Source organism: Streptomyces sp. NPDC091649, from assembly GCF_044756785.1.
Classification (GTDB): domain Bacteria; phylum Actinomycetota; class Actinomycetes; order Streptomycetales; family Streptomycetaceae; genus Streptomyces.
Window position 1 is genome coordinate 110,244 of the sequence record NZ_JBIVTR010000016.1, and the last position, 57,671, is coordinate 167,914.

Annotated in this window: 46 protein-coding genes and 6 pseudogenes (2 of these 52 cut by a window edge); 31 read left to right on the forward strand and 21 right to left on the reverse strand. The window is 71.6% G+C overall.

The genetic code is table 11. The features are described 5' to 3' along the window. The 4 genes in view from ACIQMU_RS24540 to ACIQMU_RS24555 are tightly spaced (at most 56 nt apart) and all read right to left on the reverse strand, a layout consistent with a single transcriptional unit that may run on beyond the window. Positions 1 to 4,122 carry the 5' portion of a beta-ketoacyl synthase N-terminal-like domain-containing protein gene (locus ACIQMU_RS24540; protein WP_402689680.1) on the reverse strand. 2,517 nt of this gene lie to the left of the window's left edge, so 4,122 of the gene's 6,639 nt are visible here — the first part of the coding sequence; its start codon is at positions 4,120 to 4,122; its stop codon lies beyond the left edge, outside the window. Positions 4,123 to 4,163: 41 nt separating this feature from the next. Beyond that, positions 4,164 to 10,304: an SDR family oxidoreductase gene (locus ACIQMU_RS24545; protein WP_402689681.1), complete on the reverse strand. Its 6,141-nt coding sequence runs from the start codon at positions 10,302 to 10,304 to the stop codon at positions 4,164 to 4,166. 56 nt (positions 10,305 to 10,360) lie between these two features. Further along, positions 10,361 to 11,944, reverse strand: coding sequence for a PfaD family polyunsaturated fatty acid/polyketide biosynthesis protein (locus ACIQMU_RS24550; protein WP_352242065.1), 1,584 nt, complete (start codon positions 11,942 to 11,944; stop codon positions 10,361 to 10,363). A gap of 33 nt (positions 11,945 to 11,977) precedes the next feature. Beyond that, positions 11,978 to 13,123 (reverse strand): SDR family oxidoreductase, encoded by a 1,146-nt coding sequence (locus ACIQMU_RS24555; protein ID WP_402689682.1) that lies wholly within the window; start codon positions 13,121 to 13,123, stop codon positions 11,978 to 11,980. A 927-nt stretch (positions 13,124 to 14,050) separates the two neighbouring features. On the opposite strand from ACIQMU_RS24555, the gene ACIQMU_RS24560 reads away from it, so the two are divergent. Next, positions 14,051 to 15,523, forward strand: coding sequence for a wax ester/triacylglycerol synthase domain-containing protein (locus ACIQMU_RS24560; RefSeq protein WP_402689683.1), 1,473 nt, complete (start codon positions 14,051 to 14,053; stop codon positions 15,521 to 15,523). Between the two features lie 69 nt (positions 15,524 to 15,592). Here the strand turns inward: ACIQMU_RS24560 and ACIQMU_RS24565 are convergent, their stop codons facing one another. Beyond that, the gene (locus ACIQMU_RS24565) at positions 15,593 to 16,960 is read right to left on the reverse strand and encodes an NAD(P)-binding domain-containing protein (protein ID WP_352242062.1); all 1,368 of its coding nucleotides are present in this window, start codon (positions 16,958 to 16,960) and stop codon (positions 15,593 to 15,595) included. Positions 16,961 to 17,364: 404 nt separating this feature from the next. On the opposite strand from ACIQMU_RS24565, the gene ACIQMU_RS24570 reads away from it, so the two are divergent. The 6 genes from ACIQMU_RS24570 (at position 17,365) to ACIQMU_RS24595 (ending at position 22,576) form a co-directional block, all read left to right on the forward strand. Next, positions 17,365 to 17,979 (forward strand): ABC transporter ATP-binding protein, encoded by a 615-nt coding sequence (locus ACIQMU_RS24570; RefSeq protein WP_352242061.1) that lies wholly within the window; start codon positions 17,365 to 17,367, stop codon positions 17,977 to 17,979. Continuing rightward, positions 17,976 to 18,857 carry an ABC transporter permease gene (locus ACIQMU_RS24575; protein WP_352242060.1) on the forward strand — a complete coding sequence of 294 codons (882 nt, stop codon included), beginning with the start codon at positions 17,976 to 17,978 and terminating at the stop codon, positions 18,855 to 18,857. The genes ACIQMU_RS24570 and ACIQMU_RS24575 overlap by 4 nt, the downstream gene beginning before the upstream one ends. Before the next feature lie 117 nt (positions 18,858 to 18,974). Beyond that, a complete protein-coding gene (locus ACIQMU_RS24580) occupies positions 18,975 to 19,496 on the forward strand; it encodes a hypothetical protein (protein WP_352242059.1) in 522 nt (173 codons plus the stop codon). A gap of 434 nt (positions 19,497 to 19,930) precedes the next feature. Further along, positions 19,931 to 21,205 carry a pyroglutamyl peptidase gene (locus ACIQMU_RS24585; protein WP_402689684.1) on the forward strand — a complete coding sequence of 425 codons (1,275 nt, stop codon included), beginning with the start codon at positions 19,931 to 19,933 and terminating at the stop codon, positions 21,203 to 21,205. A gap of 112 nt (positions 21,206 to 21,317) precedes the next feature. Continuing rightward, positions 21,318 to 22,331 carry an EcsC family protein gene (locus ACIQMU_RS24590; protein WP_352242057.1) on the forward strand — a complete coding sequence of 338 codons (1,014 nt, stop codon included), beginning with the start codon at positions 21,318 to 21,320 and terminating at the stop codon, positions 22,329 to 22,331. 68 nt (positions 22,332 to 22,399) lie between these two features. Further along, a complete protein-coding gene (locus tag ACIQMU_RS24595) occupies positions 22,400 to 22,576 on the forward strand; it encodes a hypothetical protein (protein WP_402689685.1) in 177 nt (58 codons plus the stop codon). Between the two features lie 77 nt (positions 22,577 to 22,653). Here ACIQMU_RS24595 and ACIQMU_RS24600 read toward each other — a convergent pair whose 3' ends face one another. Both ACIQMU_RS24600 and ACIQMU_RS24605 read right to left on the reverse strand, forming a co-directional pair. Further along, on the reverse strand, positions 22,654 to 28,110 hold the full coding sequence (locus ACIQMU_RS24600) for a sacsin N-terminal ATP-binding-like domain-containing protein (protein ID WP_402689703.1): 5,457 nt from the start codon (positions 28,108 to 28,110) through the stop codon (positions 22,654 to 22,656). A 67-nt stretch (positions 28,111 to 28,177) separates the two neighbouring features. Then, a pseudogene (locus ACIQMU_RS24605) lies at positions 28,178 to 28,495 on the reverse strand (transposase); the annotation flags it as partial. A gap of 725 nt (positions 28,496 to 29,220) precedes the next feature. Here ACIQMU_RS24605 and ACIQMU_RS24610 point away from each other — a divergent pair. Next, positions 29,221 to 29,451, forward strand: a complete 231-nt coding sequence (locus ACIQMU_RS24610; RefSeq protein ID WP_402689686.1) for a hypothetical protein — start codon at positions 29,221 to 29,223, stop codon at positions 29,449 to 29,451. 206 nt (positions 29,452 to 29,657) lie between these two features. On the opposite strand, the gene ACIQMU_RS24615 is transcribed toward ACIQMU_RS24610, so the two are convergent. Then, complete coding sequence (locus ACIQMU_RS24615; protein WP_352242055.1) at positions 29,658 to 30,563, reverse strand: NADP-dependent oxidoreductase; 906 nt, start codon at positions 30,561 to 30,563, stop codon at positions 29,658 to 29,660. A 314-nt stretch (positions 30,564 to 30,877) separates the two neighbouring features. On the opposite strand from ACIQMU_RS24615, the gene ACIQMU_RS24620 reads away from it, so the two are divergent. Next, positions 30,878 to 31,234, forward strand: coding sequence for a MerR family transcriptional regulator (locus ACIQMU_RS24620; RefSeq protein ID WP_329264866.1), 357 nt, complete (start codon positions 30,878 to 30,880; stop codon positions 31,232 to 31,234). Positions 31,235 to 31,703: 469 nt separating this feature from the next. On the opposite strand, the gene ACIQMU_RS24625 is transcribed toward ACIQMU_RS24620, so the two are convergent. Continuing rightward, the gene (locus ACIQMU_RS24625; protein ID WP_352242054.1) at positions 31,704 to 31,853 is read right to left on the reverse strand and encodes a hypothetical protein; all 150 of its coding nucleotides are present in this window, start codon (positions 31,851 to 31,853) and stop codon (positions 31,704 to 31,706) included. Positions 31,854 to 32,475: 622 nt separating this feature from the next. On the opposite strand from ACIQMU_RS24625, the gene ACIQMU_RS24630 reads away from it, so the two are divergent. Next, on the forward strand, positions 32,476 to 33,432 hold the full coding sequence (locus tag ACIQMU_RS24630; RefSeq protein ID WP_402689687.1) for a Ku protein: 957 nt from the start codon (positions 32,476 to 32,478) through the stop codon (positions 33,430 to 33,432). Positions 33,433 to 33,445: 13 nt separating this feature from the next. Next, on the forward strand, positions 33,446 to 34,408 hold the full coding sequence (locus ACIQMU_RS24635) for an ATP-dependent DNA ligase (protein WP_352242052.1): 963 nt from the start codon (positions 33,446 to 33,448) through the stop codon (positions 34,406 to 34,408). Positions 34,409 to 34,674: 266 nt separating this feature from the next. On the opposite strand, the gene ACIQMU_RS24640 is transcribed toward ACIQMU_RS24635, so the two are convergent. From ACIQMU_RS24640 to ACIQMU_RS24655, 4 genes are all read right to left on the reverse strand, one after another. Beyond that, positions 34,675 to 36,237: a PQQ-dependent sugar dehydrogenase gene (locus ACIQMU_RS24640; RefSeq protein WP_402689688.1), complete on the reverse strand. Its 1,563-nt coding sequence runs from the start codon at positions 36,235 to 36,237 to the stop codon at positions 34,675 to 34,677. Between the two features lie 103 nt (positions 36,238 to 36,340). Further along, positions 36,341 to 37,012, reverse strand: coding sequence for a lytic polysaccharide monooxygenase (locus ACIQMU_RS24645; protein WP_402689689.1), 672 nt, complete (start codon positions 37,010 to 37,012; stop codon positions 36,341 to 36,343). A 416-nt stretch (positions 37,013 to 37,428) separates the two neighbouring features. After that, complete coding sequence (locus tag ACIQMU_RS24650) at positions 37,429 to 37,629, reverse strand: hypothetical protein (RefSeq protein ID WP_352242049.1); 201 nt, start codon at positions 37,627 to 37,629, stop codon at positions 37,429 to 37,431. 203 nt (positions 37,630 to 37,832) lie between these two features. After that, complete coding sequence (locus ACIQMU_RS24655; RefSeq protein ID WP_352242048.1) at positions 37,833 to 38,273, reverse strand: hypothetical protein; 441 nt, start codon at positions 38,271 to 38,273, stop codon at positions 37,833 to 37,835. Between the two features lie 279 nt (positions 38,274 to 38,552). Between ACIQMU_RS24655 and ACIQMU_RS24660 the strand changes: the two genes are divergently transcribed. Together ACIQMU_RS24660 and ACIQMU_RS24665 are read left to right on the forward strand one after the other, a co-directional pair. Further along, on the forward strand, positions 38,553 to 38,744 hold the full coding sequence (locus ACIQMU_RS24660) for a hypothetical protein (protein ID WP_352242047.1): 192 nt from the start codon (positions 38,553 to 38,555) through the stop codon (positions 38,742 to 38,744). Between the two features lie 232 nt (positions 38,745 to 38,976). Continuing rightward, positions 38,977 to 39,633 (forward strand): ScbR family autoregulator-binding transcription factor, encoded by a 657-nt coding sequence (locus tag ACIQMU_RS24665; RefSeq protein ID WP_352242156.1) that lies wholly within the window; start codon positions 38,977 to 38,979, stop codon positions 39,631 to 39,633. Positions 39,634 to 39,767: 134 nt separating this feature from the next. Here the strand turns inward: ACIQMU_RS24665 and ACIQMU_RS24670 are convergent, their stop codons facing one another. Continuing rightward, positions 39,768 to 40,340 (reverse strand): peptidoglycan-binding domain-containing protein, encoded by a 573-nt coding sequence (locus tag ACIQMU_RS24670; RefSeq protein ID WP_352242046.1) that lies wholly within the window; start codon positions 40,338 to 40,340, stop codon positions 39,768 to 39,770. A gap of 851 nt (positions 40,341 to 41,191) precedes the next feature. On the opposite strand from ACIQMU_RS24670, the gene ACIQMU_RS24675 reads away from it, so the two are divergent. From ACIQMU_RS24675 to ACIQMU_RS24690, 4 genes are all read left to right on the forward strand, one after another. Beyond that, positions 41,192 to 41,404 (forward strand): hypothetical protein, encoded by a 213-nt coding sequence (locus tag ACIQMU_RS24675; protein WP_402689690.1) that lies wholly within the window; start codon positions 41,192 to 41,194, stop codon positions 41,402 to 41,404. A gap of 9 nt (positions 41,405 to 41,413) precedes the next feature. Further along, the gene (locus ACIQMU_RS24680; RefSeq protein ID WP_402689691.1) at positions 41,414 to 42,046 is read left to right on the forward strand and encodes a hypothetical protein; all 633 of its coding nucleotides are present in this window, start codon (positions 41,414 to 41,416) and stop codon (positions 42,044 to 42,046) included. Positions 42,047 to 42,066: 20 nt separating this feature from the next. Further along, positions 42,067 to 42,453, forward strand: coding sequence for a hypothetical protein (locus tag ACIQMU_RS24685; protein ID WP_402689692.1), 387 nt, complete (start codon positions 42,067 to 42,069; stop codon positions 42,451 to 42,453). A 120-nt stretch (positions 42,454 to 42,573) separates the two neighbouring features. After that, positions 42,574 to 42,741 carry a hypothetical protein gene (locus ACIQMU_RS24690; RefSeq protein ID WP_352242042.1) on the forward strand — a complete coding sequence of 56 codons (168 nt, stop codon included), beginning with the start codon at positions 42,574 to 42,576 and terminating at the stop codon, positions 42,739 to 42,741. 180 nt (positions 42,742 to 42,921) lie between these two features. Here the strand turns inward: ACIQMU_RS24690 and ACIQMU_RS24695 are convergent, their stop codons facing one another. Further along, complete coding sequence (locus ACIQMU_RS24695) at positions 42,922 to 43,197, reverse strand: hypothetical protein (RefSeq protein ID WP_402689693.1); 276 nt, start codon at positions 43,195 to 43,197, stop codon at positions 42,922 to 42,924. Between the two features lie 65 nt (positions 43,198 to 43,262). Here ACIQMU_RS24695 and ACIQMU_RS24700 point away from each other — a divergent pair, with 65 nt between their 5' ends. Further along, positions 43,263 to 43,877, forward strand: a complete 615-nt coding sequence (locus ACIQMU_RS24700) for a YdeI family protein (RefSeq protein ID WP_402689694.1) — start codon at positions 43,263 to 43,265, stop codon at positions 43,875 to 43,877. 72 nt (positions 43,878 to 43,949) lie between these two features. On the opposite strand, the gene ACIQMU_RS24705 is transcribed toward ACIQMU_RS24700, so the two are convergent. Continuing rightward, the gene (locus ACIQMU_RS24705; protein ID WP_352242040.1) at positions 43,950 to 44,930 is read right to left on the reverse strand and encodes a WYL domain-containing protein; all 981 of its coding nucleotides are present in this window, start codon (positions 44,928 to 44,930) and stop codon (positions 43,950 to 43,952) included. A gap of 118 nt (positions 44,931 to 45,048) precedes the next feature. Between ACIQMU_RS24705 and ACIQMU_RS24710 the strand changes: the two genes are divergently transcribed. Then, positions 45,049 to 45,999 carry an alpha/beta fold hydrolase gene (locus ACIQMU_RS24710; RefSeq protein WP_402689704.1) on the forward strand — a complete coding sequence of 317 codons (951 nt, stop codon included), beginning with the start codon at positions 45,049 to 45,051 and terminating at the stop codon, positions 45,997 to 45,999. A 315-nt stretch (positions 46,000 to 46,314) separates the two neighbouring features. Here the strand turns inward: ACIQMU_RS24710 and ACIQMU_RS24715 are convergent, their stop codons facing one another. Further along, a complete protein-coding gene (locus tag ACIQMU_RS24715) occupies positions 46,315 to 46,995 on the reverse strand; it encodes a hypothetical protein (protein WP_402689695.1) in 681 nt (226 codons plus the stop codon). Positions 46,996 to 47,488: 493 nt separating this feature from the next. Between ACIQMU_RS24715 and ACIQMU_RS24720 the strand changes: the two genes are divergently transcribed. The 4 genes and pseudogenes from ACIQMU_RS24720 to ACIQMU_RS24735 form a co-directional block, all read left to right on the forward strand. Then, positions 47,489 to 48,463, forward strand: a complete 975-nt coding sequence (locus ACIQMU_RS24720) for a site-specific integrase (protein ID WP_352242038.1) — start codon at positions 47,489 to 47,491, stop codon at positions 48,461 to 48,463. 174 nt (positions 48,464 to 48,637) lie between these two features. Further along, positions 48,638 to 49,048: a heme-binding protein gene (locus ACIQMU_RS24725; RefSeq protein ID WP_352242037.1), complete on the forward strand. Its 411-nt coding sequence runs from the start codon at positions 48,638 to 48,640 to the stop codon at positions 49,046 to 49,048. A 108-nt stretch (positions 49,049 to 49,156) separates the two neighbouring features. Beyond that, a complete protein-coding gene (locus tag ACIQMU_RS24730) occupies positions 49,157 to 50,002 on the forward strand; it encodes an SDR family oxidoreductase (RefSeq protein WP_402689696.1) in 846 nt (281 codons plus the stop codon). A gap of 408 nt (positions 50,003 to 50,410) precedes the next feature. After that, positions 50,411 to 50,555 (forward strand): annotated as a pseudogene (locus tag ACIQMU_RS24735) (protease); the annotation flags it as partial. A gap of 131 nt (positions 50,556 to 50,686) precedes the next feature. Here ACIQMU_RS24735 and ACIQMU_RS24740 read toward each other — a convergent pair. Further along, entirely contained in the window at positions 50,687 to 51,220 is a 534-nt protein-coding gene (locus ACIQMU_RS24740; protein ID WP_402689697.1) for a hypothetical protein, read from the reverse strand. A gap of 72 nt (positions 51,221 to 51,292) precedes the next feature. Between ACIQMU_RS24740 and ACIQMU_RS24745 the strand changes: the two genes are divergently transcribed. After that, the gene (locus ACIQMU_RS24745) at positions 51,293 to 51,712 is read left to right on the forward strand and encodes a DUF5959 family protein (RefSeq protein ID WP_360381938.1); all 420 of its coding nucleotides are present in this window, start codon (positions 51,293 to 51,295) and stop codon (positions 51,710 to 51,712) included. Positions 51,713 to 51,743: 31 nt separating this feature from the next. Here ACIQMU_RS24745 and istB read toward each other — a convergent pair. The 3 genes and pseudogenes from istB to ACIQMU_RS24760 form a co-directional block, all read right to left on the reverse strand. Continuing rightward, positions 51,744 to 52,538, reverse strand: a pseudogene (gene istB / locus ACIQMU_RS24750) (IS21-like element helper ATPase IstB). Between the two features lie 11 nt (positions 52,539 to 52,549). Beyond that, a pseudogene (gene istA, locus ACIQMU_RS24755) lies at positions 52,550 to 54,117 on the reverse strand (IS21 family transposase). A gap of 336 nt (positions 54,118 to 54,453) precedes the next feature. Further along, positions 54,454 to 54,939 (reverse strand): hypothetical protein, encoded by a 486-nt coding sequence (locus tag ACIQMU_RS24760; protein ID WP_402689698.1) that lies wholly within the window; start codon positions 54,937 to 54,939, stop codon positions 54,454 to 54,456. Here ACIQMU_RS24760 and ACIQMU_RS24765 point away from each other — a divergent pair. The 7 genes and pseudogenes from ACIQMU_RS24765 to ACIQMU_RS24795 form a co-directional block, all read left to right on the forward strand. Next, positions 54,917 to 55,168: a hypothetical protein gene (locus tag ACIQMU_RS24765; RefSeq protein WP_352242033.1), complete on the forward strand. Its 252-nt coding sequence runs from the start codon at positions 54,917 to 54,919 to the stop codon at positions 55,166 to 55,168. The two genes, ACIQMU_RS24760 and ACIQMU_RS24765, sit on opposite strands and share 23 nt — an antisense overlap. 51 nt (positions 55,169 to 55,219) lie before the next feature. Next, positions 55,220 to 55,321 (forward strand): annotated as a pseudogene (locus tag ACIQMU_RS24770) (recombinase family protein); the annotation flags it as partial. Between the two features lie 128 nt (positions 55,322 to 55,449). Beyond that, positions 55,450 to 55,665: a hypothetical protein gene (locus ACIQMU_RS24775; RefSeq protein ID WP_352242032.1), complete on the forward strand. Its 216-nt coding sequence runs from the start codon at positions 55,450 to 55,452 to the stop codon at positions 55,663 to 55,665. A gap of 59 nt (positions 55,666 to 55,724) precedes the next feature. Continuing rightward, the gene (locus tag ACIQMU_RS24780; protein ID WP_352242031.1) at positions 55,725 to 56,156 is read left to right on the forward strand and encodes a resolvase; all 432 of its coding nucleotides are present in this window, start codon (positions 55,725 to 55,727) and stop codon (positions 56,154 to 56,156) included. 212 nt (positions 56,157 to 56,368) lie between these two features. After that, the gene (locus ACIQMU_RS24785) at positions 56,369 to 56,734 is read left to right on the forward strand and encodes a hypothetical protein (RefSeq protein WP_352242030.1); all 366 of its coding nucleotides are present in this window, start codon (positions 56,369 to 56,371) and stop codon (positions 56,732 to 56,734) included. A gap of 263 nt (positions 56,735 to 56,997) precedes the next feature. Further along, a pseudogene (locus ACIQMU_RS24790) lies at positions 56,998 to 57,476 on the forward strand (NAD-dependent epimerase/dehydratase family protein). Between the two features lie 121 nt (positions 57,477 to 57,597). Then, positions 57,598 to 57,671 carry the 5' portion of a peptide deformylase gene (locus ACIQMU_RS24795; protein ID WP_402689699.1) on the forward strand. Its footprint extends 475 nt past the window's final position, so the window shows 74 of its 549 coding nt (coding positions 1–74); the start codon lies at positions 57,598 to 57,600; the stop codon falls past the right edge of the window.

Below are 57,671 nucleotides of genomic sequence, written 5' to 3' on the forward strand. Positions count from 1 at the left end.
CCGCGGGGGAGCGGGGCGGGGCGCGGTTCCCCTCGTGCCGGCGGAGGTCATCGCGGTGAGGGCGAGGGCGGAAACCCGCAGGAACCGCTGATGGGCCTCGGTGTGCGCGGCCATGACCTCCTGGTGCAGTGCGGCGACCCGGAGGCTGTGCCGGGCGGCCACGGCCCTGGCCCCCGTCGCCCCCGGCTCCGTAGCCCCCGCCGCCCCCGGCTCCGCCGGGGCGTCGGCAGGTGGCCGGTGCCGCTGGTCCGAGGGGCCAGGGGAGGGGAGGGCGACGGCGGCCGGGGCGGCTGGGGCACCGGGCTCCCGGACGGCCGGGGCGGCGACGCGGACGGGGCCGCCATCCGGAACCGGGGTCAGCTCGGGGGCCCGGGGAAGAACGGTCACGGCAGGCTCCAGGGGCGGCGGCAGGCACGGAGTGGGGGGTACGCGAACGGTGACGGCGGGGCCGGGGCGAGGGGGCTCTGTCGAGGCGTCGGCGAGCCGGGCGAGCAGCGCGTCCGCCTTCACCGGCACTCCGGCGACGACGAGTTCGCCGAGCGCGAGGCACAGGTGCCGCAGCCCGGCGTCCCCCGGGGCGTCCAGCGCGACAGCCACATGCTCCCGGTCGCCGAGCACCCGTTTGATCCAGCCGGTGCACAGCCTCCGGGGCCCGTGCTCCACGAAGATCCGGACACCGTCCGCCCACGCCTGCTCGACCGTGGCCGCGAAATCGATCGTGCCGAGGGCCTGCGCGGTGATCGCCTCGGCGGCCCGCTCGGCCGTCGGCCGGTACGCCTGCCCGGTGGCCCCGCTGTAGAACCGCACCCCGGGCACCTCGACGGTGTGACGGCGGTGGGTCGCCCGCCAGACCTCCTCCACCTCGGCCAGCTCCGGCGCGTGGGCCGCCATGTCGTAGTCCAGCTCGATCGCCCGGTCGGCACCGATTCTGGCCACGACCGCGGCGCACGCCCGGGACTCGCCGCCGATGACACAGACCCCGGGCGCGTTCACCGCCATCAGATGGACCGCGGCCTCCGCGGCCAGCTCCGCGCGGACGGCTTCCAGGGGAGCCCCGACCAGGTAGCTCGACCACCGGGAGCCCTGGATGCCCCGCCGCCGCCAGAAGCGCCGGACCGCCCGCAGCTCACCCGTGAGTTCGGTCGTGAACAGACCGCTGTCCCGGGTGGCCTCGTACAGTCCCGGGGCGTCCGGCCAGGCCCCGAGCGCGACGAGCGCCGTGGACTCGCCCGAGGAGTATCCGAGCGCCGCATCGGGCCGCAGCCCGAGCACCTCGCGGCTGAACACCGTGTGCAGCACGGCGAGTTCGGCGACGGACCAGATCTGGCCGAGCACCCCCGGCTCCACCCGGGACCGCAGCCGTGTCCCCACCGCCCGGTGCTCCTCCCGGACGGTTTCGCCCAGCGACGGGCACGCCAGCATCAGCTCGTGGCCCATCCCCGGATACGCGGCCGAGCCGTTCGTGTACACGAAAGCCGTCTGACCCGTGACCGGCCCGTCCCGGTAGAACACGTCGGCCGGACGGACCCCGCCCCGTGTCAGCCAGCGGTGGGCGGCTTCCGCGCGGTCCTGCGGCGCGGTGTCGCCGTCGACCACGAACGCCAGCCGGGCGGGCCCGGCCGAGGACTCCGTACCGGATTCCAGTGCGGCCAGCACCTCTTGGCGGTCGGCCCCGGAGAAGACGCGCAGACGCGGAGCCCGGCCCCGCAGCCACGGCCGGGGATCCCCCGCGCGCAGCCGTACGCCCGCGGCCGGCCCCTCCAGCGGCTCGACGACGACCCGCGCGGTATGGGCGACGGCCGCGGTGTCCGCGGGTTCGCCCGCACGGGGGACCGCGCGGTGCTGGAGCGACAGCGCCGCGACCGCGACGGAGACCAGCCCCGACGCGGCATGGGCCCGCCCGAAGGCCGACGCCGGGTCGAACACCGCCTCGGGGCCGTCGCCGATGACCATGTCCGGCTCGTCGGCGGCCTCCTCGTCGAGCAGGGCGATGACGGTGTCGCCGTCCCTGCGCGCGATGTCCAGGGGCTTGAGGACCAGGACGACGGCGGCGTCCCCCGGCTCGTCCTCGTGACCGAGCTCCCGCAGGGCGGCCCGGTGGACCGCCTCGCAGGACAGGTCGGTGGCGCCGACGAGAGCGGCGTCGGCCTCCCCCGACCGGACGGCCCGGGCCGCGAGCTCCAGCGCGACCAGCCCGGACGCCTCCTCCGCGGACACCGTGAACCCGGGCCCGCCCAGATCCAGTTGCGTACTGATGCGGTTCGCCGCGAGGTTCGGCATGCTGCCCACCACGCCCTCCGCCGTCATGGGCGGAGTGAAGGCGTCCCGGGCGAGATCCGCCGACGGACCGGTGGAGGCCGCCCCCGACTGCTCCATCCAGTACGGAACCCGCCAGCGGGCACCCGCGCGCGCCACCTCCGGGTCCACCCCCGTACCGATGACCACCATGGTCCGCTCGCGCGGCAGGCTCACCGTCCGGGCGGCCTCCCGGGCGGCCTCCAGGACCAGGAGCTGATGACGCACGGTCCGCTCCAGGCCCAGCGGCGGGAAGCACAGGTCCGTCAGCTCCACGGGGATCTCCACGACGGGGCCGCGCCGTTCACCGCCCAGCACCGCCCGGCGGAAATCCTCGGTGGACGTCCCCTCGCCGACCCGGGCGCCGACGGCGACGATCGCCACCGGGGTACGGGAGCCCCGCGCGTCGGGTGCCGGATCCGAGGGCGCAGCGTCGGCGGCCGGTCCGGAACGCCGGACACCGGACGCCGGGCTCCGCGCCGGACCGCATGCGGGGGGCGGGGGCGCGTCCTGCGGATGGTCGACGACCACGTGGGCGTTGGTCCCGCCGAACCCGAAGGCGCTCACCGCGGCCCGGCGCGGACCCGCCCACTCCTCCGGTGCGGACAGCACCCGCAACGGCGTGCCCGCCAGCACCTCCAGCGGCCGCCCGGCGCCGAGTGTCGCCGGCCGGACCCCCGCACGCATCGCTCCGAGCACCTTCAGCAGCCCCGTCACGCCCGCCGAGGCCAGCAGGTGGCCGACGTTCGACTTGGCCGAACCGATGGGCAGGTCGTCGGCGGCCCCGAAGACCCGGGCCATGCCACGCGCCTCCACCGCGTCCCCCACCGGCGTCCCCGTCGCATGGCACTCCACGAGCGACACCGACTCGGGAGCGACGCCCGCCCTGTCGTACGCCAGGCGCATGGCCCGCACCTGGCCCTCCTCCGACGGGCTGATCAGCCCCGAGCCACGCCCGTCGTTGGACAGTCCCACACCGCGGATCACCCCGAGCACCGGCAGGCCGGCGGCGCGCGCCCCGGAGAGCCGCATCAGGGCGACGAACCCGGCCCCCTCGCCGTGCACCAGCCCGTCCGCGTCCCGGTGGAAGGGGCGGCTGCGCCCCGTGCGGCTCGTCGCGGACAGCCCGCAGAACCCCACGTGCAGGTAGAGGGGATCGGGGCGGCTGACCGCACCGGCCACCATCAGGTCGGCGGTGCCGTCGTGCAGCCGGTCGCACGCCAGCTTGATCGCGTACAGCGAGGACGCGCAGGCGGCGTCGAGGGACCACGCCCCCGCCCCGAGCCCCAGCGCGCGGGCCGCGAGCAGGGCGGGCAGCCCGGACGAGAAGCGGTTACGGGCGTCGGGGCGCGCACGACGCTCACCCGTCAGCAAGGCGTCGCGCAGCCGGGACCGCTGAGCGGACAGCCAGACGTGTTCGGCGAAGGCCGCCCCGGCGGGCGTCGGGTACGACAGGTTCCCCAGCACCAGCCCTCCGCGCGGGACCGGGCCCGTGCGGCCCGCCTCGGCGAGCGCCTGCCGTACCCCGTACAGGACCCAGTGGAAGAGCGGGTCCAGCGACGCGATCCGCTCGGGGGCGATGTGGAAGCCGCCCGGGTCGAAGACGGACTCGAACCCCTGGACGTAACCGCCGACATCGGTCCAGGTGCGGTCGAGGTGGTCGTCCACGGTGCCCATGGCCCAGCGGTGCGGCAGCCGCCACCGGCCGGCCGGGGCGGCCGACAGGCTCACCCGGCCCGCGGCGATGTTCTCCCAGAACGTGTCCGGGTCGAGCGCGCCGGGCAGCACACAGCCCCGTCCGACGACGGCGATCGGTTCGACAGGCATACGGATCTCGCTTCGCGGCAGGGCGGCGGCCGGGGACGGGGTCAGGAGGGGCGGCGGACGAGTTCGACACCGATCAGTTCCAGCCGGACGGAACCGTCGGCGTCGATCAGTGCCGCGTCGCAGCGCGCCCCCGCGTCGTGCGCCTTCCGTCCCCGGACGACACATCGCACGGTGCCGTCCACCGGTCCGTGCCGGTGCACCCTGCATTCGGCCACGGACATCGGCAGCGTCGCCGCACCGAGCACCTTCTCGCCCCAGAGCAGGGCGAGTTGGAGCGCGCCGTCCACGGCGGCCGCGTCGAGCGGCCAGTGCTCGCCCGACCAGTCCAGGGCGCGCAGGCCCGCGACGGTCGCCTCGGCTCCGTGCTCGGAGACACCGCGCACCGTGCGCAGGGCCTGGAACCGGGGGCCGTGGAAGAGGACCTCCCCGTCGTACCAGGCGGTCCGGTCGAGCGGCTTCAGGCCGTCCGGGGTGTCCCACACGCTCGCTCCGGCTTCCCCGTCGCCGGGACCGAGGACGGCCCGGAAGTACGCCGGGCCGTCCTCGCCCAGCAGCTCCGCCTCCAGGCCCGACGGGGACCCCGGCGCGCCCCGGCTGCCGAGCAGGGTGAGCCGGTGGCCCGTGCCGGACAGCTCCGGCAGGGGGTACTTCCTGTACACCCGCAGATCACGCAGGACGAGCCCTCCGGCGGTCGGCAGCCACGCGGCGGCCGCACCCGCGAACCAGTTCAGCACCAGGGCCACGGGCAGTACCGGCACGTCGGCGGGCGCGTGGTCGGCCAGCTGCGGCAGGGAGTCCGAGCGGACGAGCAGCTGCGCGCGACGAGGATCAACGGCCGGCGACAGGGCGGCCGGGCCGTCCCCGGCCGTCAGGATGACCCGGGCCTCACCGGCGGAGCCGTCCAGCTCGGCGGTGAAGGCCGCGGCGCCCTGGTCCAGGGGGATGAGCGGGACCCCCGACCGGCCGAAACGCGCGGCCAGGGCCGGGGTGACCATGCCGCCCTGCCAGGGACCCCACGCCACGCACCGCACCAGACAGCCGGGGCGGCGGGCCTGTTCGGCCGACGCGACGTGCTGGAGGATCTCGTTGGCCATGGCGTAGTCGCTCTGCCCCGGGTTGCCGAACACGGCGGCCACCGAGGAGAACAGGCAGATCGTGTCCAGGGGATCGTCCGCCGTCGCCGCCAGGAGCGCCCGAAGACCCTCCACCTTGGTGGACATCACCAGCTCGGCCTGTTCGTCGGTCTTGTCGACGATCCGCTTGTCCGCCAGCACCCCCGCACCGTGCACGATGCCGGTGACCGGCCCCCACGCCTCGCGCACATCGCGCAGAGCCTCGGCGAGGGCGTCACCGTCGCGGGCGTCCACCCGGACGTACCGGACGGACGACCCCGCGGCCTCCAGCTCCGCCAGCGTCGCCCGAACCTCGCGCGCGGCCAGGATCGCCCGGGCCCGCTCGGCGATCCGGGCGGGCGAGGAGTCCGCCGCCGCCCCGGTGGAGCGCTCCGCGAGCAGATGGGTGAGCGCCGCTTCGTCGGTGGCCGACACCAGACCGGCGGGCTCAGCGGCCAGGTCCGTCCGGCCCAGCAGCACGATCCGCGGCCGATGGGTCCTGGCCAGGTCGAGCAGCGCCGCGGCGGTCACCCCGCGGGCCCCTCCGGTGGCCACGATCACCGACGCGGAAGAGATCCGCCGAGTGTCACCGGGCGTCACCGGCCGGGGCGCCGTGCGCAGGACGGCGCGGGTGCCGTCCGCGCGGAGGCCGACCTCCGCGTCGGCTCCCCCTTCGCACAGTTCCCGCACGATCGCCTCGGCGGCCTCCTCGTCGTCCCTGCCGCCCCGCTCGCAGTCGATGATCCTGACCGAGGCGTCCGGCCACTCCTTCGCCGCGGTCCGGGCCAGCCCGGCGACCCCGCCCAGCCACGCACGGCCGGGCGCGTGGCCGCCGAGCCCGAAGTCACCCCCGGTGTCCTGCACGGTCACGAACACCCCGCCGTCCCCGGCCGCTCGTGCCGCGACCGCCCGCGCGGCGCGCAGCGCCGAGCGGTGGACCTCCCGCGCCTCCTCCGGCGTGCCGCTCGCGGTGAAGCCGCCGAGGTGGACGACGCCGCGCGCGTCTTCGGGCACCTCCGCCACGGCGGTGGCGTCCACGCCGCGTTCCGCCAGCTTCCGGGCGACGAGGCCGGTGAGCCCGCCCCCGCCCGCGCCCTCACCGGTCACCAGGACGGGCCCGTCCAGTAGTCCCGCAGTGGCCAGCCCGGACGCCGGTGACTCCACCGCGCACGGAACGAGCCGCGTCAGCGGCATCGGCGGCACCGACGGGACCGGCTCGTCGGAACCGGTGCTTCGGGCGGCCGGGGGACCGGGCACGGCCCGGTCCCCCGGGCCGGTCCCGGAATCCCGGCCGGCCGCCTCCGGGGCATCGGGAGGCCGGACCTCGCCGGTGAGCGACTCGACGATCTCCCGCAGCGTACGGAGCTTGCCGAGCCGGCCGACATCGCCCGCTGCCACGTCCCCCACCTGCTGGCGCACGGCCGACAGGATCTCGACGCGCTTGATGGAGTCGACGCCCAGGTCCGCCTCCAGCTCCATGTCCACGTTGAGCATCGCGGTGGGGTAACCGGTGAGCCGGGCCACCACCGACAGGAGCAACTCCTCCAGCTCCGGCGGCGACAGGCGCACCGGGCCTTCTGCGGGATCGGGATCGGGAGCGGCAGCCGGTGCGGCAGCCGGTGCGGGCGGAGACACCGCAGCCGTTCCGGCTTCGACCGGCGCGAGGTGCGCGGAGGCCGCGGGAGACGGGGGAGCGGACGCGGGCGCTGCTGCCGGAACGGAACTCACGACGGGAGCGGCCGGGGCCACGGGCGCCGGGTCGCGCCGAGGTGACGAGGCGCGGGGCAGCGGAAGCGGCGCGGCGGGAGCCGGCGGGTCCACGGCCCCGCCCTCGTGCGGCGCCCCGAGCATCGCGGCCAGGGTCGTCTCGGTCATCCGCAGGAAGGCCATATGGCTGTCCGTGAGCATGCGCTGGCAGGCGGCGTGGGCCTCCGCCGTCTGCCGTTGGACGCCTTCGACGGCGGCGAACCAGTCACCGCCGACAGCGCTCGCCGCCCCTGTGCCGGGCGACGGCTCGGGATGCCGGGGTGCGGATGCCGTCCCGTACGCCGACGGCTGCGGGGCGGGGACCGGAGAGGGAGCGTGCGCGGGCATGGGGACCGCCGGGGTGTCGGGCGCGGATACGGGGACGGAGCCGGATACGGATGCAGGGACGGAGCCAGGGCCGGGTACGGATACGGGATCGGTCACGGCGGCCGGGGCGGGCTCGGGCGGGCGCTGCGGTTCCTGTCCCGGAGCGGCGGGCGCGGCGGTCGACGCGGTGCCGGATCCGTGGAATTCGCCGTAGTTGGCTCCGCTGATCTTCACGGTCATTCGGGGCTCGCGCTCCTTCGCTGAGGTTCCGGGTGAGGCGTACGGCGCCCAGAGGCTGTCGAGATCCAGGGGGACACCGCGTACGGCGAGTTCGCCGAGCGCGGCGTGCAGGGTGTCGGCCCCCGACCGGGCCGGCCGGTCCAGGGGAACGGCCGCGTGCTCCCGGTCTCCGAGGATCTGTCCGACCAGACCGGTCAGGGCGGTGCCGGCGCCGACCTCGACGAAGGTGCGTACTCCCGCCGCGTACATCGCCTCGATCTGGTCCTGGAAGAGCACCGGCGAGGCGAGATGACCGGCGATCCGGCGGCGTACCTCGTCGGGGGACGACGGGTACGGCGCCGCGTCCGTGTTGCCGTAGACCTCGATCCGGGGCTCCGCGAGCGGCACCGTGCGCAGATACGCCGCGAGCGGCTCGACGGCCGGGGCGACCAGGGGGCTGTGGAAGGCGGTGGACGTGGCCAGCCGGCGGGTGCCGACCCCCTCGGCGGAGAACGCCTCCTCGGCGCGTACGACCGCCTCCGGCGAGCCCGAGAGCACCACTTGGCGCGGGGCGTTGTGGTTGGCCGGCCAGATGTCCTGGAACCCGCCGTCGGCCAGCACCTTGGCCACGTGTTCGCGGTCCGCCGCCACCGCCAGCATCGCGCCCGGGGCAGCTGCGGCATCGCGCATCAGCTCGCCGCGGCGACGTGCCAGGCCCACCAGCGCCTCGGCGTCCAGTGCGCCCGCACAGTGCAGCGCCACCAGCTCACCGAAGCTGTGGCCCGCCACGCAGTCCGGCCGCAGCCCCAGCTCCCGTACCACCGCCAGCAGCGCGAGCGCGTGCACCGCCAGCGCCGGCTGCGCCCACTCGGTGGCATGGAGAAGCTCCCGTCGCGCGGCGCGTTCCGCGTCGGTGAAGGCGGGCGGCGGGAACACGACCCGGTGCAGGGGCCGCCCGTCGAAGCGGGTGACGCCGAGCCGGTCCCAGACGGCCTGGGCGGCCGGCGCCAGCATGGCGAGACCGGCTCCCATCCCGACGTACTGGGAGCCCTGCCCCGGGAACAGGAAACCGACGCGGCCCGGGGCGGCCTCCCCGCACGCGTACCGGGCTCCGGAGGGCGTGGCGAACGCCTCCTCCGGGTGCCGCCGGATCACCGCGATGGCCTGCGCGTACTGCTCCCGCAGGTCCTCGGAGTCGGCGGCGACCACGGCCAGCCGTACCCGCGCGGCGGGTGAGAAGGCGGCGTGGCTCTCCCGTGCCAGCGCGGCCAGCGGACGCCCGTCGTCCGTGCGCGGCGGCACCAGGTCCGACGGGGTGTCGCCGCTGAACAGGACCAGTTCGCTGGACGCCGTACGGTGGCGCGGGGCCGTGCGGCCCGCCCCGGACGGCGCGTACTCCTCCAGCGTGACGTGGAAGTTGCTGCCGCCGAAGCCGAAACTCGACACCGCCGCCCGGCGGGGATGACCGGCCCGTACCCACGGGCGGGCCTCGGTGTTGACGTAGAACGGTCCGTCCGGGGCGGCGGCCGCCGGATTGGGCCGTTCGACCTTGACCGTCGGCGGCAGGACCTTGTGGTGCAGGGCCATGACCGCCTTGAGGAGCCCCGCCGCCCCCGCCGCGCACTTGGTGTGGCCGATCTGCGACTTGACCGAGCCGATCGCACACCATGGCCCGTCGGCCCGGCCCGAGGACCCGAACACCTCGCCGAGTGCGGCCAGTTCGGCGGTGTCCCCGGCCTTCGTGCCGGTCCCGTGCGCCTCGACCAGCTCCACGGTCTCCGGTCCGTAGCCCGCCTGCTCGTAGGCGCGTCGCAGGGCCCGCGCCTGGCCGTCGGGCAACGGGGCGTAGATCGCCGTGCTCCTGCCGTCGGAGGAGGTGCCGATGCCCCGGATCACGGCGTGGATCCGGTCGCCGTCCCGCTCCGCGTCGGACAACCGCTTCAGCGCGTACATGACGACCGCTTCGCCGAGCATGGTGCCGTCGGCCGCGTCCGAGAACGGCCGGCAGTCACCGCTGGGGGACAGCGCGGGCGTCTTGGAGAAGCACAGGAACATGCCGATGTCGTTGCCGGTGTCCACGCCACCGCTGATCACCAGGTCGGCGCGGCCGAGGGACAGCTCACCCACCGCCGTCGACAAGGCCGCCAGGGAGCTGGCACAGGCGGCGTCGGTGGTGTGGTTGATGCCGTGCAGATCGAACCGGTTGGCGATCCGGCCCGCGACGACGTTGCCGAGCAGCCCGGGGAAGGACGACTCCCGCCACGGCGCGAAACGGGCCGAGATGCGGTCGCACACGGCCCGCGCCTCCGCCTCGCCGAGGCCGCTCTCCCGGAGCGCCGCCAGCCACACGGGGCGCTGGGTGCGCGCGTACATGTGCGGAAGGAGTTCGAGGGAGGCCGCGCCGAGGACGACACCGGTCCGGTCCCGGTCCACCCCGGACAGGCCGCCGGTATCCGCCAGCACCTGGTCGGCGACCATCAGGGCGAGCAGCTGGGAGGTGTCCGTCGACGACAGCGTGGCGGGGGGCACCCCGTAGGCCATCGGGTCGAAGTCCACCTCGGAGAGGAAGGCGCCCCGGCGGGCGTACGTCTTGTCGGGGGCGGCCGGGTCCGGGTCGTAGTGGTCCTCCACACGCCAGCGGGCGGCGGGCACCTCGGTGATCAGGTCGCGGCCGCCCGTCACGTTCCGCCAGTAGCCGGCCGCGTTGGTCGCGCCGGGGACCAGGGCGCCCACGCCGACCACGGCGATGGGGACCTGGCGGGGGGTGGAGCCGGACACGGTGTCTCCTCGAAGTCGGGTGGTCGTCGCTGGCGCCTCGGCGGCGCCGGGGCCGCTCACGCCAGCTCGCACGGCGCGTGGGTGAACGCCTCGGCCGGCAACGCAAGGCCGTACGTGCGCAGTTGGTGGGCTCGGGTGAGCACGGCGGCCCCTTCGAGCAGGTTGAGCGCGATCTGCACCACGGACCGGTGTGCCGGATCGGCCAGGAACGTGCCCGCCACCCACTGGTTGAAGGCGCCCATCGCCGGCCCGCACCAGATCTGGTAGTCGGCCCGCCGCGACCCCTCCCCGGCGATCGCCCACCGGCTGGAACTGCCCAGGTACCAGCGGAAGACGAGAGCCATACGGTGCTTGGGATCGGTCTCCGCCCGGGTGACCTCGGCGGGATCGCGCTGCTCCCAGAAGGCGCGCGTCCGCTGCCAGACCTCGTCGAACGGGGCGCGCAGCACATCGCGCTCGATCGAGGCCCGCAGCGCGGACGGGATCTCCTCCAGCGAACCGTGGGCCCGGTACGCCGCGTGGAGCCGGGCCGCCCGGGGGGCGAACATCGTCCCCCGGGAGAGCACCTGGAGCTTCACACCGAGCTCGAACATGTCGGCCGCCGGCGCCATGGCCACATCGGAGACGTCGGCGTCGCAGAGCATCGCCTTGGCCTCGTCGGACAGGCCCGCCTCGACGGCCGTCTGGTTCACCGACCCGACGACCACGTAGGACGCGCCGAGGGCGAAGGCGGCGGCCACCGCCTCCGGAGTGCCGAGGCCGCCGGCCGCGCCGAGCCGGACCGGCCGGTCGTATCCGAACCGCCGGCACAGCGCGTCCCGCAGCGCGGCGATCCTCGGCAGCAGGACCGACAACGGCCGGTTGTCGGTGTGCCCACCGCTGTCCGCCTCCACGGTGATGTCCTCGGCCACCGGCACCAGGGCCGCCAGGTCGGCCTCCTGGCGGGTCAGCTTCCCCTGGGCGACGAGGGAACCCAGCAGCGCGGGCGGGGCGGGGGAGAGGAACCTCTCGGCCACCTCGGGCCGGGAGACCTTCGCCAGCAGGCGCGTGCGCCGGACGATGCCGCCGCCCGCGCCCCGGCGCAGCCCGCGGGCCGAGCACAGGACGACCGCCGGAGTCAGCTCCATGAACGCCGACGCCGAGATCACGGGAACACCGGTGCGCAGCAGCAGCTCGGCGACGCGCCACTCCAGCGCCGGTTCGGCCGGCGAGTGGATGAGGTTGACGCCCCAGTTCGAGCGGGACTCCAGCTCGTGCGCCAGGGTCCGGACGGCCCGCTCCACCTCGGGGTAGGCCAAACCGCCCGCGCCGAAGAAGCCGAGCATCTCCGCCCCGGCCATCGCCAAGACCATCCGGGTGGTCGCGATGCCGTTCGCCATCTCCCCAGCGACATACGGGAAGCGGACGCCGTGCGCTTCGCAGAAGGTGCGACCGCCGAGCCACTCGGGGTACAGCGGCGGCAGCGTACCGAGCACCGGGCCGTCGGGCAGCGGACCGGTCGCGAGCCCCAGGTCACGGCCGCCCGAGCCGCTGACGACGTGGACGGGCTCCCGGATCCGCCGGGCACGGGCCGCGATTCCCTCCGGCGAGAAGACCGGTGGGGAAGCGGCGGGGGAGCCGGGAGCGGCGAGGACGGACACGGGAGGGCTCCAACGGGGAGGGGCGTCTGCTGGTCAGGCGTACGGGGCGGTCGGGAGGACGGGAGGACGGTCCGGCACTCCGGGGAGAGCCCCGCTCCGCGGGGCGAGACCGGACCAGAGGTAGTCGAGGCCCACCGGGTCGCAGGCCGCCGACGATCCCAGCCGGCTCCTGACCCGGGTGTCGTCGAACCGCCGCCGGTGGGCGAGGTAGATCGTCATGCCCGGGTAGAAGTCCAGCAGCGCCTCCAGCGCCGACGGGGCATCCGGCTTGGCGGCGACCAGGTCGATCGAGATCGGACCCAGCCGTTCCAAAAGGGCCACCACCGTCGGTACGGGCACATCGCGGTCATGGACGACGTGGTACGTGTCGACCCCGCCCGATGGCGGCAGTCCGGCCAGCCGCACCATGGCCTCGGCCGCCTGCTCCACCGGCAGGAGGTTCAGCCGGCCGTGCGGGTGCCCCACGGTCCGGACGCGGGGCGGGCTGTGCGGACCCGGCTCCGCGGGGCCGGCGGTGCGCCGCGCGTCGCGCAGGATCCGTTCGACGACCAGCAGGGGATGCGCGGGCAGCTCGGGGTGCGGCGGCAGGTCCGTGACCAGGATGCTGGGCCGCAGGACCAGGGCCGGGCGGCCGTGCTCCCGGGACCACGCGTGGACCAGCAGCTCCGCCTCGTACTTGGACCGTTCGTAGGCGTTCTCGAAGCCGTGGGCGTCGTCCAGCTCGTCCTCGTACGCCACCCCCTCCCGCCGCGCCCCGGCCACGAACGCGGTACTCACGTGGTGGACGGCCGGTGCCCGACGGCCCGCCGCCGCCAACTCCAGCACGTGCCGCGTCCCTTCGACGTTGGTCCGGCGCAGCTCGGGAAGATCGCCCTCCAGGTTGATGGAGCCCGCGCTGTGCCAGATCGCGTCGAGGCCGTCCGCGAGCCTCTGGAACATCCGCCCCGACAGCCCCAGCCTCGGCAGCGCCAGATCGGTCTCCACCACCCGCAGCCGGCCGGGCAGCTGGGCGGTGAACGCCTCCGGCGAACCCGTCAGTTCGAAGAACCGGGTGATGCGGTGGAGAGCGTTCCCCGACCCCGCGTGGGCGAGGACGGTCACCGACCGATGGGCGTCGAGCAGGCGACGTAACAGGCGCAGTCCGAGAAATCCGGTGGCACCGGTGAGGGCGACGTGCACGAGCGTGCTCCAAGGGCAGTGAGGGGGTGGGCCGCGTTCGCGTGCGGAGACGGCGGTGCCGCCGTCGCGGCGACCGGGAGCGGAACCGGGGGATCAGGAGGATGAGGGCGGGGGAGGGGAGACGGGCGACGGAAGAGCGGAACGGGAAGGTATCGGCCGCCCTTCGGCACGGCACGGTCGCCGCCGGCCGCACGGTCCGTGTCCGGGCGTTCGGCCGGCCCGATGCGTGGTGCGGTGCGTCCGGCCGGTCCGGTGCGGCTGGTGTTCGCCGACTCTCCGCCACCCCGTCTCGCCGGAGATTCCCAGGTCCTCACTCGACCCGATGGCTCCGGCGCACGGCACACAATGTCAGACAGCGAGCGCGACACCGGCCCGGATTCCCTCTGCTCACCCGAACGAAGTACGCCGCCCCGCGAACCGTTAACGCCGGCGTGGCTCGGAGGAATCCGCCGCAGGCCAGGCCGCCCGGTCGCGGTGGGCGGCGCGATCCGGCAGGAGTCGTACGGGAGCGGCCCCCGGCCCGTCCTCCTTTCGAGGGAACCCTCCGGCAGGGCTCCGGGCCGACCCGCGTGGGTTCGCCCTTCCGGCATCGACCGGCGGCGGCGGGGTCTTGCAGGCCAGTCAGGGCAGGGGGAACGAGGGGAGGCGGCGCTCGACAGCGGATGCGCCGGCCGTCGCCGGAACCGGCCCGCAGCCGGCCGCCGAAGCCTGCTCTTCGTCCGCGTGCCGCACGCACCGGCTGCGGCCGGTGGCCATCCTGGTGGCCGGCCGGGCGGCTTGGCGACGGTGTGCCGCGGGCCGGTCCGGCGGCCCCGCGGCACCGGACCTCTGCGGTCCACCCACTCGCCTCGCCCTTCTCCCCGGACCGGCAGCCCCCTCCAGATGTCAGCGACTCCCCCTCGGCCCGGATTGGAAACCCCGAAGCCCATGCCTGATTCCGAGCAGTCCACCCGGCCTACCCCGCCTGAGCAGTCCACCGGGCCTACCCCGCCTGAGCAGTCCACCGGGCCCACCCAGCCCGAGCAGTCCACCGGGCCCGACCCGACCGACCGGCCCTCCCGACCCGCATCGTCCGACCGCTCCACCCGGTCCGACCAGCCCGGGCCGCCCGGTCCGGCTGCACCTTCCCCCAGCCACCCCACCCACGCGATCGACCGCGCGTTCCTCAGCCTGGCGCGTCGTCGGCCCGACGTGCGCTGGGACGCCGGTGGCGTCGCCTACCTCAGCGGCCCGCCCCCGGCCCTGGCCGACCTTCGCGCGTACGTCGGCTTCCGCCTCGGCCGGCTGCCTCTGCTCACCAGCCGGGTCGAAGGCGGCCGACGGCCCCGGTGGCAACCGGACGCGGACTTCTCCGTCGACCGGCATGTGCACGAGGTGGCCGCCGACGGCCCCGACGCATGGGAGGCCGCCCTGAACACCGCCCTCAACGCCCCCTTCGCCCCCGGCGCCTTCTGGGGGATCTGGCTGATCCACGGCCACGCCCCCGACGCGTACGCCGTGTGCTACCGCTTCCACCACGCCTGCCAGGACGGTTCGGCCGCCGCCATGACCTTCCGCACCATGCTGGGCGAGGGGGAGCCGTCGGCGCGCCCGGTGCCGGGCCGGAGCCGTCGGGCCGGGGTGCCCTGGCGGGTGGGCGCGGCCGTCGGACTGGCGGCGAAGTTCATGGCCGGCTCCCTCACCGTTCGCGGTCACCGCCCGGAGCCCGCTTTCGCGCCCACCGGAGAACGGCGGCTGTGGCGGGGCCGTGTACCGGCGGACACCCTGCGAGGCATCGGCGCCGCACGCGGCGGCTCCGCCCACGACGTACATCTGGCGGCGCTGGCCGGGGCGTTGTCGGTCTGGTCGGACCGCTCGGGCGTACCTCTTCCCCGGGTGACGGCTGTGCTGCCCATCGACGCACGCCGCCCCGACGAGGACCAGACGTGGGGGAACCGGTGCTTCGCCCTGCCGCTGGAACTGCCCGTGCGGACGGTTGCGGACCAGCCGGACGGGCCCGGCGGCGACGCGTCCCTGCGACGGCTGGAGCACGTCATGGCGACGACCCGGAAGGTACGGGGCGAGACCTGGCGGCAGGCGATCCAGGACCTGGTCCGCTTCATGCCGGGCCGCCCCACCGAGTGGTACCTCCGAAGGATGCTCTCCGCGCGGGTCACCAACGTCATGGCCACCTCCATGCCGCTCGCGGACAAGGGAAGCCTGGGGGAGACGCAGGTGACGGGCGCCGCCCTGCTGCCTCCGCTCGTGCCCTGGCACCTCTTCGGGGTGGGGCTGTCGTTCTTCGGGGACTGGGCCGAGGTGTCCTTCGTCGCCGACCGCGCTCTGCCGCAGGGGGAACTGCTGCCGGAACTGTGGGAGCAGGCGGTGGGCGAGCTGGAGAGGAGCTCGGCCCCGGAGTGAGGCAGCCGGCTCCCCGGCACCGGCTGCCGAGGGGCCGCGCGGGCGGGCGAGGGGGCCTCGCGGGCCGGATCACACGGCGTCGGCCGCCGGAGCGGGAGGGGCCCCGGCGGACCGGGGCGGGACCACTCCGCGCGCCCGGCGCCTGCCCGCGCGGAGTTCCCGGCGCAGGGCCTTCCGGTAGGAGCGGACGTCGATCTCGATCCCGTGACGGTAGCTGGACACGTAGGTCCTGCCCTGGCGCCGGCGCTCACGGTCGATGGCCCGCTCCATGGCCTGCGGCGACGGCGGCGCGACCGCTCCGGTGATCAGGTCGGCGACCCAGTCCGCCTGGGGTTCGAGCAAGGGGAAGGCGGCGCCGGCGGGTTGAGCGAGCCCCATGAAGTAGAGGCCGGGGAGCCGGGGCGGCACCGTGCGCAGAAAGAGCTCGGTGCGGCCGTCCGGGGCGGCGAAGACCGCGGGGTCCAGGAACGGGAAGAGGATGGAGTAGCCGGTGGCGTACACCACGGCGTCCACGGCTTCGCGGCTGCCGTCCGTGAAGGCCGCCGTGTCCCGGCCGAACGAGCTGACGCCGGGCTTCGGGGTGATCGCCCCCCGGGCCAGCTGGACGAGGAGTTCGTCCGACGTCGAGGGGTGGGCGGCGAGGGGACCGCGGACGGGCCGGGGGAGCCCGTAGTGGGCCGGGGCGCCACGGGTCAGCCGCAGGAGAAGCGCCATCGCCGGGCCTTTGACGAACCGGGGGAGGCCCGCGAGCGGGCTCCACGCCAAGTGGTCCGCCGGCCGGCCGAGCAGCATCTTGGGGAACACGTGCGCCGGACGGCGTGCGGAGAGGTACGTCCGCGCGGCCGTGCGGGAGACCTCCGCCGCGATCTCGCATGCGGAGTTGCCCATACCGATCACCAGCACCCGGCGTCCGGCGTACGGTTCCGGGACGCGGTAGTCGTGCGAGTGGACGGCGGGTCCCTCGAAGTCCTCGGCCCCGGGCACGGCGGGATCCGGGAGGCGGGGGGCCCAGTGGTGCCCGTTGGCCACCACCACCGCGGTGTAGCGCTGCGCGGTCACCTCCGCGTCCGGGCCCCCGCGGGGCCGGCGGACGACCTCCCAGCCGCCGCCGTCCAGCGGCCGCACCGAGGTGACCTCCGTACCGAGGGTGATGTGGCGGTGCAGACCGAACGACGCGGCGTAGTCCTCCAGGTAGGCGAGGACCTTGCTGTGGTGGGGGAAGACCGGATAGCTGTCCGGCATGGCCAGCGAGGAGAACGACATGCTCTCCTTCGAGATGTTCGCGTGCAGCGACGCGTACACGCCCGACATGCCGTTGTCGTTGCCGTAGCGCCAGAGCCCGCCGATCCGCGAACCGGCCTCGAAACAGTCGAAGGGGACGTTGCGCGAGGCAAGGACCTTGCTCGCGGCCAGACCGGACGGGCCTGCTCCGATCACGCACGTTCTCATGGCTGACCGACCTTCCCTGGGCTGCGCGCGACCTCACCGGTACGCGCCGGAACCGGGACCGCTGGGGGAGTGGACCCGAGCGTGGGCACGGAACCTCTCCCGGACGTGGTCATGCGGGCCGGGCCCCGGTCACGCTACGGGACAACCCTCAGTCATCCAGCGGCCTGTTGACCCGCCTTCGGAGGTGCACCCGTCGCACGGATGAAACGCCCCGCACGGGGTTGACGGCAGGGCGACGCACCGGCGGCCGACACCGTTTCCGCCGCCCGGCCCGCTCGTTGGGCACGAGCGGGCCGGTTCGCCGCACAGCGTCCACCCGGAAGGCCCGCCGGACGGCGAACGGGGGCCCGGTCCCGCGGCCATCAGTCAGACCTGTACGACGGAGCGACACGATGGACGTCACAGATGTGCACCACTCCTACCGGCAGCATGCCGTTCTCCGCGGCGTCGACCTCCGGCTACGGCCCGGCACCCTCGCCGGCATCGTCGGGGAGAACGGCGCGGGCAAGACGACCCTGCTGAAGATCCTCTCCGGTGAACTCAGGCCGGACCGCGGCTCGGTGAGCCACAACAGCGGGTTCGGCTACTGCCCGCAGTCCGTGGTGCTGGACGACTCCTTCACCGTCCGCCAGCACCTCGACTTCTTCAAGCACGCGTTCGGCCTCCCGGACCTCGGACGCGCCGAAGAAGTGATGGAGGCCCTGGCCTTCACCGCCTACCTCGACCAGCGTGCCGGCCTGCTCAGCGGAGGCTCCCGACAGAAGCTGAACCTGACCCTGGCGCTCATGCACGACCCGGACGTCCTCCTGCTGGACGAGCCCTACCAGGGCTTCGACTGGGAGACGTACCTGCGCTTCTGGGAACTGGCGACGAGGCTGCGCGACACGGGGCGCTCGGTGCTGGTCGTCTCCCACCTGGCCTACGACATCGACCGGCTGGACCTGCTCTGGCGCCTGGAGGGCGGGCGCCTCCACCCGCGGGAACGGTGCACGGAGGCGGCGGCATGAGGCGGCACTGGTCACTGCTGGCCACCGCGACCCGGTACGCGCTGATCGGACATGCCCGCAACCGGTTCGCGATGCTGCTCGTGATCGTGTACATCCCCGTGTGGATCGCCCTGGCCTATCTGACCATTCCCGACCAGTCGGCGCCCTTCCGGCTCCGGGCCACCGGCGACATCCTGTCCCCGCCCGGCAACCACCTCACCCAGATCACCGGAGCGCTGAACGCCGTCACCCTGATCGCCGGGTTCATGATGTTCGCGGCCACCTTCACGGGAGGCGCCTTCGACCGCCGCCTGGCGATGGCCGGATACCCGCGGTATCACCTCGTCCTGGCCAAGCTCTGCGCGCTCACGCTGGTGTGCGGCGCCATCGCGGTGTACGCCACGGCCGTGATCGAACTCGCCTGGCCACCCCAGCAGCCCCTCCAGCTCGCGGCCGCGCTGTTCTGCGCCGCCCTGACCTACGGCGCGCTCGGCGTGGTCTTCGGATCGGTACTCCGCCGCGAGGTGGAAGGCATGTTCGCCATCCTGATGATCAGCGTCCTCGACGTCGCCCTCCAGAACCCCCTGTCCAGCTCCGGGTCGGACAGCGCGGTCGTGCGTTTCCTGCCGACGTACGGAGCCGTGCAGGCCAGCATGTCCGCGGCCTTCTCCGACGCGTCGGCGGTCCAGGGCCTCGTGACCCAGCTGCTCTGGCTCGTCGGAGCCGCGGCGGCGGGCTTCCTGGTCTTTCGCCGGCGTACCCGCAACGCGCTGGCGCCGGCACGGAGGCCACGGACCGTGCCGGCCCCCTCCGGACCCGCGAACGGTGGGAGCGCCGGCGGGCCGCCGGCCCCCGCGCGGCACGTCCCTCCGGCGGAACGACACGTACGGCGCAACTGATCAACGCCCCGCTGACAGGAGCCGTGACCTGAGGCGGAGGGCGATCGTTCTTGAGCCGCCGGGCACCGACGCGGTGCTCGGACCGACACGCTTCTCCGTGCAAGGAGTACTACCCTCATGACTCTTTCGCGTACCGTCCAGCGCACCGTTCTCACCGCGGCTCTCCTCTCCGCCTCCGTCCTGGCCGCCCCGTCCACCGCGCAGGCGGCTCCGCTGCCTCCCGCGTGCCAGGAGGCGCTGCTCGAAACCCTCGACAAGTTCCCCGTGGCGGACTTCACGGTCCCGGACAAGGCCAAGAACGCCATGCTGGGCGAGGTCCTCGGACTGAGCGAGGCCGAGCAGGAGGCCCTTACCGAGGTGGCGTGCGCGGCCTGGAACACCTGGGCGACCGACAACGGACAGGCCGTCGCCACGGACCTGGACACCCGCTACCGCAACGCCGCCGGACCGGTGTGCAACAAGTTCGCCAGGTCCGCCTTGGCGACGATCAAGAAGTACGCCCCGAACGTCCCCGCCGAGACGCGGGAGCTGGAGAAGCTCGCCAAGAAGGTCTGGACGAACTCCATGACGAAGCTGGCCGCAGAGGCCACCAACGCCGATTGCCGTACGGCCTACAACGGGGTGAAGGCCGGCTGGTAGCCGAACGCCGGGCCCGCCGCACCGCGCGGCCGGCCCGGCTTTCGCACGCCGCTCCGTCCCCCGCCGCGGGGCGGGGCCCGCCGAGCAGGCCGGCCGCCGTGCCGCACGTCGTCCAGGACACGGGGCGGCCACACGGGAACGGGGCTCAGCGAACACGGGCGTGCCGGCGGAGCCGGCGGCAGTGGTTCGATGGCCGTGTGGTGGTCAGGGGCGGCCCGCTCGACGATGTTCGCGTAGGCCGCCGGCCGACGCCAGGCCCCGGGGCCCGGTGAGCAGTGAGCACGGAGTTCGACGGCAGGGAGGAAAGACCGCCCGGGACCGAGTCCGACCGCGTGGGGCCGATCGGCCGGCAGGCGCTCGGGCCACGGCCCTATGGCATCACCTGGGGCCCTGCCGCGATACTGCGGACCACCCGTGGTAACGAAAGGACCCGTGTGACCCACCGACTTCCCGCAACGTCCCGGCGGCTGCGTCTCGGCGGCATGGCGCTCCTGCTCGTCCTGGCGGGCTCCATCCTGCCCGCCACCGCAGCCCCGGCGGACAGCGCCCGCACCCCCGTGGCGGCGACCGTTGAGGAGCAGCGCCTCACCCGGGACGCCCCGCAGGAGATCCTGCGGCGCAGCGGATTCGACACCTTCGCCCCGCGCTTCGAGCGAGCCCTGCAGCGCTCCCGGAGCTACGCGGCAGCCGAGCGGACAGCGGCGCGCCACGGCTCGGCGCTCTGGCAGCGCGCCGTGGACCGCGCCCAGGGGCGTGGGCCCGCCACAGGCGACCTGAGCCGTGGCGACGACCGCCCGCTGTACTGGGCCCGGCTCGCGCTCAGCCGCGAACTGCGTGGGTGGGAACCCTCTTTCGCCCTCGACGACCACCAGCGCAGAGCGCTGCACACCGCCCTGGAAACCTCCTCGCGCGGCCAGAACGACATCCACTTCCCGGGCCGCGGCCAGGCGAAGCGGGTCCTCGTCACCGGCTTCGACCCGTTCACTCTGGACAGGGACACCCGGATCGGCAACCCCTCGGGCGCGAGCGCGCTCGCTCTGGACGGCACCCTGGTGCGGACGGCCGCCGGACCGGCCCGGATCGAGACCGCCGTCTTCCCGGTCCGCTGGGCGGACTTCACCGAAGGCACCGTCGAGCGGGCCCTGGCGCGGCATCTGCCGCACCTGGACCTGTTCACCACGGTCAGCCAGGGCCGTCAGGGCCGCTTCGACGTGGAACGCACCAACGGCGCCTGGCGAGGCGGCTTCCCCGACAACGAGAACGCCGCGATCACCGGGACCGTCCCCGTCACCGACCCCGGAACGCAGCCGCAATGGACCTCCACCACTCTTCCGTACCGGCAGCTCGCCGAAGTGGACACGGGCCGCTTCCCGGTGTACGACAACACCGAAGTCACCGAGATACCGGCGGGCCGCGCCCAGCCGGTGACCCGGCCCCATGGGCCCACACCCGGCTCGGCGGCGCGGGCCGGAGGCGGCGGCGACTACCTCTCCAACGAGATCGCCTATCGGGTGACCCTGCTGCGCGACCGGCTGAAGTTGCCGAACCTGCCGGGCGGCCATCTGCACACCCCCGTACTGGAGTTCGGCGCGGAAAACACGCATCCGGGGACGGGTGCGGTTACCGACCCGGACTTCGAGCGCAACCGCTCGGACATCGTGCGCCAGGTGAGGGAGTTGGTGAGAACGGCGGTGGCAGCCGCCGGCTGAGCGGCGCCAATCTCCTGCGCGAAGTGCCCGGCCCCCGGGATGATGCGCATCAGCGCACGGTGTCGGCCGGCATCGCCGAGCCGACGACCGCCTTCGAGAAGGAGAACCTCGGTTGACCACGTATGCCGCCCCGCTCACCACGGACACTCCTCCGATGAGCGCGTACGAACAACAGGTGTGGGAGGCGCTCCAGGAGCACTGGCAGCGCCGCGACAACCGCCGTGGCCTGCCGAACTGGGCGAGCACCGCCCTCGGCCGCACGGGCGAGGCAGCGGGAAGCGCCGTGCGACGGGTGACGGACACGGTGCCGGAAGCCGTCACGCGGCCGGTCCGCCGCGCGGGCGACGTGGTCGCCGACAAGGCCATGCGGCCGGCACTCGCGGGGGCGGCCGCGTTGCTCGAACTCGTCAACGACTGGGCTCTGGACCTCAACGACCCGAAGAACGTCGAGAAACTCGTGCGCAAGCAGGGGCTCGACCTCGGGAGCTTCGGCGAACTGCGGCAGCAGGATCTGAAGGTCTGCGACCGGCTGCTGTCCCGGAACGTCCTCAGGTGGCGCACCGCGGGCGCCTTCGAGGGCGGTGCGATGGGCCTGCTGGCCATGGTCCCCGTGGCCGGCATACCCGTCGCCATGACGGCGGACATCCTCGTCGTCCAGGTCCTGAGCACCTCGATCGCCTCACGGATCGCCTACTCCTACGGCTATGACGCCAAGGACCCTCGGGAGCAGGAATTCATCCAGCGCCTGGTGCAGCGGTCCTTCATGACGCAGGCGGCCAAGGCGAAGCCGTTGAGCGAGACGGCGAAGGCGGCTCAGGCGGTGAGGGGGCGCGTCAACTGGTCGAAGAAGCTGCGGGAGGACCACCGTCTTCTGGCCTCCCTGGAGAAGCTGATGCAGCAGCTGGGCCCGGCCGGCTCCAGGGTCCCGGTCAAGAACGTCGCCAAGGTCGTGCCGTTCGTGGGCGTCCTCATCGGAGCCGGCATGAACTCCGCGGTCCTCGGCAGGGTGGCCGCCGACGCCCAACGGCACTGTCAGACCCGCTTCTTGTGCGACAAGTACGGGTTGCCGCTGCCGACCGCGCCGACAACCGACCCGGACGACGCCTCGCGGACCACTGCTCCATAGCGTCGACGGCACTCCGCGGCCGCGGCCGGATGCCCGGGCGTCGAGCCACGGGTCGACCGCACGGCTGGATGGCGGCGCGGCCCCGGCCGCTGACCACGGAGGAGATCGAGCCGCTGATCGCCAAGCCCTCCGCAGCGGCCGGGCCTGCCGACCACCGCGGTGGTGCACGGGCGGTGAGGGCCACGGCGGCGAGCAGCGACGCCGCCACCGCCGCCGGCCCCGAAGGACCCGCAGCCCACCACTGAGCCGGACGATCAGTGCGCCGACCTGTCCCGACCGGACGAGGACGCCAAGCATCTGTTCGCCTCGGCCCCGCCCGGCGCTACCCCGTCCGGGACAGCTGGAACCGGTAGCGCAGGCCCTCGCCGACCGAGCGGAAGAAGTGGGCCGACCGGGGGTGGAGCGGGTTGGGCAGGAGGTGGATCTTCCGCAGGTCGGCATCGAGGGCGTGGGAGACGTACAGCACGTGGAACGTCTCCCGCTTCTTCAGGGAGCGCGCCCGGGCGATCTCGGTGGGCGAGAGGACGAACTCCTCCTCGCCTCCGGCCGAGGACTTCACCTCGAAGAGCAGGCTCGACCGTTTCCTCTCGACGACGAGGTCGTAGCCGAGCGAGTCGTCGCCCATCCCGTCCCCCAGGACCTTGTTGCGGTAACCCGACACCCAGGCGCTCTCGTCCACGGCGTCGTACCGGTTCCTGAGCCAGTCGAGGGCCGCGACCTCTCCCGCGAGTCCTACCGCGAGTGCCTGCGTGTCGGAGAGCTTGCCCCGCCGGCCGGCGGAGAATCCGGGGCGCCCGGGGCCCGGAGGCCGCGGTGTCTGCCGGTCCAGTGCGACCAGGGGGGCGTCGCCCGCGGAGCCGAGGAACTCGGGGGTGAGGCCGCCCCGTACGGCCTCCACGATCGCGTGGTAGTTGTCCTCCTCCGCCGACATCCTCGCGCGGTCCACCACGATGTGCCGCCGCTCCTCCTGCCGCAACCGCCGGTCCCTCTTCTCCCTCCGTTCGGCGTCGCCCAGCTGACCGGCCGACAGGCCGAGGTCTTCGGGCGTCAGGGCGAGCGGGGCGGCGGCGGGCCAGCGGTCTCCCATTCGGAGCCAGCGCAGCGTCGTGGCCTCGTCGAGCGGGAGGAAGTCGAGCAGCCCGGCGGCGGCCGCCTCGGCCGCGAGGCTCTCCGGATCGCCCGGGAGGCCGGAGGGGGGCAGGGCGTGCGCGGCCTCCCACGCGTGGATCAGGGTCCGTGCGCGCTTCAGCTGTGCCAGGAGGAGGGGCCGGTTGGCGAGACGCAGTTCGTCCACCGGCACCAGCCCGGCTTCCGTGCCGCCGAGCGGTGGGGCCCCGAGCCCGGTGAGCCAGCGGTCGACGTGGGCCTGCATGAGAGCGGTCTCCAGGTGAAGGTGCTCGTCCGCCCAGGCGGCGTCCGGCACCAACCCGGTCGCGTTCCGGTTCTCGGAGTACGAGGTCAGGGGCGCCCCGGACCGGAACGCGTCCAGGAAGCCGGCCCGCAGCGCGTCCAGGATGCTTCGTCGCCGGCCGGCGACGAAGTGCCGGAACTCCTGCTCGATGCCCTCCGCGTTGCGCAGCGGCCGGTAGGTCGAACCAAGAGCGGTGATCGCGGCGTTGAGCTCGGGCAGCGACAGGGACATGGCCCTGCGGGCGGTGTCCAGGTCGGGATGGCGGGCCGCCGCCCGCAGCGCCCGGTGGTTCGCCGGCGACAGCCGGGCGGCGAGCCGGCGGTCCAGTTCCTCGTCGGAGGCGGGGGCCTCGTCGTCTGACAGGAGGGCGCGGGCCGCTTCGAGGTCGAGGGTCGCGAGCAGCGGCACCAGGATGTCCAGCAGCGCGTCCAGGGGCTGCCGCAGGGTCGCGGCGATCTCGCGCACCCGGGCCCTGTCCTCGCCCAGGACGTCGGCGATCGCGTCGGCGTCCGGGCTCTGACCCGTGCCCCAGCCGGCCGCGTTCAGGTCGAGGAGGGCCATGCGGAGGGTGTCGGCGAGTTCGGGGTGGTGGAGGAGTTCCATGATCCCGGCGGCGGACCGCTGGAGCAGGTCCTCCTCACCCGTGCCCGGTCCTTCGAGCAGCAGGGTCGGGGAGTCCTGGTGCGGGACGGCCAGCCACCGTCTGCCGCCGTGGCCGGGCCGCTCGGCGATCTCGTCCACGACGGAGGTCAGGACGCCGGCGTGGACGATCCGGATGCGCTTGGCGACCGCGCAACCGCGCCGCACGGACTCCGTGGTGGGGCGACGGAAGCGCCCGGAGCGCAGGTCGATCACGGCTGCGACGAGGGTGAGGACCCAGTCCCGCTCGGACGTGATCAACGGGTCGCCCGCGGTGCCGGCGTGAAACACCTCGCCGTCCACCCGGACTTCGACGCGGGCCCGGGAGATCCTCCGGACGGGGGAGCCGAAGCACTGCTCGAGAAGCGCGGCCACCGCGTTGCCGTGCACGTTGCGCATACGGAGCAGCGGGGCACCGCGCTGTTCGAGGAGCTGGACGAGCTGGCGCGCGTCGGTGTCCTCCACGTACAGATGGTCCACGGCGGTCGGGGAATCCATGCCGTCGGCGAGCGTGACCGTTTCGAGCCGGCCGCCCCGGCTGACGACGACCGTCGCCTCCGACCCCCGGGGGAAGGGAACTCGGCATGCCTCGGCGCACTCCACCCAGGCGTCCTCGTACGCCCGGCGGAAGGCGGCCATCATCGTCTCGGGAACGGCGCCGTCCCCGAACAGCTCGGTGAGCTCGCGGACGCGGCGCGCGGCGGTGTCCGGGGAGTCCCACCGCTCGAGTCCCCAGCCTTTCGTGAGGCGGATCGCACGGTCGTTCGCCTGGAACGCGCGGCGCATGGGAGAAGGCACCAGGGGCACGAACGACGGGGCGGCCTCGTCCCCGTGCGTCCAGGCGTCCGCGGGCCTGACGAAACGCCAGTCGGCACGCTCGCGCGCGGACGCGACGGGCATCCACTCGGCCTCGGCGAGGAAGGCGGTCGCCGGCGTGGGCAGAGTGAAGGAGTCCCCCGGCTCGTTGTAGCGCCGCACGGTGACCTGGAGGCCCTCGGCGGCCCACTCGGAGCAACCGGCGGCCACGAGCCGGGCGTAGACCCGCTTCGCGGCGTCGGACAGATGGTGGTGGTCGTCCTGGCCGGGCAGCCGGCGGAGAAGGGTCCGGCCGACGTACTCGGTGTTGGGCCGCCGGTCCGTGGGGAGGTTCCTGCGCACATGGCGCAGCCAGACGTCCGCGGTGGCCGGTGTCAGAGACGGCGTCGGGGGCCTGCCGTCCGTGAAGTGACGGCCGTCCGCCCGCAGGACGGAGCGGGGGACCGGCTCGGGGCAGAGCCCCGTGCCGACTCCCAGGTGCCCGAGGAAGGCATGCCACTCCGCCCGGTCCGCGCCCCGGAAGACATGGTGCCCCGGAGGCGCGGTCAAGCGCCCCCGGAGCGCCGCGAGTTCCTCCGAGACGTCCTGCGCGCGGTCGATGAGCTCTTCGAGCAGGTGCGCTCGCTCTTCACTCCAGTCGGCGCTGAACAGGGCCTTCGTCGCGGGTATCCACACACCGTCGGCACCGGGAACGAGCAGCCGCATGGCCCGGATGTCGCGCCACGGCGGCGCGGTGTCGCCCCTGGAGAGCCGGAAGGCCCACGCGAGGACCTCCGCCGCGAGTTCCGGCGTGGGCCTGTCCTGAAGGGAACGGGCGACCAGCGCGAGCAGTTCGTCGGCGCGGTACTCGTGGACCAGACCGCCGTCCTCCAGCATGCGGCGGCCCGGCTGCTTACTGGTGACGCTGCCGAGCCGGTTCTTCCACGGGATGTTCCTCGACACGAAGAAGACCCGATGGCGCAGCGACCGGGGCAGGCGGGGGCCCTGACCCGTGGAGCCGGCCCGCTCCTCGCCGTCGGTCCTGGGCGGGAAGAAGGCCGTGGCACGCCTGACCTTGCCGTCGGCCACATTGCACAACCGGAGCTTTCCGTCGTCGTCCACGAGGATGCGGCGGCCCTGGAGCGCGCGGGGCCGCTCGACGCACCCGGCGAGCTCGTCGTAGAAGCGGCCCCACAGTTCCGGCCGGAAGGGCGTGCCGGAGAGGTTGCGCGCCAGGCTTTCGGCCCAGGTCGCCAGAAGTTCGTCCGACGGCCGCGGTGAGCGGCCGACGAGCGTGGCCACGGTTTTCCCGAGCCGGGCCGCACGCTGCCCGGTGACGGACGGGTGTACGAGGACGGCGTCCGCGTCCCGGGTCAGCCGGTCGGTCGTGAAGAGGGTCCGGTCCTCGTCGTCCCAGAGCCGGGCCTCCGCCAGGGAGGCCCACCGCCGCGCGCCCCGCGCCAGGGGGACGATCGGGGCCGTGCCGACCTCGTGTCCGAGCCGCTCAAAGGCATGGGAGAGCCGGTCGGACATGGACGCGTCCCAGCTCAGCAGGTCCGCGCAGAGGGTCGGGGGGAGCTCCAGGGTTCCGGCGGAGCAGGCGAGGAGCGTCTCGGCGCCGAGGAGGGCCAGCTCGTCCAGGAGGAAGTCGTTGAGCGGAACCGTCTTCTCGAGGTCCACGCGGGCGAGCTTCGCGAAGAAGGGGGCGTTCACATGGGCCGGAAGAGGGGCGACGGCCTGCTCGCCCATCGGCAGGTGGGTGTAGAGGCGTCCTTCGGCCAGTCCCTCCTCGACGGGAAGCGCGAGCGTGACCCGGGCGTCTCCCTGCCAGTCGCGCCATCCCTCGCTGATGTGGTCGCCGAGCACGCTGCGTTCGACCGCATCGCCGAACGCTTCGGCCGCGACCTTCCGGTCGAGCAGGACGAAGGTGCCGGCGTCTTTGAGGGTCACCGTGCTGACCGTGAGCCGGTCCAGTTCGGCGTTCACTCGCTCGGCCCGGGCCAGGGTGCGCCGTTCGACCACGCCGTCCTGCCGCTCCTCGACGACGAGCGAGGCGATCCGGCGCAGGAAGAGCAACACCGGCGGACCCGCGGACAGCATGGCCAGCTGCTGGGCGGCCTCGGCCCGGGCTCCCTCGCTCTTCAGCGGCAGGCGCAGCACGGTCACATATCCGTCGGCGGCGAAGGCGTTCACTGTGTCGGAAACGCTGTCCAGGGGCACGGGCAGACATAGGTGGAAGACGTCGGCGGCCACCTCAGCCGCGAGCGTCGCGTCGCCGTCCAGGAGACCCTTGAGCGAGGTCTCGTCGGCAAAGGTGAAGCGATAGCCGTCGAAGACCCGGCCGCCTTCCTCGGCGACCGAGTAGACCTGGGGTGCTCCCGTCAGCTGAAGAACGCTCTTGAAGCCGATCCCCTTGTTGCCGATGCCCTCCTCCGGGCGCTTGTCCGACTGGGCGATGTCGGTGATCGCGTCGAAGTTGCTGCGGCTGACGGGCCGCCCGGTGTTCGCCACGTACACGGCACCGTGCGGGCCCTCGTCGTGGTCGAGCCTGATCAGGACCCGGCCTCCCGAGTCGTCGGCTGCGTGCGCGTCGTGGGCGTTCTGCAGGAGCTCCACCAGGGCCCGGTGCTCGTAGTCGCGGACCGCCTGTTCGATGAGGTTCTTGAGGCTGCGGGACAGGTTCCAGCGGTCCTTGGACCCCTGGTACGAAGCGATGCGGTCGAGTGTCTTCGCACAAACTTCGGCGCGGCGATCCAGCATGGTCGTGTCCCCTTCGGACGGGTGCGAGCGAGGTCGCCGGCACGGCGGTGTCGCGGCCGCCGACAGGGCGGCCGGGCGGGCGAGAGCGGTGCGCCGGACGCGTACGTCCTGGTGGTCGAGCGGGTGCCCGACCTCGTTCCGGTACGCGGCGCCCCGCTCGGGCCGGACGATCATGTCGAACACGAAGGCGCCCCGGGGCAGTGGGGCCGCAGCCCGTAGCGTTAGGCAGGTCACGCCACTGCACTCCGGTCCGCACCTGGTGCGGGATGCCGTTGCCCACCTGACGGTGATCGCGCCACCGCCCGCAGCGGTTGTCGCCCGTGGGAAGAAGAGGCTCCAGACGTCGCCACTCCGCCTCTGTCGGATCCCCCCGGGCAGTCACACAAGAGCCAACGAACCAGCGGGTGACATGGGTACGGTCAGCACCTGCGATGCCACCACGCCAACTCCGGGTCTTCCGTCGGCTCATGATGCGTTCGCCCGAGGAGCACCGCGTCCAGGCGCTCGACCTGCACACGGAGTTCGCTGGCAGCCCTTGGCGGAAGCATGAACAGAGCATCTTGCAGCTTGTCCCGGGCCAGGCCCTCGCCGCAGCAGGAGCAGGTGAACTCCGCCTCCCATTGCCTCCACCGGCGCCTCGTGCCGTGGACGCGCACGGACCACACGCTCAGCGCCACCGCCACGATGCCCGGAGACAATCGCTCCCGTTCTAGCACACGGACAGCGGCATTCGCCGCTCCCGACAGACCTGGGACATCGCGATACCGCACCCAGGGTCTGCCCCAGCCGCGTTCCCGCGACCGAATTGAAGCTGGTGTTCTACGAGGCACGGCCCCTTCGGATGCAAGTCATGGACGGCATCCTCCCACAGCACAAGATCGGCCGGACAGAACCTAGGCGCTGCCCAGGGGAGAGGAGGCCGCCCGCCCCGTGCAGACCGTCGAAGAATCCGCACTGCTTTCCGGCGGAAATCTACAGCCGCGCGCGGCTGCGCAGCCGACGCCGTCGCCCCCGGCCGGGCGGTGGCCGGACGAGGGCGTGCCGGTGCTGCCGCGACTACAGGCAAACGCCTTCGGAGGCGACCTCAGCGTCGGGAAGATATCTCGCCCAGCCCCACGAGGTCGGTCTGCTGGAGGCCCAGTTCCTCGCGCGCAGGGCGTTGTTCCCCGATGCGAGGGCCGACGATCCGTCTCCGCGCCGCCGCAGTGCTCGTAGGATGCCCGAATGCCGAAGCCGATACGGATGGGTCGCCGCAGGTGGGCAGCCTCGTGGGCAGTGTTGTGCGTGGCCGGCCTCGCCGTCACCGCCGGCCTGCGGTCCGCCTCGGCACCGACATCGCAGCCTGAAACGCCCGTCAGAGCGGAGTGCCGCGAGTACATCGCGGATATCGAGACGCAGCTGGACAAGGCCGAGCAGAAGGGCGGGGGAGACGGCATATTGGCGTTCTCGCGAGACCGGGTCGGCGGAGTGGACTGCACCGACGAGCTCCGAAACCTCTTCCGCGGCGAGCGGTGAGCCGCCCCCATCGACGGCTGCGGCGCTGGCGACGGGGGTGGGCGGGCTCGGGAGTGTGAATGGTGGAGTCCTTCCTGGCCACGCCAGGGGGCGGCAGGCGTCGGCGAACTCGGCGAATGAGGCGCACCGACGGCACGCTCGCCACCCAAGCCCGCACGTTGCGGGTTGCCTGCCTCGTGGGCCTGGGCAGCTACAGGTCGCCCTGTTCAGAGGCAGATCACGATCTTTCCTCGGGTGCGTCCGCGCTCGGCGTGCGCGTGGGCGTCGGCGATCTCCTCCAGGGGGTATGCCTTTTCGATACGGGGTGTGTAGCGGCCTTGCCGACCCAGTTCCGCAGCTGCGGACAGAAGGGTGGAGTCGTTCTCCGCGTTGACCACGTGCGTGCCCAGGCGCTGCCCGCGCGCGTGGTCGGCGACCGTCGCGACGCGCGTCGGGTCGCCCGCTATCGCGACGAGGTCGTCCAGCGATCCGGAGGCCGCGGTGTCGAGCGCGATGTCGACGCCGTGCGGAGCCAGAGCGGAGAGGCGCTGGGCGAGGCCGGGGCCGTAGGTGGTGGGAACGGCGCCGAGGGAGGTGAGGAACGCGTGGTTGCGTTCGCCGGCTGTCCCGATCACGGCGGCACCTTGTGCCACGGCGATCTCGACTGCCGCACTGCCCACGCCTCCGGCGGCACCCTCGATCAGAAGGGTGCGCCCGGCGAGGGAGCCGAGCGCGTTCAGTCCACCCATCGCGGTCACGGACGCGAGACCGGCACCTGCGGCCTGCTCGTCGTTCCATGTGGCGGGGGCGTGGGCCCAGGCCGAGAGAACGACCAGCTCTGCGCTCGCGCCGGTGACACCGCTCAGCCCGAAGACGCGGTCACCGATGCTCACATCCCGCACTCCGTCACCGACTTCGTCGACCACGCCGGCGGCGTCGCGCCCGGGAATGGCGGGCAGCTCCAGGGGCAGCAGCTGGTGCAGAGCGCCGGTGCGCAGCTTCCAGTCGATGGGGTTGACGCCGGCGGCCGCGACACGGACACGGATCTCGCCAGGTCCGGGCCGGGGATCGGGGGCCCGCTCGATCACCAGGCCCTCCGCTCCGCCGTACTCGTGGAAGCGTGCTGCGCGCATAAGGGTCTGCCTTCCTTTGACGGGCCGGAATGACCTGCTCATCCGGTGCTCGTCACTCTAGAACCTGACGTTGACGTGAGGTGCAAGCCGAAACTGCCGCCCGGCCGGAAGGAGGTCAGGCGCGGATGGGTGAGGTTGCCGAGCGGGCGGGAGTGAGCGCGGGGGCCTGCGCCACCACGAGAGACCACGCCGTCCGTCGTCGGGGCCGACATCGGTTCGATCGGCCCCCTGGGCTGGCCCGGAGCCGGTATTGCTAGTCTGATCTGAACCTGACGTCAATGTGAGGTATGAGCAGGAAGGGAGTGACCTGCGTCGTGCGCATCGGACAGCTCGCCAGGCGGTCAGGGGTCAGCGTGCGGGCCCTGCGCTACTACGAGGAACAGCGGCTCCTGGAATCCGCGCGGACGCCCGGTGGGCAGCGTGACTATCCCGACGAAGCCCTGGAGCGGGTCCAGCTCATCCAGGACCTCTTCGCGGCCGGCCTCTCCAGCCGTACCGTCGTCGAACTCCTGCCGTGCGTGAGCACCGGCGTCGCGACCCCCGCCATGCTCGACCAGCTCATCATCGAACGCGACCGTATCGCCGCACGCATCCAGGACCTGACCCGGGCCAAGACGAAACTCGGCAGCGTGATCGAGAATGTGACCGCGGCGAACGTGGCGCAGGACTGATCAACCCGTCGCGAGGTGCGGGGTCCCGGCCTGCCCGGCGGCTACCGCGCACTGGTCGGCCGCGGGAAACCCCAGCCGTATCCGTGGGTCGCCGAAACAGCGTTTGCCGCTTTCGTTACCTCGGACACACGCCGCCCAGCACTGGGTGGGGCAGCCACCATGGCCGTCGGGAACCGGCCGGGCCGCTGGCCGGCCGCCTCGTCCGCAGCGCCGATCTCTTCGGCCTCGGTCGGCGGCCGGTGGTGCTCCTCACCGTCCCGCTGGCGCTCGCCTCGCCGGCCGGAGCGACCGCGCTGCCTCGCCCCCGCGGCGGGTAGCGGGCCGGCCCTGGTCGACGTGGGCCGGTTTCGCCGTGGCTGCGGCCGCCTTCGGCCCCTTCTTCCGGAGTCTGCTGTTCCGCTTCCTGGGGCAATCAGGTGAGCGATGCCGGTCGTCACCCCCGTCCGACATCGTCACCGGAGCGCCGAGGTCACCGGCCGCGTCCGCCCAGCCGGCCGAACAGGCGGCGAGCCTGGGCGCGCTTGCGCGGGTCGGCTGCAGCACGTCGGGCGGACGTGATCGTCCGCCGGCCCTGGGGACTGCGGCTGAACTGCATGAGACGGGCGATCAGTCCGGACATGGGTCCTCCTTGAGGTGGTATGCCGTCCGCCTACCCCGCAACAGCGCAGGAATGCTCTGCCGCCCCGCACGCAGGTCGCGCCTCCCGCGTTTCGGGGCGCGGAGCGGCCTGCTTCGACCCCGTACCTTCACGCCCCCGGCCTCGCGAGCCCTGGCACCGGCTCGTCGCCAGGGCTCGCGGCCCGGAGCCCGGCGAGTCCGCCGTGCTCCTGGACCGGGTTGCGGCAGCCTGGCCGGTTCGCCGGAGACTCCCTGGTCAGAAGGTCAGCAGGTCGGCTCCGCTGCCGGTCGGTCGGCAGCAGGCGTACGGTGCCGAGGCCCGCGCGCGAGGCGGAAACCCTGATCCGGCCGGGCCCGGGCTGCCGGAGGACGAACTCCGCCAACGCCTCGTCCGGCGCCCTCTACGGCAATGACCCCGCATGAGCATCAAAGCCCTCGGCGGTGGTAGCGGCGATCGGGGCCCCGACCGCCCCCTCGGGATGCGGGGCGTGCCACGGGGGGTGAGGATCGGTATACGGGCAGCGGTCCGGCCGCGCCAGGCCCCTCGGGGCCGGTTTCCCCTTCCGGCGTCGCACCGGTCCGCTTCCCGGCCGTCCAGCCTGCCGGGGGATGTGGAGGTCAGTATGCCGAGGCCCTTGTGGACCGGCGCCATTTCCTTCGGTCTGGTGACCATCCCGGTGAAGGTCGTCTCCGCGACCCAGGACCACTCGATCCACTTCCGGCAGGTCCACCTGGAGGACCTGGGCCGGGTGAGGACGAAGAAGGTCTGCGAGCTGGACGGCGAGGCGCTGTCGCAGGACGAGATCGGCAAGGGCTACGAGCGCCCCGGAGGGGAGACCGTCCCGATCACGGACGAGGAGCTCGACCAGATGCCTCTGCCCACGGCGAAGGCCATCGAGATCGTCGCGTTCGTCGACGCGGACAGCATCGACCCGATCCGGATCAGCGACTCCTACTACCTCGCGACCGACGGCCAGGTCGCCGCGAAGCCGTACACCCTGCTGCGCCGGGCGCTGGAGCGCTCGGACAAGGTGGCCATCGCCAAATTCGCCTGGCACAACCGGGAGCGCCTCGGCCTGTTGCGGGTGCGGGAGGGCGCGATCGTACTGCACTCGATGCGCTGGCCGGACGAGATCCGCAACCCCTCGTCCTTGGCCCCCCGCAAGGTGGAGGTGGACGAGGACGAGATCGAGCGGGCGGTGCAGCTGACCGACACCATGGCCCTGGACAGCATCTCCCAGTTCCGCGACGCCTACCGGGACGCCCTGGAGGAGCTGCTTACGGCGAAGTCGGAGGGCAAGGAGCTCCCGGAGCCGGCCGAGGACGGAGAGCCGGAGCAGGGGCAGGTCCTGGACCTGATGGCCGCGCTGAACGCGTCGGTCGCGGCGGCGAAGGAGAGCCGCGAGAGCGGGGGAGGGGAAGCCACGGTCCACGAGATGCGGCCCCGCAAGAAGGCCGCCCCCTCGAAGAAGACGGCCCCGTCCAAGAAGACTGCCGCTCAGAAGACCGGCGGCAAGAAGACTGCCGCGGCGAAGAAGACCACCGCCAAGCGCACGGCGAAGAAGCGGAGCGCCTCCTGACGGAGGCGGTCACGTGGCCTCCCTGCCCCGCATCGCCCCGATGCTTGCGACGCCCGGCCGGCTGCCGCCGGCATCGGCGGACGACGCATACGCGTACGAGGTGAAACAGGACGGACAGAGGTGCATCGTGTACCTCCCCGGCGACGGGTCGGTGCAGCTGCGCGCCCGCTCCGGCACCGACATCACGCCGGCTTACCCCGAGTTCCGGGACCTGGGAACGGCGCTGGGCTCGCGGCCCGCCGTGCTGGACGGGGAGATCATCGCCCCGGACGGTGAGGGCCGCAGCGACTTCCAGCTGCTGCAGTCGCGCATGGGTCTGGCCGGGGACCCGGCCAGGGCGGCCCGCATGGCCGCGAAGATCCCCGCGCACCTGATGCTTTTCGACGTCGTCTTCCTCGACACCGGCAGCCTTACCCACATCCCGTACATCGAGCGTCGCAACGTTCTGGAACCGCTGGGGCTGAGCGGGGGCGCCTGGTCGACCCCGGCGGCGGTTGTCGGGCACGGGCGCCAAGCGCTGGAGGCGACCCGCTCCGCCGGACTCGAAGGTCTCGTCGCCAAGCGCCTCACCTCGCTCTACGAGCCGGGCGTCCGCTCCCGGGCGTGGATCAAGATCCGGCACGTACGGACGGAGGACATCGTGATCGGTGGCTGGGCGCCAGGCCGGGGCCGGCTCACCTCCCTGCCCGGCGCCCTTCTCATGGGCCAACCGGGCCCAGGCGGGGGACTCCACTACGTCGGCAGCGTCGGCACGGGCTGGAGCGTTGCCGAACGCACCGCCCTCGCGACTCTCCTTCAGGCTGCGGCGACCGATACATGTCCGTTCACCGAGCGGCCTCCGGTGACCGCGGCCCGGTGGGTGGAGCCCCGGCTGGTGGGAGAAGTCCGGTACACGACCCGCACGAGGGCCGGACGCCTGCGCCAGCCTTCCTGGCACCGCCTGAGGCTCGACCTCACCCTCGACGACCTGGCCTGAACAGAGGACATCAAGGTGGGAGGTCTCGGCGCGGTCGGCTGGCAGCGGTGGCTCTATCTCCCGCCCGCACACGTGGGGCGGACGAGCGGACAACGGCCGCCCTCACTGGTACTTCGATGAAGGAGCGACCGACGACCTCGCTGACGACGGTCGCAGCCACAGTGCGCATGCCGCAGCCGCCCGGGGGGACGCACATGCTGGTGTTGGCGGTTGGCTGCGGCCGTCCTGATTCGCGTTCGAGACGTCGCCCGGCTCAGCAGCGGGCCTCAGCGGCCGACCGCACAGGCGTCCCCGTTGAGCATGAAGCGCGGCGGTGACGACGAGTCGCCGGTATGGGCGGCCAGGTAGCCGAGGCTGACGCTCGCTCCTGGAGCGATCGTGGCGTTGTGCGAGGCGTTGGCGGCCGTGATCGTGTTGCTTCCCTGGGTGAGGTCGGTGTTCCAGTCGGAGGTGACGGTCTGTCCGAGAGCCAGCGGGAACTCCAGTGTCCAGCCGTTCACCGGAGTGCTGCCGGTGTTGGTGACCGTCAGGTCGACCGTCGTACCGGTGCCCCATGCCCGCACGGTGGACTGCACCCGGCAGGTGGGTTCCTCCCGGGCGAAGGACACGCGGTGCAGGCCGCCCGGCAGGTCGTTGACCACGTAGAGCTCCCCGTCGACGGTCGTACCGATAGCCGTCACCTGGGTGGGCATACTCCCTATCTCTGCCTGCTCGTAGCCGCCTTCGCCATCGGGGCGCAGCGCCCAGACGGTGGACGAGCAGTAGTCGGTGGCGATGTACGTGCCCCCGACGAGGTCGGCGTGCTGCCGGCCCCGGTAGACATGACCGCCGATGACCGAACAGCCGCCAGTGTAGGGGGAGTAGGTGAAAACCGGCGCGGTGTACGTTTCGCCGGCGTCGCAGTCGCCGCCGCTGAACTTCTCCAGGCCCTCGTAGCAGGACCAGCCGAGATTCAGACCTCCCTGGCCGGGCCTGAGGTGATCGACCTCCTCCCACCGGCCCTGGCCGACGTCGCCGATCCACATCGAGCCGTCGACGCTGTCGAAGGAGAACCGCCACGGGTTGCGCAACCCGTACAGCCAGATCTCCTCGCGGGCCCCGGGGGTGCCCACGAAGGGGTTGTCCGCGGGAACGCAGTAGGGGAGGGGGCCGCAACCGCGGCTCACGTCGATGCGCATGATCTTGCCCAGCAGGGTGTCCAGCCGCTGCCCGGCACGGAGGGGGTCCGCGGAGCCGCCGCCGTCACCGATGCTCCAGTACAGGTAGCCGTCAGGACCGAACGCCAGCTGACCGCCATTGTGGTTGCTGAACTCGGCATGCGGCTGGGAGAGCAGGACCTCCAGGCGGGAATCGTCGAGCCGGTAGCGGGCGACGGTGACCGCACCGTCGGGCAGTGCCGTGTACGCCAGATACACGCTGCGGCTGTCGGCGAAGTCGGGCGGAACGGCGATGCCGAGCAGGCCGCGCTCGTTGCCCGACTCGTCCACGGCCGAGGTGATGTCGATGAGCGGCTCCGGGACCAGGCCGGTTCGGGGGTGGTAGGCCCGTACGGTCCCGGACTTCTCGGTGATGAACAAGCGGTCCGTGCCGTCGTCGGGGGCGACGACGGCGGTCGGTCGCCTCAGTCCGTGCGCGACCTGGGTGGTGGTCGCACGGAGCGACGGCAGAGGGACGGACGAGGGGTTCGCCGCCGCGTCGGCCGGCGTGGCGGTCGCCGTCGCCGTCGCGGGAGAGGGTGCCGCGAGGGACTGGGCGGCGGCGGGCGATGCGGTGAGGGTGGTCAACAGGAGGGCGAGCAGGAGCTGCCCGGTCCAGCGGCGTCGCGACATGTCGGCTCCGGAATCGAGGACGTCTGCACGGTGGTGGCGTCGGGACACGGGGAGCCCCGCCGGGCGTACGGCGTCCGGCGGGACCACCCGGTGAGCGGCTAGGTCAGCCGAAGTTCACATCACTGCACAGGAAATACGTCTGGTCCATGTGCGATGCCTGCCAGATCGTGTAGACCACGTGGTGCCCGGTGTAGCCGGACGTGCTCACGGGGATCGAGTAGTTCTGGCTGGGCCCGTACCTGCCGGTCTCCGCAACCAGTTCGAGGTCACCCCAGCGCAGTGCCTGGGTGGTGGGGTCGAAGCCCTGCCGGCTGACGTAGACCTCGAAGTAGTCCGCGCCGTGGCTGGCCTGGTCGTACAGCTCGACGGTGAAGTCATCGGCGATGTCCGTGGTCTTCCACGCGCCCACGGTGTCCAGCGCGTTGTAGCGACCGCCCTCGGTCCGACCGCCGCTGCACAGCTGTCCGTCCGGCACGACCGCCTGGAAGTCGCCCCCGGAACCGTTGCGGTACAGGCCGTTCCAGTTCCACATCGCGTTGGGGTTGGCCTGCCACGCCTGCCAGCACATCGGGTCCTGCTGTGCCATGGCCGGGTTCTGGAAGTCGCTGCCCCAGCGCTGCCAGCAGTCGTAGGCGCGTGATGCCGGGTCGACGACCGATCCGTGAGCCACGGCCGTGCCGCTCCAGGCGGTCATGCTGAGGAGCACCGCTGCGACGGTGCTCAGGACGAGCGTCAGGCTGCGCCCCAATCGAGTGTCGCGTGCATGACAATTCATGGCTTCTTCTTTCGGTGGGGGGAGCCGGGGAACCCGGCGGGGATGGGAGCGTGGGAGCGCTCCCGCGGTTCCACAGTGCGCGTGGCGTGGCGGGACGGGCAATATTCGTTCACGCCACTTCAACTCCGCATGGCGCAAATCCACTGCTGCTCTGCGGGCGGGCGGGCGGGCGTCGGGCCGGGCCTGGCGGTCGCGGCGTCTGGGCGACAGCGGGTCGAGGCGCTTCAGGTGCTGCGCGGCCCGGCGGCCCCCGGTCACGGGGCTCGTCGGCCACCTCGGTGCCCGAGTCCTGCTCGCGATGGCGCAGCGCCGACCGCTTGTGTACGTGCGGAAAGTCGGCAGCGAGCCGGAGCCGCCCACCGTTCCCTAGGGTTGTCCCGCCGGGAATTGCGGGACAACCCTAGGGAGCCGACGACTCAGAAGAGGGCGTCCTGGTCGGGCTCCTGCCGCCGCGGGGAGCCGACGCCCTTGCCCTCCCACTCGGCCTCCAAATTCTGGCGCCAGCCTTGGGGCGGAGGCCACGGGACGCCCCACTCGGCGAGCTGCTTCTTTGTCCAGCCGCCCTCAGGGGTCTGCGCGGCGGCCACTTCATCAGGTGACGGAACGTAGTTGGCCATGGAGCGATAATGCCTCAGAGCGCAGCCTCCGGGGTACACATATCGCCATTGCCTCTGCCCCGTCCTCGTAGCCCATGGCGGTCGGACAACAGGACTGTGCCCGCACGCGCGGGAGCATCCGTTGCGGTCGATGTGGACCGACGGTTCAAGCCGGCGCTACTTCGAATCGTCGGTCCCGATCCCGATCCCGATCCCGGTCCCGGTCAGCGGCGGCCGGCGGCAAGGATGACGAGGAACTGGCCGCCGCCCGGCTCGATGTCGGCGGTCACCGGCAGCCCCGGCAGCAGTCGGGAGAACCGGTCCACCAACCAGTCCGCCGCTTCTTGCGCATCCTGTCGGGTCGGACAACGACCGACCATCTCACGGCCCCCCTTGCGCTCCAGTCGGGAGGCAACAGCGATCAGCGGCGCGGGTTCGGCCACGTACGGGCCGTCCGGCCAGGGGATGACCACCTTGACCGCGCCCTTGCGCGAGTTGCACCCGCGGTGTGCGAGCCGCTCGGCGACCTTGGCCTTCCGGTCGGCGGTCCGGCTGTCGACACTGGGCCCCTGCGCGTCGTTCACCGACTTGTCGGGGTCGACCGGCTCGTCGCACACCCAGCATCGCCAGCCATCGCGCTCGGCCACATCATGGAGAAGGCTCATCCGAGCAACCTAGCCCCCTTGGACGCCACCCCGTGCACCAGGACCACGGCGGAGCCTCCGATCGGCAGACAAGGTCACGTCCGGAGCACCCTTGTGCGCGTGGGGGCCAGAGACCCGTCACCCCCAGTCGCCCGGCCACGAGGGGCCGAGCAGCCGCACCGCTCCAACTGGGCTGGGGGCGCTGAACCCGCCCGCCGCACGCTCGCGCCCCCGGAGGGCGTACCCGCCTGTTCACCCTGCTGTACGAGCGGCTGCTGATGAGCATCGACCAGGTCTGTCGTGCTCGTCCTCGCCGAGCCAGTGATGAACGCGGTCGCCGCAGACGCGGCGCTGGAAGTAGCCGACGAGACCCGGGTCGAGCTGGTCGTGGATCATCCGCCGGGCCGACGCGTCGCCCCGGCGGTAACCGACCCCGTTGACCGGCCGCTGCCCGAGGTTCCGGCCACGGTTACCGTCGACGAGGACGGCTGACGGGTCTGCTCCTCCTGGATGGACCCGCTCGCCTACGACCACCACGGATGGACCTCACCCCTCTGCGGGAATAACGTCTGGCCCTATTCCGACGCGCCGCTCGGGCGCAGCGGTGGACGCCCTTCCCGACGAGCGGCTGGAGTCGCCGATGCCGGAGACCGGGCTGCGTAGCGGGAGCGCGCTGCCGGGGCCCCGGGTAGCGTCGGACACGACCGAGGGAGGCATCACCGAGATGCAGGAGAACGGGGACCACGGAGACCGCAGCGAGCAGACGGCCCAGCGGCTCGTCGAGGCCGCCGGAGTCGTGATCGACCGGGCGGGGTACGCCGGTGCGTCGACCCCGGAGATCCTGCGCCAGGCCGGAGTCTCCCGCAGCGCCCTGTATCACCACTTCGAGGGGAAGAAGCAGCTCGGCGACGCGATCCTGGACCGCCAGCACGAGTTCTTCCAGAAGATCTCCGAACAGGCGGCGGCCGGTCCCGCCCCGCAGTTCTGGCTCCAGGCGCTGATCGACATCAGCCACCTCTACACCGCCGGCATCCTGGAGGACCCCGTCCTGCGGGCGGCCGTGCGCCTCAGCATCGAGCCGGGCCCCTACCTGACCGCCGAAAGCTACGCGAGCCCGCTGGGAGCCGTCACCGCGCTCCTCGAATCCGCCCGTGCCGCCGACGAGCTCCAGGACCACGTCACTCCGGAGGAGGCTTCCCGGACGCTCGTCGGCTGCTACAGCGGCGTGCAGCTGCTCGCACTCGCCCTCGACGAGCGCGACGCCCTGCACCAGCAGGTCAGCGCAATGTGGGCCCTGATCATGCCCGGCCTCGCCCGCCCGGCCGTCCTCACCCGACTGCGCCTGAGCGCGCCACCCGCAGGTACAGCGCGGCGGCAGTGAAACCCGGACCATAGGCCACCGCCACCGCCACCGCCACCGCCACCGCCACCGCCACCGCCACCGCCCCTGGCCCCTCGGCCGTGCCGTCGTTCATGGTCCGAGCCACCGGCTTGCGTGCCTCAGGCCGGGCCAGGTCAGCAGGTGCGGGAGTTGTAGGAGGCCCAGTAGGGGCCGCCCCCCTGCGGCGGGTAGAACCGGTAGTTCCCGTCGGGTGAACGCTGCAACACGAAGTCGTGCGAGCTGTACGCGCTCCTGGAACCTTTCACGCCGTCATACACGACATACAGCCACCCGTTCTGGTTGTCGCGCTGCGAGATCCTGTCCCCCGCCTTCGTCCAGCTGTTCCGACCGGCGGACCCGTCCACCACGAGGCCCTTGTCAGCCTGGAACTTCCTCGTCGCGGCATGAGTCTGGTCGCCGAAGACGCCATCGATCCCGGACGAGGGCAGGTAGCCGTGTGCCCAGAGAATTGTCTGCCACAGACAGGCGACGTTCGAGGAGCGGTGTGTGGCGACGTTGACGACGCCCTCGTCATCGAAGTCGTTGTTCACCGTGCCACCGCCGTGTACGTACGCCCTGCCGCTGTAGGAACCGCTGGCCGCAGCCGGTGTGGCGGTGGTGACGGTGACGGTCAAAGCCAACGCCGCGCCTACGGCCGGGGCAGCCGCTCTCCTCAGCACGCGGTGGATGGAGCGGGATGAAGACATGGATCTCCCTGGTTGAGACTCTTCGAGTGTGCTTACTGTGTGCGCGACTCTCATTCGCCGGAACACCATGCAAACCCCCGTGATCGAGTGTGCATTATGCGGCCCCGCACGACGAGCACAGTAGCGGGATCCGGTCACTGACTGTGCCGGTTGTTCGCCCCACAAGCGAGCGGCTGTCTCGAGCACCGTTCGAGCGATGTTCTGGGCACCGCCGCCCGGGCATCATCAGGTCCATGACACTTGCTGCTCGTCCAGGTTTCCAGTCCGCGTGGACGATGGCTCCCGCCCCGTACGACAACCCGGGAGTCCACCAGCTTCTGCTGGACCTTCACGACGAACAGCGTTCGATGTACGGCTTCGCTGACGACCCCGCTGATGCCTCCAGATCCCAGTTAGCGCCCCCACGCGGGCTGTTCCGGCGATGACCAGATAGGCGCCGGGCCACCGGTTCAGTTCCCGCCACCGCCCGGCCCGCACCGCGGGCAGCCGCACGGCGATCTGGTCGTCGTCGGCCCCGCAGTCCCCGATCACGGCCAGCGACACCGGCCCCTCGCCCACCGCCCGCGCCCGGTCCGTGGGCCGGCCCGCCGTCCAGGCCGCCTCGACGCCGGGCACCGGGTGCCCCTCCCGGGGCCGTCTGGCCTCTTCTGTACTTCCGTACCGTCCCGCGCTCCACCGCATCGCCGCCGTCTCCTTCACCCGTCGTCACGCCTGGTCAGGAACCGAAAAGAGCGCCGGGCCCGCCCGTATGTGCCCGAGCACAGGTATGGCGGGCGTGGCGCCCCTTGGGCCGGGCCGGACGGAGCGGCGTACACCCCCTCCGGCCCGGCGGACTCCAGGGTCAGGCGTTCTTGTACTGGGTGTCGTCGGCGGTGGACCACTGGATCGCCGGCACCATGCCGGCGGGGCAGACCGGCCGCTACCTGACGATCGCTCTCTCCCGCCGTCTCGGTCGGCCCTTGACCCCGGAAAATCTGGGCCTGCCGGTCCCGGCAGGCTGGGAGAACGACAGCATCGGACTGTCCCTCGGCGACGACCCGCTGGAGGCCCTGATGCCGATCTAAAGGGGTGACTTGGTCCGCCGACACTTCCTGTCCGGTGCCGCGTACTCGGTGGCCGCCGCCGTGCTGCCACTGGAACACGTCACCGACATCGCCTCCCGCGCCGCCAAGGCCCGCACCGGTGCCGTCGTCGGCCACGCGGACGTTGCCGCAGTGCGCGACATGGTCGCGATGTTCGCGGTGATGGACGAACGCCACGGCGGCCAGCACGGCCGTAGTGCACTGGTGCAGTACCTCATGTCGGACGTCGCGGCCCTGTGCCGGAGCCGCTTCAGCTCCGAGGACGACCACCGGCACATGCTGTCCGCCGCCGTCGGTGTTCACCAGGTTGGTTGGCGGGCCTACGACGGCGGTGAACAGGGCCTCGCGCAGAGGTATTACCTCCAGTCGTACGCCCTGGCCCGCGAATCGCGGATCACCGGGCACGACGCGTTCGTCATGAGGACCATGTCGCAGCAGGGCATGAAGCCGCACCGGCCCGAGCACTGCCTGACCCTGGCCGCCTCCGCCGTCGACAAGGTCCACGGGCGGGTCGACACCCAGACCGAGGCGCTGTTCGCCGTCACCCACGCGCACGCCCTCGCCAAAGCAGGCCAGCGGCAGGAAGCCGTCCGGGAGGCCGAGCGCGCCCCCGCAGCGCCCTGAGCTCGGCGAAGGGCGACGACGTGCCGTTCTGGGCCCTGTCGTGGGGGCCGCCCGCCGCCACCGTTCACAGCCGGACGGCGAAGGTCTATGAGACGTTCGGCGACCGGCGGCGGGCCGCGGCGATGTACGGGGCGGCAGCGACGAGCCGGCCTCCGGGCACCTACGCGCGGATCGTCGCCCTGGACCTGGTCGCGCAGGCCGAGACACAGGCTGCCGAGGGCAGCGTTGAGGAGGCGTGCGCCACCTGGGGGCGGGCGATCGACCACATGGACGGAGTGCAGTCGAAGCGGACCCGCCAGGCCGTGGGCGCCATGCGCCGCGACCTGTCCCGTTTCCGCGCCCGCGGACTGCGATGCGCCGCCGAACTCGACGAACGCGCCCGCGCTTTCCTCAGCACCCGCCGCTGACCTCACGCTCCGACCGGGGACAGGATGTGACGAACCCGGCCCGGTTCCGGCCCTCTCCGCCGGTGCCCGCTACGGTGACCGAGAACCCCGGCCGACTTCTGATGACCTGGAAGAACGCCTGTGATCCACCACCCGCAGTACCGCACCAAGGGCGCCCCCGTTCTCGGCGTTCCCCATGTCGCCCCGGGCCCGTTCGGCATCCACCGCCCCGAGGCGGAGACGGACGATCCGCCGCAGGACGCATACGTGCCCGCCCTTCCCGCCCCGCGCGAGCGCCGGGGCCGGTGAGCGGGATCCGACGGCGGGTTCTGGCCGCGTACACCACCGACCGGCACGACGAGCGCGACCGCGAACAGCTCCTCGCCCTGGGCGCGTGGCACGGCATCGGTGGACGAGGGGCCGACGCCTCATCTCGGGTTACCTCCAGTGGAACGGTGGGGAAACGGGGGTTGATACTGGTGGGATCGCCTATTCAACTGTCGCCAGTTCCGCCTGGGGCCCAGCCTGCTGGTGACCGTACGTGATCGTCGGCGTAGCGACTCCAGTCTTCTCCGACCTCGGATGCGAGGCGGGTCGCGATGACGTCGTGGTAGCCGAGGGCGTCGACGACGACGGGGCGGGCGTCTCCAGGACCCACTGCGCTCCGGTCGGGGCGGCGGCTGTGGGGACGCCGAGGTCGTTGAGCTGACCGGAGCGGGAGCCGTTCTCCACGGTGGCGTCGGCGAGGGCGAGCCAGGCCGACATCGACGCCGCGGGCTCAACGAGTCACCCCGACAGGTCGCGACACCTGGTTGCGGCACTAACCTGCGGTGGTGACCGGAACCGAGCTGGATGAGTTGATCGTTGCCGACGGCGCGGCGCTGCGCGCGTGGCTGCTGGACAACCACACCGCCTCTCCTGGCGTGTGGCTCGCCCTGACCAGGAAGGGCGGCACCGTTACCACGCTGACCTGGCAGCAGGCGGTCGACGAGGCACTGTGCTTCGGCTGGATCGACGGGCAGGCCCGCAAGCGCGACGAGGAGAGCTCCTGGCGGCGGTTCACCCCGCGCCGGCCCCGCAGCGTCTGGTCCCAGCGCAACGTCGCCAACGTGGCCCGGTTGGAGGCGGCCGGCCTGATGCAGCCCGCCGGCCGCGCCGCGGTCGACGCCGCGAAGGCCGACGGGCGGTGGACGGCTGCCTATGCGCCGTCATCGGAAGCGGAGGTGCCGGCCGACCTGCGCGTCGCGATCGACGCCGACCCAGCGGCGCAGGCGATGTTCGAGGTACTCACCAAGACCAACCGCTTCGCCCTCATCAGCCGGGTCAATGCCGTCAAGCGGGCCGAGACGCGCACCCGGAAGATCGCCGAGTGCGTGGCGATGCTGGTCCGGCACGAGACGGTCCACCCGCAGAGAGCCATGCCAGCGGACCCGCCGGCGTCGTGACCGGGCTCCTGCCGGAACGGACAAACCCAGCCTATTGAGCGGAACTGTTCTCGAAGCCCTGTCTCGTCCGCTTCAAGACGGGTGGAGGTCTCCGCTGGTGCGCGGCTGGCCGTATCGTTCGACGAGGGCGTTGCCGATCGAGGCCAGGTGGTCTCGGATCCCCGGAGGTCCGGTCACCTCGACCCATTCGACCAGCCCGGAGAGCTCGCCGGCGAGGATGTACTCGTTGGGGCCGCGGATCACGACCTCGATGCGGCCATCGGTCGTGGAACCTCCCACGTCGAGCCGGTCGCCGAGAGCCATCCGGAGTATGCCTATCCCGTCGGGTGTGCATACCGCCTGGACCTCCAGCGGCGTTCGTTTGCGATCGACCTCTTCGGCGATCTCATTCCAGCTCTCGGCAAGCTCGAAGTCCCCGGGGCGGTGCACAGGGTCGCCGGTCGGGTCGGCGGACGACACCCGGTCGATCCGGAAGATCCGTCGGCCGGTCTCGGTGTTGGAGACGAGATACCACACAGGACCTTTGGCGACGATGCCCAGCGGGTGGACGGTTCTCCGGGTCTCGACGCCTTTGCTGTCGACGTAGCCGAGCGACACCTGGACGCCGCTGATCACCGCGTCCTGGAGTTCGTCGAGGAAGCGAGGCGGCCGGTGCTCGATCCGGCTCGCCCCCCATCGCTGCGGGTCTACGACCAGCGACGCCGCCGCTGCCTCGGCCTGCACCTGGAAGGGCTTCGGTAGAGCATGGACGAGCTTGCGCAGAGCTGCTTTCATCGCCGGCGTCGCATCCGAGGCCGGACCGACAGCCAGGAACAGGGCGCGGGCCTCACTGGCGGTCAACCCGGACAGGTCGGTACGAGCGCCGCCCACGAGGCGCCAGCCGCCGCCTCGGCCCTGCACGGAGTACACGGGCACCCCGGCCATGGCCAGGGCGTCGAGGTCACGGCGGGCGGTGCGCTCGGAGACGTCCAGCTCTCGGGAGACCTCTGCGGCTGTCACCTGCTCGCGCCGTTGCAGCAAGAGGAGTACGGCCACCAGCCGATCGGATCGCATACAGACAAAACTTTCATAAAAACCGGTCATGAGGTGACCAGTTTGGATAGCAAGCTGGCGACACGACCTCATCGAGGAGGTCATGTCGCCAGCGAACGCCCCCAGAGAGGAAATGCAGTTGTCCAACCAAGCAGAATTTCCCGAGCCCACCCTCATCCAGGTCAACGGTGTGGAGCTCGAAGTCTTCGAGGCAGGCCGGGAAAACAAGGGCAAGCCCATCGTGCTCTGCCACGGCTGGCCGGAGCACGCCTTCTCCTGGCGTCACCTGATGCCCGTCCTCGCAGCGGCCGGCTACCACGTCATCGCACCGAACCAGCGGGGTTATGGCAACTCATCCCGCCCGACCGAGGTGACGGACTACGACATCGAACACCTGGCGGGTGACCTCGTCGCGCTCCTGGACCACTATGGCTACGAGGACGCCACCTTCGTCGGTCATGACTGGGGTGCGTTCGTCGTCTGGGGACTGACGCTGTTGCACCCCGACCGGGTGAACAAGCTGATCAACCTGAGCCTGCCTTACCAGGAGCGCGGAGAAACGCCGTGGATCGAGGTCATGGAAACCTTCCTCGGCGGCGACTTCTACTTCGTCCACTTCAACCGGCAGCCGGGCGTCGCGGACGCCGCATTTGACGCCAACACCTCCCAGTTCTTCCGCAACCTCTACCGGAAGAACGTGCCCCCCGCGCCCCCTGAGCCGGGCATGGCATTTATCAACCTCGCCAAGGCGGAAACACCACTCGGTGAGCCCATCATGAGCGACAGCGACCTTGCCGTCTACGTCTCCGCGTTCGAGACGTCGGGATTCACGGGCGGCATCAACTGGTACAGGAACCTCGACCGCAACTGGCACAAGCTGGCGGACGCGGACCCGATCATCAAGCAGCCCGCCCTCATGATCTACGGCGACCAGGACTTCGCGATCCCGAGGTTCGAAAGACTGGCGGAGTTCGTGCCCAATGTGGAAGTGGTCGGCCTGGACTGCGGTCACTGGATCCAGGAGGAAATGCCAGAAGAAACCAACCAGGTGATTTCGGAATGGTTGGAACGGCAGGCTAGTGTCCTGTGATCCGGTTCGTATCATCCTGAAGGCCGGGTTCTCGCATCACACCGATGACAAGTGGGCTGGCGAAATCAACTCTCGCCGGTTGTTTTGGGTGCCCAGCCGACCGGTGATCAGGGGGGTTACGTAGGACCTGCGGAAGGAGTGAAAGTCGAGCCCGTCGTCCAGGCCGAGAGCCTTGCGGTAGGCGATGAAGCGGGAGTTGAGGCGCCGGCAGCCAATCCGCAGGCCCCGCTCGGAGGGCCAGGCCGCCGGCTGTTGTCGGTGCCGAACAGCGGGCGGGCCTCGGTGAACCACTCGTCCAGAACGTCCGGGGTCCAGTCAAAGACAGTCAGAACCCCGCGGCGTTCGGGCGGCGAGCCCTTCTTGGCCTTGCGAACCGGGCCTGGCAGCGGCCGTACTCGCCGACTCGCCGCCGTGCGGGTTGCGGCCGAAGTCGGCTGCGTCGAGCATCCGAGTCTCGTTGCGCCGCGTCCCGAAGGCATAGGCGGTCTTGAACAGCGTCGCGTCGCGGCAGGCGGGCAGCCAGCCCTTGCGGCCGAAGGCCCGGATGCGAGCGACCTCGTCGTCGCAGTGCGCGAAGAAGGCGTGCAGCTCGGCCTTGGTGAACGCGCGCTTCTTGGCGTCCGCCTCGTTGCCCTGGACATGCACCGCGGTGTTCCACTCGTGCACCACCTGAACCGGGTGGGTCCCGAACCATTCCTCACAGGTGGCCGTCCACTCATAGAGCGGATCGGTGATGAAGTGGCAGAACGCCCGCACGGCCTCCGAGTACGACCGGATCGTGGAGCGCTTCAGGTCCCGCAGTGAACGCAGGTCCCCGAGCCACTCGTCGACCATCGCCGGCGTCCAGAACCAGGGATAGGTCTTCACGTAGGCCGCGAACGCCTTGACCGTGTTCTCCCGGCCCTCGACAGTCGTTCGGGCCAGATTCCGGGCGAGCTGCTGGTTGGCGAACCCAGTCAGCAGCGCAGTGAAGACCTGCACCTCGGGCCGCAGCAAGGCGACCCGTCGACCAGGTGCAGCCCGGCCGCCCCCGGTATCGGCCCGTTGAACCCCACCGATTCACCACCCTCCGTGACTCGCATCAGATGCGAGAAAACCGCATCCTATGCGACTCGCCGGCAGAGCCCCAGGTCAACCCCCCACGTAGACCGCGATGAGGTCCGCGACGCGGGTATCGTCACTGCCCGAGACCACGCTCAAGTCCGCAGGTCCGCAGCACGATTTGCCTTGCTTCCCCGGGAGATTCACCGCCCATCGCGAGTTCGCATCCGATGCAATTGGCGGCGGTTGGAACATTGGAGCGAAAACCGGCGTTAAGCCTCCGACGCCCCTGGTGGGCGGCTGACGGAGGGGTCGGCGGGGCGGACCGGTCTGAAGCCGTCCTACGGATAACTGCTCTGTTATCTGTGGAAGCCTGGTGCGTCACCTGCGGTGACGTTCGCCGGGTTGTACGTGAAGAGACCCTGTTATCCGTGGCAAGAGGGAAGCGGTGTCCACCGTCGTGCAGTTGCCGACTGGGAAGGCGTTGACCGTCCGCGCGGCGGTGGGCGCCTTCCTCGACTCGCTGCGCAATCCGAACAGGGTTCGCAGCTACGGAGTCGGCGTTGGTAAGACCGCCGAGCGGGTCGGGGAGGCTCGCCCGTTGGGGTCGGTCGCGGACGGCGAGATCGGCGAGGCCCTGGAACGGCTGTGGGGCACCGCAGCGGTCAACACCTGGAACGCCCGCCGGGCGGCGGTGCTCTCCTGGCTGGGCTGGTGCGCGGAGTACGGCTACGACGGTCCGGTGGTCCCGGCCTGGACGAAGCGGCTGGCGGTGCCGGACTCCGAGACCCCGGCCCGCTCCAAGGTGGCGGTGGACCGGCTGATCGCCCGCCGCGATGTCCACCTGCGGGAGAAGACGCTGTGGCGGATGTTCTACGAGACCGCCGCCCGCGCGGAGGAGATTCTCGGTGTGAACATCGAGGACCTGGACCTCGCCGCACGCCGCTGTCCCGTCAAGGCCAAGGGTGCCCGTAGCAAAGCCCGCCGCCGCGGGCAGGCCCGGGAGGGCTTCGTACCGGAGACCGTCTACTGGGACGCCGGCACCGCCCGGCTCCTGCCCCGCCTGCTGCGCGGCCGGGCCCGCGGCCCGGTGTTCGTCACCCACCGCCGACCCGGCCCGGGGAAGGCGGTCAGCCCGCGCGACGTGTGCCCGGACACCGGCCTGGCTCGCCTCTCCTACGGACAGGCCCGCGCGCTGCTGGACGAGCACACCGCCGTGCGCGGGCCGGGGACCGGCTGGGACCTGCACGAGTACCGCCGCTCCGCCCTGACCCGTCCCGGCGAGCAAGGTGCCTCCCTGCTGATGCTGATGGCGAAGTCGCGGCACAGGAGGCCGGAGAACGTCCGCCGGTACTTCAAGCCGACTCCCGAGGCGATCTCGGAGCTGACCAGCCTCCTGGCGCCCGGCGACGCGCGGCGCTGAGTCACCTGTCTGGGCGTAACGAGAGAGCCGGGCCCGGAAGCCGCTTCGTCCACAAGGATGGCGTTGTGTCAGACAAGGAATCGCCGACGGCCCTACGGATCTGTTCGAATGTCGAGGAGAACGGGGTGTCGTGCCGAAAAGCGGCCTGACGTTCGAGGATCTACCGTCTCTCTTATGCGCAGCACACACACTGTGGGGCTCAGCGATGCCCGCCGGATCATCGACGCGGGCATCGCCGAGGCGGACCGTATCGGCTCTCCCAGCAACATCGCCGTCGCTGACGCGGGCGGCAGTCTGGTCGCTCACGTGCGGATGGACGGAGCCCAGCTCGGCAGCATCGAGCATTCCATCGACAAGGCGCACACCAGCGTTCTGTTCCGTTCGGCCACCGGCGATCTGACCCGGGACTCCGAGCCGGGTGGGCAGTTCTGGGGGATGGCCCTGTCCGGGCTGGGCCGGGTACTGGTTTTCGCGGGCGGGGTGCCGCTCAGGGTCGACGGCGAGGTGGTGGGCGCGGTCGGGGTCAGCGGCGGCTCACGCGAGCAGGACACCACCGTGGCAGAGGCCGCAGCCGCAGCCTTGTAGACAAACCGACCGCGGATACGACGGCAGGGGCAGCGGCAGGGGCAGCGGCAGGGCAGCCGATCGGCGTCTGGAACAGGCCGGACACCAGCACAGGAAGGCTCAACAATCATGGCGGGACCGATTCTCATCACCGGAGCGGGCAGCGGCTTCGGCAAGGAGGTCGCGCTGCGGCTCGCGGCCGGCGGGCACCAGGTGATCGCAGGCGTGGAGATCATCGCCCAGGTCACCGCGCTCCGGGCAGAGGCCCGGGAGCGGGGGGTCGACCTGCGCGTCGAGAAACTCGACGTCACCGACCCCGGCGACCGCGAGAACGCCTGGACCTGGGACGTCGAGATCCTCCTCAACAACGCAGGTGTCTCCGAAGGCGGGGCCACCGCCGACATCCCGGAGGAACGGCTGCGCCGCCAGTTCGAGGCCAATGTCTTCGGGCCCGTCCTGCTCACCCAGGGCATCGCCCGGCAGATGGCCGCGCGCCGCAGTGGGCGCATCGTCTTCATGTCCTCGGTCGCCGGTCTCACCGTCGACCCGTTCACCGGTGCCTACGCCGGATCGAAGCACGCGGTCGAGGCGTTCGCCGACGCGTTGGACCAGGAGCTGGCCGAGTTCGGCGTCACGGTCGCCACCATCAACCCCGGCCCGTTCCTGACCGGCTTCAACGACACCATGTTCGAGACGTGGAAGGAATGGCGCGACGACCCCGCCGGCCGCCTCTACGACTACGCCGAACTGGCCTTCCCGCACGAGCAGTACGACCCCGAGCCGGTCTACGAGCGCACGGTACGGGTCCTGCTCGGCGAGGACCGGCGCTACCGCAACCTGCTGCCCGAAGAGATGGAGCCGCAGGCCCGCCACCAGGTCGACGCCCTGTGGGACCGACAGCTCAACGACGGCAGCCGCCCCGCCCTTGTGCAGAAGGCGTACGACATCAGTCCGGGCACACCGGTCGAGGACTGACGCCCGGGGCGCGGTCCGTACGGGTTCCCGCACTGCAGTCCGGCAGAGCCCTTCCAGGGCGTTCTCCGTCGTTCAGCACCCACCGCGACAGCAGCCACGTGTGCCCTGGGCGCGTCGATCACCACGCAGTGGTGATGCTCCTTGCCGATGCCCGCTCCGGCCCAGATCTCGGGCACGGCCACCTCCGTCGCTCGTCGTACACAAACCCAGCAGACGACTCGCCGACGTTGTCCTACAGAGCGATCGCGTCGCGTCTCCCAATTAGCGATCGAGTCGTCGCGAGGCCCTGGGCGGCCAAGCTTCTCGAGCCATCCGACGGCGGCACCATGCCAGCCAAACCCAGGACCCCTGGGCCCGCCGATCTTAGGAATGACCAGCTCAGACCCACAACTAAGAAGGTAGGACACCATGGCGGACAAACCCCTCAGCGGCCGCCGCATCCTGGCGATCGTCACGAACTACGGTGTCGAGCAGGACGAACTCATCGTCCCGACCGAGCGGCTGCGCGGGCGGAGCTGAGGTCACAGTCGCCGCCGCCGAAGACCGCCCAATCGGAGGCAAGGCCCTCACGTCTTGAAGGGTGTGCACGAAGGTGACAAGCCCGCTGCCGACGAAGCGGTGTGAAACGCCCCAGGCGGCCGGCAGGCCGCCGGGGGCGTCGTGAACACTGCGTCGGCGTCTCGCTCACGGTGCCGCGTGGGTCGCCGGGCACTCGTGCTGATGGGGCGGAGGTCCCACGACGTTGAGGATCGGGCCTTCTCCGTCCGGGATTTCGAAGACGAAGATGACGCCGGAGGACGTCGCCTGGATAGCGCATTGGTTGTCGAAGGTGAGGGGTGTGTAAGGCTGCCAGGCGCAACCGGCGCGGTCGAGGGAAGCGATCACGTCGGCGTACTTGGGTTGGCCGGGGAACCTATCCCGGCCGACCGGGCCGACCGGGAGGTTGATGACATCACGCCAGGTCTGGAGGCAGATCAGGGTGACCTTCTGGCAGCGGCAGACACTGAGCTCAAGGTCGTCGTAAGCGAACAGGCGTGGCCATGACCGGCGCTTTCCGATGGCCACTTCCCAAGGCTCACCGAGCGCTGCGGTGACCTGGTCCCAGGCCGCGCCGTTCTCAACTGGCTTCGTAGGTGGCAACGGAGAACGTTTGTCGTGGAGTTTCGGCAGCAGTGGGTGATCAACTGGCTGCGGGATGTTGGTGAGAATCAGTAACACCCACCTCGGCGCCATGTGTGTCGGCGGGCTAAGGAATGATGCTTCCGTTCGAAGCCGGTGGGAGGGGCTGTGGTGGAAGACGATCTGGGCGAGCTGATTTATCTGGCCGATCCGCCGGGGACGAGCGGTCACGTTGTCTCGCTGCGGGTGCTGGCGCGGCCGGCCCCAGGCGGGGATGTCTTGGACTGTGAGTTCGTCGTGGAGACCGAGACAGTTAAGGGCAGCTTCCCTGTCTATGTGACGTCCGATGACCTCGATGACTGGGAAGAGGCTCTGGGGGCGCTTGCGGGGAATCGGTTCGTGTCGTGGCTGAACTCGGGACGGACCGTGCAGTTCAAGATCAAGCCGGTGAGTCCTGGTGTGATCGCGGTGTCGGTCCATGACGGTCCGTCGTCACAGGTGACGGTCAGCGTGCCCCTCTTTCCGGCGACTGGCTGGATCGATGATCAGCGTGCGCGTCTCGAAAAGGTGCGGCGGTTGTTCTCTGGCTGACCGTCCTGTGCGGTGCTGCTCGGCGTGTTTGTCAGCCGGCTGCCTGTTGTTCGGCGCGTGCTCGGGTGGTGGCGAGTCGGTAGGAGTCGGTGCCGGTTTCGATGATGTTGCCGCCGAAGGTGGGGCGGTCGACGATGGCCGCGCAGAGGCGGGGGTCGGTGAATATCTTGGTCCAGCCGGAGAAGGACTCGTTGGAGGCGATGGCGACGCTGTTCTTCTCCTCGCGTTCGGTCAGGACCTGGAAGAGGAGTTCGGCGCCCCGGCGGTCGAGTTCCATGTAGCCGAGTTCGTCGATGCAGAGCAGGTCGACGCGGCCGTAGCGGGCGATGGTCTTGGTCAGCTGCTTCTCGTCGGCGGCCTCGACCAGCTCGTTGACCAGCTTCGTCGCCAGGACGTACTTGGCCCGGTAGCCGGCCATCGCGGCCTCGGTGCCCAGTGCGATCAGCAGGTGCGACTCGCCGGTGCCGGAGTCCCCGATGAGGCAGAGGGGCAGGCCCTTCTTGATCCATTCGCACTTGGCGAGGGTGTGGATCATTGCTGCGTCGATGTTGGGGTTCGCGTCGAAGTCGAACTAGCGCAGAGACTTGTCGCGGGGGAACCCGGCGGCCTTGATGCGGCGCTCGGTGCGGCGGCGGGCCCGGTCGTCGCACTCCGCCAGGAGGAGCTCGGCGAGGAAGCCGAGATAGGACATCTGCTCGCGTTCAGCGGTCTCGGCCACATCCGAGAATTGGGACCGGATGGTGGGCAGGCGGAGCATGCGGCATGCCTGGTCGACGCCGGTGGTGGCGGCCTGCTCGGTGAGTCCTCGCTGGCAGGGAAGGGACACGGTGATCTCCTCTATGACTGGGTGGGGCGGTCGGGTGGGCGGAGTCGTAGAAGCTGGTCGTAGTGGGCGACAGACGGGAGAGGCCGCTTGTCCGGCGGCAGATGAGCCCGGACGGCTGCTGGCAGCTGGGCCATGCCGGTCTGACTGCCGAGCGCGGCCGACGACGGAGCCTGCTCGGGATCGTTTTCGGCATCTGCCGCCTTGCGTGCCTCCAGAGCGACGGCATCCGCGGTCAGGGCACCGCTCTTCAAGGCCGCTGCGAGCCCCGCGACGAGTTGCTCGTGCGGCAGATGGCGGCTGAGCAGGAGGACCTCGATCAGGGCCCGGGTGCCCTCGCGTTCGCCGTGTGCTTTGACCGCGGCTGCCCACCAGGCGTCGTGGATCGGCGTGAACCGGCCGGCAGCCCTGGCCTGATCGAGGGCTGTGGCACCGGGCAAGGCGCCGGGCTTGCGGATCAGGGCTTCCAGGTAGTGGTCGAGATCGAGGCGGGAGTCGTTGCGGGCGATAAGCCGCTCGTGCCGGGCAACCTCCTCGCGGCCGTCGTAGACCACCAGCTCGGAGGCGTGGAGCATGACGCGGACAGTGCGCCCGATCAGCCGGACCGGGACCGAGTAGCGGTTCATCCGGACGCAGATCTGGCTGTAGCGGTCGACTCGTGGTGTCGACAGCCTGTCTGTCTCGAACGGTTCTTCCGGCAGCGGCGCCAAGAGCGGCTGCTCGGCCGCGAAGTACTCACCGATCGTGCGAGGGCGGGAGCGGATCCGGCGGGCGTCGTCCTGCTGGTTCCACCGGTCGATCATCTCGTTGAGTTCGGCGAGGGTGGCCACTTCGGGGACGGGGGCCAGGTGGTTGCGGCGGAACCAGCCGATCTGGCCCTCGACTCCGCCCTTCTCATGGGCGCCGCGGATGCCGGGCTGGCAGTAGAGCGCATCCAGGCCGTAGTGGGAGCGGAAGGCAGTCCAGCGTTCGGCTTCGATGCGGCCGCGTGAGAGGCCCAGCACCTGGGCGACGGCGGCTCTAAGGTTGTCGTAGCGGACCTTCCCGGTCGGCACTCCGCCCAGCACGTTGAGAGCGTGGACGTGGCCTTCGAAGAACGCCTCCTGCCCTGCCGAGGCGAAGATGCGGTGGACGGCCTTGCCCGAGTACGACAGCCGGAAGGCAAACAGGTAGCAGGTCACCAGCTTGCCGGCCAACTTGATGGTGACGTCTCCGAAGTCGACCTCGGCCTCGGCTCCGGGCCGGTGGGTCTGCGGGACGAACGCGTCAACCACCCCTTGCCGGCCTGGAGACGGATTTCCCCACGGCATTCGGCGTCGTAGGTACGGACCATTTGGTAGGAGATGTCGACGGCGTCGTGCTCGTCGAGAAGCCGGTCGTAGATCCGCTTGACCGTGTGCCGCTGCTTCCGCGGCGCGGTCAAGTCCGCCTTCAGGATCGCGTCGATCACCGGCTTGTAGGGATCCAGGCGCGTCGCGCGCGGCCTCATCTTCTTGCGCGGCTCCGGCAGGGCCGACACCAGAGCCCGCTGCACGGTCTCGTAGCCGACGCCGTACTTCCGCATGAGCGCGCGCGTCGCCATGCCTGTCCTGGCGTCACGGCGGATCGCCGCGTACAGATCGACCTTGGACTTCGGCAACACCCGGGCCCCCTCGTCGTGCAGAGCACAACCATGGTCCCGAAGCAAGCACCGAGGTGTTTCCAGAACTCAGCGACATCACTCTCCCGTGGAACCGGGTGTTCCCGCCGCTGAGCATCAGACGTTCCTGAAACTCACCTACAGAGCCACTCAACCGGCCCGAGGGGTCCCGACCGGGCGAGTTCCGCCAGGACGTCGAGTAGCTCCATGAGGCGGAGCCTGTCATCTGCGGTGATGGGCTGTCCAACGGCTTCGGGCAGGCCCGGAGCGTTCCGCGTCCTACTGGGAGAAGGCGCATGTCCGGACAGGGTCGAGGTGCAGTTCGAAGGGCCCGAAACAGTCGGCCACGAGGGTCGCGACCGGAGCGCCGCAGGGGCAGGCCCGGTTGAGTTCCTCGTCGCCTGTCGGTCCGCAGCACCCACTGCTGTTCTCCCAGTTGGGCAGTGGCTGAAGGCCGGCGGCGTCATCAGGGTGCACCAGCACTGTGTGTCGGCTGCCGGCCGAGATGACGAAGCCTTCTTCACGGCAGACCACAGGTCCGCGCGACTGAGCTGGCTTCGGGTCCTCCTGATCGTCCTGCACGACGTAGGGAGGTCCCCAGGGCTCGGGATCGATCGCGTAGTGGCCCAGCGGAACAGTGGCCGGTGCCCGGCGTGTCTCCTTGTCCCGGTCGCGCTCGTCGTCGGAGACGTCAGGGACGGCGGCGAGCGCGGTGAGCTCCGGCGTGATCGCGGTGCCGCACTTGGAACAGAGGAAGACGGTCATCCCCTCGTTGTACTGCGCAGGGCTGCTGCTTCGCATCTGCGTTTCGCTGCTCGGATTCGATGCGCGCGACGGCGCCACGGAGATCAGGCATGCCCAGATGGACGGTGGTGTGCCGGGCGGCGAGGTCGCGCAGGGCGGCGAGCTTCTGCTCGGCGGCGGCGAGGCTGGCCTCGATCGCGGCGACCTCGCCGAGCGTCCCTGTTCCTTGGCATCCGATGGTGATTTCTGACAGGGTTTGACGACAGATAAGGTCCGATCCTCCGTACGGAAGGAGCCCCGAGTGGCGGACTTGGTCTACAAGCGGGTCTCGACCGACCAGCAGTCCACCGCCCGGCAGAACCTCGTCCTGGACGAGGCCGGGATTAAGGACCCGGTCGCCTTGGAGGAGGACCCGGGGGCCTCCAGCCGCCTCCACCCGCTCCAGCGCCCGATGTTCCGCGAACTACTCACGTACGCACGGCCGGGCTACTCACGTACGCACGGCCGGGCGACACCGTCCACATCTCCGAGGTGTTCCGTCTCGTCCGCGGCACGGGCCACATCCTCGACGTGCTCGACGTCCTCCACCGCGACCAGGTCGCCCTGCGTATCCACGACGGCGCGTTCTCCGCGATGGACCTCACCGCCCGCCACCCGCGCACCGGCGAACTGCTCTCCACCGTGAAGTTCATGGTGCAGACCCTCGCCGCCGCCGGCGAACTCCAACGCGACCTCCGCGCGAGCTGACCTACGACGGACTGCGCGCCGCCGAGGCCAAGGGCAGCAAGGGCGGACGCCGCCCCGCCGTGGCGACCACGAAGACCGACACCGTTCGCACCGCGTGCCTGGAGGGCCGCTCCATCGCCGCCCTCGCCCGCGAACACGGAGTCAACCGCGGCGCGATCCGCACGGCCGTCGCCGACCTCCTGCCTGACCACACCGCCACTGAGGAGGCCGCCGCCCCTGAGCTGCTGGTCACCCTCGATATGCCGGGCGAGGTCGCCGACTTCCTGCGCACCGCCGAGCTGGAGCCCGCCGAGCGGGCCTCACTCGACCAGGGGGTGACCGTACGGCGCGGCCAGGGCTACACCCTGCGCGTCAGCGCCGTTCCTGCCGTGCACCGTCAGCTCCTCGCCCGCTGCCAGCCGCTCGACGGCGCCCAGGGCGTCTCTGCGGTCCCGGCCCAGCGCAAGGCCCGCCGCGAGTACGGAAACAGGGTCAGCGCACTCGCGCCGTGACCATGATCGTTCTCAGCGCCAACGGCTGTACCGATGTTCCCCGAGGCCGTACTCACCTCAACGTGCAACTGCCCGATGCAGATCCAGATCCAGATGCAAGGTCCGGCTGACCTGTGCAAGATCAGTCGCTTCACGACAGAAGTCGACGTCGCGGAACGTGAGGGTGAGTGGACGCGGTCCCGACTGGCCCAGCCGCGGTTCACGGCGGCATCGTGACGCCTTCCCCAACGGAGGCGTGTGTCGACGCCCGCCGTCGCGGGGTGACCGTCTATCTGGAAAATGACGTCGCGGTCGGGTGGCCGGTCCCGGCCCGCGCGGGCCGGGACCGGTCGTTTCAGGTGACCGCCTGCGTCCGGGCGGCCGCCGCGCACGGGGCGCTGTTCCTGAACACGGGGGCTCCGCTCACTGCCACCGCCCGGCAGCCGACCGGCGACCCGGCCGCCCTGTGGAGCGACGGAGTGCACCTGACCGAACTCGGCGACACCATCCTGCTCCAGCAGACGGAGCAGCTCCTCGCCGAGCATCGCACTGCCGAAAGCTCCAGGACTACCCGCTCCTGGAGCGCGACGCCGCCCTGACCGCGTACGGGCCCATGCCCACCCGGCACCGCCGATCCGCGCCTGAAAGCCCCGGGGCTCCACACTCGTCGGCCACCGCCCGGGATGCGCGCGGCCAGCAGCCGGTACGCGGTCATCAAGGCCATGGCGCTCGCGACCGGGCGCCTGCCCTCCCAGGCCATCCGAGGCCGGCGGCCGCGCCTCCCTGTTGGCCGGCTCTCGGGGGCTCAGCGGGTTCCGCCGAAGCAGCCCGCGGCGGCACAGTCGCCCGTAACGTGAGGCGCATGACTGCGCTGATCATCGGCGGCAGCGGCTTCCTGGGCACCGAGCTGGTACGCCAGGCGGTATCCGCGGGCCGTCGCCCGTCCGCCACGTTCTATCCCGCCCTGGAAACTACGACGGAGCAGTGTGGCATCACCTCGATCTCCGAGACCCGTCCCGCCTGGAGGAGATCCTCGACACGGTGGCCCCGGCCGTGGTGATCAACGCGACGAGCGGCGGAGCGGACTGGGCGGTCACCGCCGAGGGCGGTATCCGCCTCGCCCAGGCCGCGACCGAGCGCGGCCGTTACGAACTGGGCGGGCTCATCGCCCGCCGTGACGGTCTCGACTCAGCCCGGCTGCTCTCCGCACGCCGTTCCGATACGGGACTGCTCGGCGGGCTCGACGTGCGACTCGACAGCCGCACCACCCAGGAGAAGCTGCGCACCCGGCTCCGCGGTGCCCGGGAGTTCCTGAGGGGAAACAGCCCGGAGCTGACCTGACAGCCACCAGCCACCGTGCCCCTGTCGAGGGTGAAACGCGCCGCCGTGTGGCAAGCCGTGGGGCAGACTCTCCATGACCGTTCATAGAAAGGGAGTTGGTCCGATGCGACCCAGCCAGTAGATGCGCGAGCTCGGCGTCGTTCAGTACGGAGTGCCCGTCCTGCGCGGCCCTGCCCGCCCCTTCGCACTCCCCGG

Bases quoted from the DNA above. Each gene is read 5' to 3' on its own strand.
- ACIQMU_RS24560 (WP_402689683.1), top strand. From the start codon at position 14,051: ATGCCTGATTCCGAGCAGTCCACCCGGCCTACCCCGCCTGAGCAGTCC.
- ACIQMU_RS24570 (WP_352242061.1), top strand. From the start codon at position 17,365: ATGGACGTCACAGATGTGCACCACTCCTACCGGCAGCATGCCGTTCTC.
- ACIQMU_RS24575 (WP_352242060.1), top strand. From the start codon at position 17,976: ATGAGGCGGCACTGGTCACTGCTGGCCACCGCGACCCGGTACGCGCTG.
- ACIQMU_RS24580 (WP_352242059.1), top strand. From the start codon at position 18,975: ATGACTCTTTCGCGTACCGTCCAGCGCACCGTTCTCACCGCGGCTCTC.
- ACIQMU_RS24595 (WP_402689685.1), top strand. From the start codon at position 22,400: ATGGCGGCGCGGCCCCGGCCGCTGACCACGGAGGAGATCGAGCCGCTG.
- ACIQMU_RS24600 (WP_402689703.1), bottom strand. From the start codon at position 28,110: ATGATCGTCCGGCCCGAGCGGGGCGCCGCGTACCGGAACGAGGTCGGG.
- ACIQMU_RS24615 (WP_352242055.1), bottom strand. From the start codon at position 30,563: ATGCGCGCAGCACGCTTCCACGAGTACGGCGGAGCGGAGGGCCTGGTG.
- ACIQMU_RS24625 (WP_352242054.1), bottom strand. From the start codon at position 31,853: ATGTCCGGACTGATCGCCCGTCTCATGCAGTTCAGCCGCAGTCCCCAG.
- ACIQMU_RS24630 (WP_402689687.1), top strand. From the start codon at position 32,476: ATGCCGAGGCCCTTGTGGACCGGCGCCATTTCCTTCGGTCTGGTGACC.
- ACIQMU_RS24640 (WP_402689688.1), bottom strand. From the start codon at position 36,237: ATGTCGCGACGCCGCTGGACCGGGCAGCTCCTGCTCGCCCTCCTGTTG.
- ACIQMU_RS24645 (WP_402689689.1), bottom strand. From the start codon at position 37,012: ATGAATTGTCATGCACGCGACACTCGATTGGGGCGCAGCCTGACGCTC.
- ACIQMU_RS24650 (WP_352242049.1), bottom strand. From the start codon at position 37,629: ATGGCCAACTACGTTCCGTCACCTGATGAAGTGGCCGCCGCGCAGACC.
- ACIQMU_RS24655 (WP_352242048.1), bottom strand. From the start codon at position 38,273: ATGAGCCTTCTCCATGATGTGGCCGAGCGCGATGGCTGGCGATGCTGG.
- ACIQMU_RS24665 (WP_352242156.1), top strand. From the start codon at position 38,977: ATGCAGGAGAACGGGGACCACGGAGACCGCAGCGAGCAGACGGCCCAG.
- ACIQMU_RS24670 (WP_352242046.1), bottom strand. From the start codon at position 40,340: ATGTCTTCATCCCGCTCCATCCACCGCGTGCTGAGGAGAGCGGCTGCC.
- ACIQMU_RS24695 (WP_402689693.1), bottom strand. From the start codon at position 43,197: ATGTCGGCCTGGCTCGCCCTCGCCGACGCCACCGTGGAGAACGGCTCC.
- ACIQMU_RS24705 (WP_352242040.1), bottom strand. From the start codon at position 44,930: ATGCGATCCGATCGGCTGGTGGCCGTACTCCTCTTGCTGCAACGGCGC.
- ACIQMU_RS24725 (WP_352242037.1), top strand. From the start codon at position 48,638: ATGCGCAGCACACACACTGTGGGGCTCAGCGATGCCCGCCGGATCATC.
- ACIQMU_RS24730 (WP_402689696.1), top strand. From the start codon at position 49,157: ATGGCGGGACCGATTCTCATCACCGGAGCGGGCAGCGGCTTCGGCAAG.
- ACIQMU_RS24760 (WP_402689698.1), bottom strand. From the start codon at position 54,939: ATGACCGTCTTCCTCTGTTCCAAGTGCGGCACCGCGATCACGCCGGAG.